The sequence below is a fragment of the Nocardiopsis akebiae genome, assembly GCF_018316795.1.
GTDB lineage: Bacteria > Actinomycetota > Actinomycetes > Streptosporangiales > Streptosporangiaceae > Nocardiopsis > Nocardiopsis dassonvillei.
Genome location: NZ_CP074132.1, coordinates 4,817,745 through 4,875,415, shown reverse-complemented (window position 1 = coordinate 4,875,415; position 57,671 = coordinate 4,817,745). Strand labels below are relative to the sequence as shown.

The following is a 57,671-nucleotide window of genomic DNA, read 5'->3' as shown; positions in this document are numbered from 1 at the left end:
CGCAGCTCCTCGGGCAGGGGCATCGGCCAGGAGGCCTCGCCCGCCTCGGCGGCCGCGGCGACGATCCGGTCGCGCGCCTCGTCGTCGTTGGACATGACCGCGAACACCCGGGTGCCGAGCGCGACCAGCTGGGCACCGGTCAGGGTGGCGATGTCCACGACCAGGTCGGGCTCGTCCTCCTGCGCCCGCACGAGGGCGTCGGCCATGACCAGGCGGCCCTCGGCGTCGGTGTTGAGCACCTCGACGGTCTTGCCGCCGTAGATGGTCAGCACGTCGGAGGGGCGCTGGGCGGTGCCGCTGGGCATGTTCTCGGCCACGGCGAGGTAGCCGACCACGTTGACCCGCAGGTTCAGGGCGGCGATGGCGCGCATGGCGGCCAGCACGGAGGCGGCGCCCGCCATGTCGGACTTCATCCAGTCCATCGAGCCCGCGGGCTTGAGGGACAGGCCGCCGGAGTCGAACGTGATGCCCTTGCCGACGAAGGCGACGGTCCTGGTGGCATCGGGGTGGCTGTGGGCCAGGCGGACCAGGCGGGGCGGGTTGGCCGAGCCCTGGCCGACGCCGGTCAGGCCGCCGTAGCCGCCCTCGGACAGGGCGGCCTCGTCCAGGACCTCGACGCGCAGGCCGGACTGCTGGGCGATCTCCTGGGCGGTGGCGGCCAGGTCCTCGGGCACCAGGTCGGCCGGTGCGGTGTTGACCAGGTCGCGGGTGAGGTTGACGGCCTCGGCCAGGACGGCGGCGCGCTCGGCGGCCTCCCGGGCGTCCCCGGCGGAGCTGGCCAGGACCAGCTCGGCGGCGGGCTTGTCCTTGGCGGCGGTGCGGTACCGGTCGAAGCCGTAGGCGCCGAGGTGGGCTCCGAGGGCGACGGCTCCGGCCTCGGCGGCGGTCCCGGCGGGCAGGGCCAGGACGACGCGGCCCGCGCCCTCGGGGCGCGAGGTCAGCGAGCGCAGCGCGGCGCCGGCGGCGCGGGACAGGACGTCGGGGTCGACGGGGCCCTCGGCGGGCGCGGGGCCGAGACCGACCGCGACGACGACCGGGGCCTTGACGGCTCCGAGGGAGGCAAGGGTGTGCACCTCCTCGGGGGCGCCGCTCGCTCCCAGGAGCGACAGGGTCTGGGCGAGGCCGCCGGAGAAGGCGGCATCGACGTCATGAGCGCCCGACGCGGGCTCCGGAGCGTCGCCTCCGGAGTGGTAACCGACGACAACCGCGTCGGCGTCGAGCGAACTGGGGGACTCCGTATTTACTGACAACGACGTGCTCACGTCCCCGATGCTAGTCGCCCCGCGCGCCCGGCGGGGACGCGGCGCCCCGGGTCCGCGGGGGCCCTGACGCGGCGCTGCGGGGGCCGCGGGAGCCGGGGGTGTGCGGGGTCGGCTCCGCCCCGCGCGCGCGGCGAGGGTGCCTCTGGCCGCCGGTGAAGGGCGTCGTGGGCCGTCTCCGGGGATGACTCCGCGTTCCCGTCCGCGAGAACCGTGAAACCTGTGTGAAAAAATGTGATGATCACGACATCGGGCACCGCTGGGCCGCTTACCGATTGGTAGGAAACCGCCTGGTGGGACGCCCCGGGGCCCGCCGACCGGGGCCGTGAATCCCCGTTCCGGTCCTCACAGCCGGGCCGAGGCCGCCGCGGCCACCACCAGCGCCGTCGTCACCGCCGTCTCCGACAGCGCGCCCAGCACGTCGCCCGTGACGCCGCCCAGCCGACGCACCGCCCGGCGCAGCACGAGGCCCGCCGCCAGCAGCCCCGCCGCAACGGAGAGCGCGCAGGCCAGCGCGAATCCCGGCGCGTGCGCCCAGCCCGCCAGGCACACCAGCGGCACGGGGACGGCGGCCAGCAGCGCACCCGGAAGGCGCACGGTCCCCGCCACGAACGCCCCCAGCCCCTCGGGCCGCGCCGGGGGCACGCGCGGGGCGCACGCCAGAGCCACCGCCAGCCGCCCGGCGGCCCCGGCCGCCGCCGCGCCCGTCAGCGCCGCGCCGGCCGAGGCCTGGACCAGCTGTCCTAGGGCCAGGACCTGAGCGGCGAGCACGACCACCAGGGTGATGACGCCGAACGGGCCGATGTCGGACCGGCGCATCACCTCCAGGGCGCCCTCGGCCGGGCGCGCGCTGCCCAGCCCGTCGGCCAGGTCGGCCAGCCCGTCCAGGTGCAGCCCCCGCGTCAGCAGCGCCCCCAGGCCGACGGCCAGCACCGCGGCCAGGGCGGCGGACAGGCCGACCGCCGTTCCGAGTGCGGCCGCGGCGCCGGTGAGGCCGCCCAGGAGCGCGCCCAGCACGGGCGCCCACACCATCGCCCACCCGGCCACCCGGCGGTCCAGCCGCCCCGCGCGCACCGGGAACACGGTGAACGTCCCCAGCGCCATCCGGGCCCCCGCGACCGCGTCCGCGGCCCGGGAGGGGCCGGAGGAGCCGCCCGGGGGAGGCCCGTCCGGCGCGGGGCCCTCCGGAGGGGGATCGGCGGCAGCGCTCACGGCAGCTCCAGGACGCGGCCCGCGGTCACCAGCACCACGTCCTCGGACTCGGCGCCGACCCACTGGTTCAACCGGCCCAGGTGGTCGCGGAACAGCCCCCCGGCGCGGGTCGCGGGCACCACGCCCGAGCCCACCTCGTTGGTGACCGCCACGACGTAGGCCTGGGTGGAGCGCCAGGCCTCCAGCAGCCCGTGGACCGCCTCCTCCACCTCGTCCTCGGCGTCGGGCGGGGGGCTGTCCTCCCACAGCCCGGCCCCGTCCATCACCCGGGTCAGCCAGGTGCCCAGGCAGTCCACCAGCACCGCGCCCCTGGCGCCCTTGAGCAGCGCGGCCAGGTCGGTGGTCTGCTCGGTGCGCCACCACCAGGGGCGGCGCCGCACGTGCCGGGCCACCCGGTCGGCCCAGTCGGGGTCCGCGACCGGGTCGGGCTCCGGGCCGGTCGCCGCGTACAGCACCTTCGGCTCCGCCATCAGGCGCAGCTCCGCCTCGGTGGACTTGCCCGAGCGAGCGCCCCCGGTCACCAGGGTCCGGTGCGGCCCGCGCGGCCGCGACTCCGGCCACACCGCCGGAGGGCACGACAGGACCTGCCCGTCGTTCGGTACCAGGGCGCCCCACAGCCGGGCCCGGCGGGCGAACTCCTCCGGTGAGCGGACGCGGTGGTCGCCGCCGACCGCGACGACGGCCGTGGTCACCCCGATCACCCCCGAGCGCCGCAGCTCGCCGATGACCTCCGGCCGCTGCGCGGCGTCCACGACGACCATGTCCACCTGCTGGTCGGGGCGGACGGAGGAGTAGCCGGAGGAGCCCTCGGCGCGCGCCTCCGCCGGGGGCACGCCGGGCAGGGGCCCCGGGCCCGTGCGCGCGTACAACAGCCTGCCCCCGTCGGGACCCTCGACCAGCACGCCGTCGGGGGTCGGGCTCACCGAGTACCCCGGCGGCACCGGGCCGACCACCCCCGCCTCGCGGACGCGGAAGCGGTCGTCCACGGTCACGCGCAGCGGCAGGCGGCGCTCGGCGAGGGCCTTGTTGCAGGAAGCGCAGGTGCACTGGGGGGCGGGCCACCCCGAGTGCCCGGCAGTCCCGAGAAATCGGATACGCACCGAAAAAGTAAACAGCATCCTCCGCCAAGGCTTGGTTAAGCTCGGGCCAGGATCACGGTGACCGGCGCTGTGACCTCCGTGACGAAGGGGCGGTCGAACATGGCGTGGACCTGGCGGTACTTCGAGGCCGACGGAGCCGACCCGCTGGGGCAGGACCTGCCCTCGGAGTCGTTCACCTCGCGCGGCGACGCGGAGAGCTGGCTGGGGGAGACCTGGCAGGAGCTGGCCGAGGGCGGCGTGGGACGCGTCGCCCTGCTCGACGGCGACACGGAGGTCTACGCGATGTCCCTGGAACCCGTCGAGTAGCGCACGCCCCTCCGGGGGCCGCGAGGGCCCCGGAGCGGTCGGCCGCCTCCGTGACAATGTGGGCGTGATTCCTGCTCTGCGCACCCTGGCCGTCCTGGAACTGGTCAACATCCCCCTGTTCGCGACGGTGCTGTTCCTCCTTCTGGGCGTGCCCGCCTCACCCGCCAACCTGGTCGGCTTCGCCCTCTTCGCCCTGCTGCTGGCGGAGGGCGGCGCCTACTGGTGGGTCAAGGTGCGCCAACTGCGCGCGCGGGCCCGCCGTCCGACGGGCATGGCGCTCTTCCGCGCCCTGGGGCGGGCCAACATCGCACTGTTCCTCACGGGCGGCGCGGTGGTGGCCGCGGCCCTGGCCGCCGACGCCCCGTGGACGAGGGTGTGGCCGGGCCTGGGCCTGTGGCTCTTCGCGCTCCTGGAACACGTCAACTACTTCCACGTCCAGCTGTCCCACCAGACGCGCGCCGACCTGGCGCGACTGGTGCGGACCCGGCGCCTGCGCAGTTCCCACCTGTCACGCGACATGGCGCGCTGACCGTTCCGGCGCGGACGGTCTGCCGGGGCCTCCTGCGCGGGTCAGCCGGTGCCGGGGACGGATCGGCGGCCCTGCCACGGCCAGCGGTTCTCCAACTCCACCTCCAGGGAGAAGCTGAGGAATGTCCGGATGAGGACGATCCCGGCGAGCACTCCCACCGTGGCGAAGGTGGGCGACACCGCGACCGTGCGGATGATGTCCCCGGCGACGAGGAACTCCAGGCCCAGCAGGATCGCCCGGCCCAGCCCCTGCCGGTAGGGTCGGTAGGCCGCGTCCAGCCCGTGCCCACCGGCCCACCGGTACAGGAACAGCGCGGTCGCGCCCAGGGCCCCGACGACGATGACGCCGACCCCGGCGATGTCGACCGCGGTGCCCACCGCCTCGATGACGTGCGCGATGTCCATGGAGCCCCCTCCGTACCGCGTGCGTGCGCGCCGGCAGCTACCCAGATCGGGCGGGGGCGACACCGGGGGCCGCGCGGCCGCCGAGGACCGTTCGGACCGGCCGAGCGCGCAGGGGGGCGCCGGGAACACGGAAGGGCCCGGCCGTCCTGGGGGCGGCCGGGCCCGCTGCGTCGGACACCGCCCGAGTGCGGCTGGGGTCCGTTTTCCGAACCGGGCTCAGCTCGCGGGGGGTTGGTTCGGGCGCCCGGACACGGCCCGAAGCGGAGCGGAGGTCCAAAGAAACACTGCCTAGCCGCGGATGTTCTCGGGGCTCCTGGTCAGCGCCGGGTCGCGCTGCACGCTGTCGCCCAAGACCTCGTCGATCCTCGCCATCAGCTCGGCGTCCAGCCTGACCCCCGCGGCCTTGACGTTGCCCTCCACCTGCTCGGGGCGTGAGGCGCCGATGATCGCGGCCGACACGTTCGGGTTCTGGAGCACCCAGGCCACGGCCAGCTGCGCCAGCGTCAGGCCCGCCTCGGCGGCCAGCGGCTCCAGCCGCTGCACGCGCTCCAGCATGACCCGGTCCTTCATCTGGTCGCTCAGGAAGCGGCCGCCGCCGGGGTCGGCGGCGCGCGAACCGGCGGGCAGCTCCTGGCCGGGCTTGTACTTGCCGCTCAGGACGCCGCCCTCCAGCGGGGACCACACGATCTGGCCGACGCCCTCGCGCTCGGAGAGCGGGACGACCTCGGACTCGATGACCCGCCACAGCATGTTGTACTTCGGCTGGTTGGAGATGATGCGGTCGAAGCCCATCTCGTCGGCGATCTTGAGCGCCTGCTCGATCTCCTCGGCGCGCCACTCTGAGACGCCGACGTAGAGGACCTTGCCCTGGCGGACCAGGTCCTCGAAGGCCCGCACGGTCTCCTCCAGCGGGGTGGAGTAGTCGAACCGGTGGGCCTGGTACAGGTCCAGGTAGTCGGTCCCCAGGCGGCGCAGGGAGTCCTCCACGCTGCGGACGACGTGCTTGCGGGACAGGCCCCGGTCGTTCTTGCCCTCACCCGTGGGCCAGAAGACCTTGGAGAAGATCTCCAGCCCGTCCCGGCGCTCGCCCTTCAGCGCGCGGCCGAGCACCTCCTCCGCCCTGCCCCCGGCGTAGCCGTCGGCGGTGTCGAACGTGGTGATGCCCGCGTCCAGTGCCGCGCGGACACAGGCCTTGGCCGTGTCCTCCTCGACCTGGGAGCCGTGCGTGATCCAGTTCCCGTACGCGATCTCGCTGACCATGAGGCCGCTGTTGCCCAGATGCCGAAATTCCATGTCGAGCACTCTAGTAGGGGATTGTGCCCGTTCGCGAGGTTCTGCGCCGTGCGGTTGGAAGCGCTCCCAATTCGAGGGGAACGGAGACTCGGCGGGGAGTGAGGGGCCGGTGCTGGGACCGGCCCGGGCTCACGTCGTCGGGGAGGCGGTGGCGGGGGCCGTCAGCGCGCGTGGCGGGGCGTGGGGTCCTCGCGGACCTTGAGCCGCGGCTTGGGCAGGCGCAGGCGGCGGAACTGGAGCTGGCGCATGGCCGCGTACATCCCGACGCCCTTGACGGCGGGGTCGTCGGGGAAGTACCCGGCGGCGCGCTTCTTGACCGTGCGGCCCACCATGACGCCCTCGGCGATGATGGTGACCATCATCAGCGGCCACAGGACGTAGGCCACACCGATCTGGAACATCGGGTTGTTGATGAACAGCAGCGCGATGATCACGATCGAGAACGGCAGGAAGAACTCGCTGGCGCTGCGGCGCGAGTCGACGAAGTCGCGGGCGAACGCCCGGGCCTCGCCGAGGTCCTGCTGCCGGTAGTAGCGGGCCTCGTCCTTGGGCACACCCTTGATCGCGGAACTCGCGGTGCCCCTCCCGCGTTGGCGGTCAAGACGATCCCGGTAGGCCTGGTAGGCCTCCTTGCGCGTCTCGGGCGCCTTGAGCGGTCGGCGGGGGTTGGGCTCGGATTCCCTGCGCTTTGGGGTGGGGACACCCTTCTTGGGCGTGTATCCCTTAGGTTGGGTGGACTCAGTGGCCTCAGGGCTGGTGGATTCGGCGGAGGCCGGATCCGTGGCTGCGGAAGCGGAGCGACGTCGGAACACACCCACAGGGTAGCCGGTCATAGCTTTATGGCGACCGCGGGCCAGAGCGCGTAGGGTTGGGCAAAGCGCCCGCTGGGAACAGCCGATGTACGCACCGAGAAGGGGACGGCCACGCCGATGAGCGTGTTTCAGCGACTTTCGATGATCTTCAGGTCCAAGGCCAACAAGGCCTTGGATTCGGTCGAGGACCCAAGGGAAACGCTCGACTACTCGTACCAGAAGCAGCTCGAGCTCCTACAGAAGGTGCGGCGCGGTGTGGCCGACGTCGCGACCTCCCGCAAGCGCGTCGAGCTCCAGATCCAGCAGCTGGAGCAGCAGGCCGGCAAGCTGGAGAACCAGAGCCGCGCCGCCCTGACGCAGGGGCGCGAGGACCTCGCCCGAGAGGCCCTGACCCGCCGCTCCGGCCTGTCCCAGCAGATCGAGGACCTGCGCGGGCAGCACGCCAACCTCCAGGGCGAGGAGCAGAAGCTCACGATGGCGGCCCAGCGCCTCCAGACCAAGGTGGACGCCTTCCGCACGCGCAAGGAGACCATCAAGGCCAACTACACCGCCGCCCAGGCCCAGACGCAGATCAGCGAGGCCTTCTCGGGCATCTCCGAGGAGATGGGCGACGTCGGCATGGCCGTCCAGCGCGCCGAGGACAAGACCGCCGAGATGCAGGCCCGCGCGGGCGCCGTGGACGAGCTGCTCGCGTCGGGCGCGCTCGACGACGTCACCGGCACCGGCCGGGACGACATCCAGAGCGAGCTGGACCGCATGGCCAGCACCACCGGCGTCGAGGCCGAGCTGGAGCGCATGAAGATGGAGCTCGGCCAGGGCAGCGGCGGTTCCACCCCCCAGATCGAGGGCGGCAACGGCGCCGGGAACACCGGCGGCACCGGTAACCGGGAGGGCGCGTGATCGTCCGCATCATGGGTGAGGGACAGCTCGACCTCACCGACGCCGACCTGGAGCTGCTCAACTCCTTCGACTCCGCGCTGGAGTCGGCGATCGAGTCGGGTGACGAGGCCACGTTCCGCCGTGCCCTGCACGACCTCCTGGAGAGGGTCCGCGAGGACGGTCGGCCGCTGCCGCCCGACGCGCTGGAGCCCTCGCAGTTCATCCTCCCGCACGCCGACGCCACCATGGAAGAGGTGCGGGAGATGCTCCAGGACGACGGCCTCATCCCCGGTTAGGACCGGGTCCTCCGTCCGGCGCGCCGCCTCCGTCCAGGTGCGTCCGGACCGGTGAGTGCGCACTGCGGGCCGGATTCCGGTCCGCCGGTGCGGCGCTCGGTGCCTGCGCGCGCGTTTCCGGGCCGCCGTGACCACGTGTCACGGCGGCTTTCGCGTGCCCGGGGGCCGTGCGCGCCCGTCCGGGCCGCCCGTGACGGACCTCGTGTGGCGTGCGCCGCCCCCGCCCCAGGAACCGCGGCGGGACCCCGTCCGTTGGACGTGGTGGAGGGAAGGTGGGAGGACGGGAACCCGCGGCGCGCGGGGACGGTCCGCCGGGGAGGCCGCACCGGCTCCGCGGGGCCGGCAGCGGGCGCGGTCGGCGAACACGCGGCGGGCGGACCACCTCATACCGTTTCTCACCTGGGCGAACTACACTCCGAGTCAGTCGACGCGTCGGCGGAGGGGACTACGGCATGGCCGGATCCAAGTTCAGACCTGACCGGGGACTGACCGCCCGCATGGTGACGACCATGGGCCTGCTCGTCCTGGTCTACGCGGCCTTCGTCGTCGGGCTGGTCCTCGTGGGCCTCAACGTGTGGCTGGTGCTGCTCATCGTCGCCGGGTTCGCGCTGTTCAGCTACTTCGCCTCCGACAGGATCGCCATGTTCGCCATGGGCGCCAAGGAGGTCTCCCCGGAGCAGGCGCCCGAGCTGCACGCCCTCGTCGACCGGCTGTGCGCCATGGCGGACATGTCCAAGCCCCGCGTGGGGATCGCCGACACCGACGTGCCCAACGCCTTCGCCACCGGGCACAACGAGAAGTCCGCGGTCGTGTGCGTGACCACCGGCCTCATGCGCCGCCTCGACGGCCCCGAGCTGGAGGCGGTCCTGGCGCACGAGCTGTCCCACATCGCCCACCGCGACGTCATGGTGATGACCGTCGCCGGGTTCCTGGGCATCGTGGCCGGGTTCCTCACCCAGGCCGGACTGCGCTTCGCGATGTTCGCCGGGGCGACGCGCGGCAACAACAACAACGGGCCCGCACCGGCCGTGGTCGCCCTGCTCGTCGTGGCCGTCAGCGCCGCGGCCTGGGCGCTCAGCTTCCTGCTCACCCGGGCGCTGTCGCGCTACCGGGAGCTGTCGGCCGACCGCGCCGCCGCCTACCTCACCGGGCGCCCGTCCGTGCTGGGCAGCGCCCTGACCAAGATCACCGGCGACATGTCCCGCATCCCCACCCGCGACCTGCGCCAGGCGGAGCCGTTCAACGCCTTCTTCTTCGCTCCGGCCTCCTCCCGCAAGGGGTTCAGCTTCAGCCAGCTGGTCGCCACACACCCGCCGGTGCAGCAGCGGCTGGAGCAGCTGTCCGACATCTCGCGCCAGCTCGGGCAGGGGCGCTGACCACGTCCGCGTGGCCGCCGGAGGTGACGGCGGCACCGATCCGCGCGGGCGGACACGGGGCCCGATCCGGTCCGCGCGCGACCGACACGACCACGAGAGAGGACCGGCCACGATGAGTTTCTGGCGAGCGCTGTTCGGGCGCTCCGAACCGGCCCAGCCCGACCTCGACGCCCTGTTCGGCCTGCCCTCCGCGTCGGTCACCCTGCGTGCCGCCGCGGGCTTCACGCCCACCGGCACCGGCTCCGTCGCCTTCCGCGCCACCGAGGGCGCCGCCTTCGCCGACCTGGAACGCGACGTCACCGAGCTGCTCAACGCAGACGGGGGGACGCCCGTCGAACAGGTCACCGACGACTACGGCTACACCTGGCTGGTGGTGCGCTCGGCCGACCCGGCCCGGGGCCCGGACGGAGCCGCCGACCCCGATATCACCGGCCTGGTGACCGACCTGCACGCCGTCAACTCCACCCTGGAGGCCAACGGCTACGGGCCCTCCCTCCTGTGCTCCCTGGTCGGCTTCACCGACGGCACGCGCTCGCTGGGGCTGGTCTACCTCTACAAGCGCGGCACCTTCTACCCCTTCGCCCCGGTCGGCGACGGCGGCCGCAGGGACAACGCCCTGGAACTCCAGGCCGAGGCCGCCATCGGCCGGGACCTGCCCCTGGAGGAGGACCGATCCCGCTGGTTCCCCGTCTACGGGGCACCCGGCCTCTGACCAGCGGGGGGTACCCCCCGCCGGGAGGAATGTGGCCTGGCACACTGGTCCGGTGCGTATCCTCATCGCTCCTGACAAGTTCGCCGGTACCCTCTCCGCCCTCGAAGCCGCGCAGGCGGTCGCCGACGGCTGGCACCGGACCGATCCCTCCGCCACGACGGACCTGCTGCCGCTCTCCGACGGCGGCCCCGGCTTCGTCGAGGTCCTGCACACGGCCCTCGGCGGCGAGGTGCACCGGACCGAGGTGACCGGCCCCCTCGGCGCGCCCGTGACCGCTGAGTACCTCCTGGACGGCGACACCGCCTACGTGGAGAGCGCCCAGGCCTGCGGTCTGCACCTGGTGCCCTCCGGTGACCGCGACCCCGGCCGCACCACCACCCACGGCGTCGGCGAGCTGGTCGCCCACGCGGTCCGCTCCGGCGCCCGCACCGTCGTCGTCGGACTCGGCGGCAGCTCCACCAACGACGCCGGGGCCGGTCTCCTGGCCGCCCTGGGCGCCACCCCCGCCGACCGCCTGAGCCACGGCGGCGGCTCCCTGGCCGACCCCGGCGACGTCGACCTCGACGCGGCCCGCCGGGCCGTGACCGGGGTCCGTGTCGTCGCCGCCACCGACGTCGACAACCCCCTGCTGGGCGTCCACGGGGCCAGCGCCGTCTTCGGGCCCCAGAAGGGCGCCGACCCCGACCAGGTGCAGCGCCTGGACGCCGCACTGACCGCCTTCGCCGACCGCGTCGACCCCGGCGGCGAGGTCCGCGACGCCCCCGGCGCCGGAGCCGCGGGCGGTCTGGGCTTCGCCCTGCTCCTGCTCGGCGGCACCGTCGAGTCGGGCATCAGCCGCGTCCTGGACTCCGTGCGTCTGACCGACCGCCTCGCGGGGGCCGACCTGGTCATCACCGGAGAGGGCTCCTTCGACTCCCAGTCGCTGCGCGGCAAGCTGCCCCACGGCGTCGCCCGGGCCGCCAACGAGCACGGCGTCCCCTGCGTGGTCACCGCGGGCGCGGTCAAGGTCGGCCGCGCCGAGGCGGCCGCCGCCGGGATCACCGAGACCTACTCCCTCGTGGAGTCCTCGGGCTCGGTCGAGGCCGCCATGACCCGCTCCGCGGACGAACTGCGCGCCCTGGCCGCCGACATCGCCCGCCGCTGGGCCCGCTGAGCCCCCGGTGAGGCCGGGTTCGGGCTGAGACCGGCCCCCGCCGGACACGGAGGGGGCGGACCGCCCCTCTCCGCGTTCCCCGCGCTCGGCCCGCGCCCTCGCTCCGCGGGGCGCGCACACGCGAAGCGGCGCCCCGGGAGAACCCGCTCCCGGGGCGCCGCTGCCGTGCGTCGTCACGGACCGCGCCGTGACTGAGGGGTCCGTGCGCGGCGGGGGCCGCTACGAACCGTCGCCGCTACTCCTCCAGGGAGTGCTCCTCGTAGGCCAGGATCTCGTGGCCGTCCTCCCCGTAGTGGAAGATCTCGAAGGTGGCGGCGGTCGGGTCGCCGTTGTCGTTGAAGTCGATGTTGCCGCTGACGCCCTGGTAGTTGATCTCCTCACCGTCGGCCAGCAGGTCGCGGCACTCCTCGAAGGTGCCGCACTCGGTGCCCTCGGGACGGCTGACGTTGGGCAGCTCGGCGACGTACTCGGACGGGTTCACGCTGCCCGCGGCCTCGGCGGCCAGGGCGATCACGGTGACGCAGTCGTAGACCTGCGGGGCGAACTGGAAGACCTCCAGCTCCTCGTTGAAGCTGGTCAGGCCCTCGGTGAACTCGGGGTTGTCCGCGCTCGGGGCGATACCGGTGATGCCGGTGACGCTCTCGGGGTCGTCGGCGCTGACCGTCTCGCCCAGGTTCGGGTCGTTGAGGCCGTCGGTGACGTAGAGCTGCTCGCCCTCGGCGCCGCCCTCCAGGAGCTGGGCGATGACCTGCGCGCCCTCCTCGAAGGCGATGAGCGCGACGGCGTCCGGCTCCTCGGCGGTGACGCTGTTGACGACCGAGTCGAAGGTGGTGGCCAGCGGGTCGTAGGTCTCGTTGACCACGACCTGGGCGCCCAGGTTCTCCAGCTCCGTCTGGAGGGCGCCCGCGTAGCCGCCGCCGTAGTCGTCGGCGCGCGCGACGATGGCGATGTTCTGGTTGCCGTTCTCGACCATCGTGCGGGCCATCACGACCGCGGAGAGCAGGTCGCTCGGCGCGGTGCGGAAGTAGTAGCCGTTGTCCTCGATCTCGCTGAGCTCGGCGGCGGTGTTGGAGCCCGAGCACTGGACGATCTCGGAACCCGTGATGGTGTCGTAGGTCGCCTGCGTCATGCCGGAGGCCGCGGCGCCGATGACGGCGTTCACCTGGTCGGAGACGAGGTTGTTGGCGGCCTCGTTGGCCTGGGCGTTGTCGCCCGCCTCGTCGCCCTCGACGATGGCGGGGACCTCGGTGCCGAGGATGCCGCCCGCGGCGTTGATCTCGGAGATCGCGTACTGGGCGGCCGTGATCTGGGGCGGGCCCAGGAAGGCGAGGTTGCCGGTCTGCGGGTAGAGGATGCCGTAGGTGAACTCTTCACCGCCCTCACCGCCGCCGCCTCCCTCGCCGCCGTCGCTGCCACACGCGGTCAGGCCGAGGACAAGGGCCGCGGTTGCGGCAGTGAGGCCTAGGACCTTCTTGCTAGCCATGATCGTGGTCACTCCGTTCAACCGGCGAAGCACGTGCTGCGCGGGGCAGCCGTGCCATGAGCATGCGCGTCCTGAATGTCCGTGATGTGTGGCATGACTTAATCAGGAGCGTTAGCGGAGCTTAATCATGAAAGTTCTGGCGCGGAAAGGACGGAACGGGCGTTGGTGCCGACTCGCCGTCAGGCTGTTATGGCTCTGTAGTCATCATCGACATCCGGCGTTTCGCCTCTGTACAGAACACAGCTTTCCGTGCTCGCGGAGTAGCGAAGTGTCGCGATGATCAGGTGCGACGCGCTCCGGTCGTCAAGGGCGGCGGCCGGGCCGGAGGAAAGTTGCGGGCGCGTTGCAAAAGTTACAGACGTACTACACGCGAGTGTGAAGCGGTCCTTCCTTAAAACGAGAAAACCCTTGACCGCTATCCGCGGCGAAGAAGGGACGACCACCCCGCTGGGCCCGTCCGGAGCGGTCGGCAGCTGCTCCGGGCGGCGACCGCCGCCGACCCCGGCGGACCCGCCTGCGGCCTTCCGGGCGGCCGGGCCCCCGCTACGCCCCCGGCAGTTCGCGCAGCATGCACGTGAGCCGGGAGGTGCACACCTTCCGGCCGCCGTCGTCGGTGATGGTGATGTCCCACGTGGCCAGCGTCCGGCCCAGGTGCACGGGTGTGGCCACACCGGTCACGTGCCCCTCCGTGGCCGAGCGGTGGTGCGTGGCGTTGATCTCGATGCCGACCGCGACCTTGCCGAACCGGGAGGCGTGGGCCGTTGCGCCGATCGACCCCAGGGTCTCGGCCAGCACGCACGACGCGCCGCCGTGCAGCAGCCCGAACGGCTGGACGTTGCCCTCCACCGGCATCCGGCCCACCACGCGCTCGGCGGACGCCTCCGTCACCTCTATGCCCATGCGCTCGCCCAGACCGCCCGCGAGCGCGCCCGTGTCGAGCATCCGCCGCATCGCCTCGGAGTCCGTCGTCATATTCCCTCCGCCTCCTCGGGACCCCGCCGCGGCCGGGCACGGGCCGCGCCGGACCGGGGGCGGCGTCCCCGCCGTCGTGTCACTGCCCTCGCGGTATGGCCGCGAAGTGTCTCCGTCGCATCCTAGGATTCACCTGTGGTGACCAAGCGAGAGACCCCCGACCAGAAAACCCGGACCGGCGACGGCGGCGGGCGCCCCCGGCTCCTCCTCCTGGACGGCCACTCGATGGCCTTCCGCGCGTTCTTCGCGCTCCCGGTGGACAAGTTCGGCACGAGTACCGGGCAGTCGACCAACGCCGTGTACGGCTTCGCGTCGATGCTGGTCAAGCTGCTGCGCGACGAGGAGCCCACCCACGTCGCGGTGGCCTGGGACCTGTCCGGCCCCACCTTCCGGCACGAGGAGTACGCCGAGTACAAGGACGGCCGATCCGACACCCCGCCGGAGTTCCCCTCCCAGGTGCCGCTCACCCAGGACCTGATGAGGCTGATCGGCGTCGCCAACCTGTCCGCCCCAGGGTTCGAGGCCGACGACGTCATCGCCACCCTGGCCCACCAGGGCGGCGAGGCCGGGATGGAGGTGCTCATCGCCTCCGGCGACCGCGACGCCTTCCAGCTGGTCACCGACTCCTGCACTGTCCTGTACCCGGGCAAGAGCCTGTCCGACCTGCGGCGGATGGACCCCGCCGCGGTCGAGGACAAGTACGGGGTCACCCCCGAGCGCTACCGCGACCTGGCCGCGCTGGTGGGGGAGAAGGCCGACAACCTGCCCGGCGTGCCGGGCGTGGGCCCCAAGACCGCCGCCAAGTGGATCACCAAGTACGGGTCCCTGGACGAGCTGGTCGCCCACGCCGACGAGCTCACCGGCAAGGCCGGGCAGAGCTTCCGCGACCACCTGGACGACGTCCTGCGCAACCAGCGGCTCAACCGGCTGGCCACGGACGTGGAGCTGGAGGCCGAGGTCACCGCCCTGGCCCTGGGCGAGGCCGACCGCACCGGGATCGACGCGCTCTTCGACAACCTGGAGTTCGCGTCCAACCTGCGCGAGCGCCTCTACGCCGTCGTCCGCCTGCCCGAGGACGGCTCCGGGGAGACGGGGACCGAGGCGGTCGAGGGCTTCCGCGTCGAACTGACCGTGGCCGGGACCGGCGGGCTGGCCCCCTGGCTGGCCGCGCACGCCGCCCCCGACGACGCGGCCTCCGACACCCTCACGCCCACCGCCCCCGCCGGACTGGCCCTGGACGGCGCCTGGGGGCAGGGCACCGGCCGGGTGGACGCGCTGGCCATCAGCGTGCCCTCCGGCGACGCCGTGTTCGTGGACCCCACCGCCCTGGACCCCGCCGACACCGAGGCGCTGGCGGACTTCCTGGCCGACCCCCGCCGCCCCAAGGCCGTGCACGAGTACAAGGGCGCCCTGCTGGCACTGGGCGCGCACGGCTGGCAACTGGGCGGGGTGGTCAGCGACACCGCCCTGGCCGCCTACCTGGTCCAGCCGGGACAGCGCCGCTTCGACCTGGCGGACCTGTGCCGCAAGTACCTGGGCCGGGAGCTGGAGGAGGACTCCTCCGGCGACCAGCTGACCCTGGACCTGGGCGGCGAGGACGGGGCGGGCTCGGGCCGCCAGCACCTGCTGGCCGTGCGCGCGAGCGCCACCCGCGACCTGGCCGGGGTGCTCTCCGCCGAACTCGACAAGCGCGGCGGCACCCACCTGCTGCACGAGGTCGAACTGCCGCTGGTGGACGTGCTGGCCCGCCTGGAGCGCGCCGGGATCGCCGCCGACCGGGCCTACCTGGAGGAGCTCCAGGGCGAGTTCGCCGCAGCGGGCCGGGTCGCGGTGGAGCGCGCGCACGAGATCGTGGGGCGCGAGTTCAACCTCGGCTCGCCCAAGCAGCTCCAGCAGGTGCTGTTCGAGGACCTGGGCCTGCCCAGGACCAAGAAGATCAAGACGGGCTACACCACCGACGCCGACGCGCTGGCCTGGCTGGCCGCCCAGACCGACAACGAGCTGCCCGCGGTCCTGCTGCACCACCGCGACCAGACCAAGCTGCGCACCACGGTCGAGGGGCTGATCAAGACCGTCGCCGACGACGGCCGCATCCACACCACCTTCAACCAGACGGTGGCGGCGACCGGACGCCTGAGCTCCACCGACCCCAACCTCCAGAACATCCCCGTGCGCACCGACGTGGGGCGGCGCATCCGCCGCGCGTTCGTGGTGGGGGAGGGCTACGAGGAGCTGCTCACCGCCGACTACAGCCAGATCGAGCTGCGCATCATGGCGCACCTGTCGGGCGAGCAGGCGCTGATCGACGCCTTCAACAGCGGCTACGACTTCCACGCGCAGATGGCCGCGCAGATCTTCGACGTCGAGGTCGAGCAGGTGGACGGCGAGGCTCGGTCCAGGATCAAGGCCATGAGCTACGGCCTGGCCTACGGGCTGAGCGCCTACGGCCTGTCCCAGCAGCTGGGGATCACGCCGGAGGAGTCCAAACGCCTCATGGAGGACTACTTCGCCGAGTTCGGCGGGGTGCGCGACTACCTCAACGCCGTGGTCGAGGAGGCCCGCCGGGTCGGCTACACCGAGACCATCCTGGGGCGGCGCCGCTACCTGCCCGACCTGACCAGCGACAACCGCCAGCGACGGGAGATGGCCGAGCGGATGGCGCTCAACGCGCCGATCCAGGGGTCGGCCGCCGACATCATCAAGGTGGCCATGCTCAAGGTCGACGCGGCCCTCACCGGGGGCGGGTTCGCCTCCCGGGTCCTGCTCCAGGTGCACGACGAACTCGTGGTGGAGGTCGCGCCCGGCGAGCGCGGGGAGGTCGAAAACATCGTGACGCGCGAGATGAGCTCCGCCTATGATCTGCGTGTGCCGCTGGCCGTCTCGGTCGGCAGCGGCCAGAACTGGCACGACGCCGCGCACTGAACAGGGGCCGCGCGGCCCGCGCACGACGGGAAGGCGGGGGACGGTGACGACACGGAGCACGGCCGAAGAGGGGCTGAGCGCGGGACCGGTCACCGTTCCCGCCGACGCCCTCACGTGGCGCTTCTCACGCTCCTCGGGACCCGGCGGCCAGCACGTCAACACCTCCGACACCCGGGTGTCGCTCTCGTTGGACGTGGCGGCCTGCCCCGGCCTGGGCGGCACGCGGCGCCAGCGCGCGCTGGAGCGGCTCCGGGGGCGGCTGGTCGGGGACGTGCTCACGGTCACCGTGCAGACCCACCGCTCGCAGGCGCGCAACCGGGCCGAGGCCCGGGAGCGGATGGCCGCGCTGCTGGAGGAGGCGATCGCGCCGCCCGCCCGCGAGCGCAGGGCGACCCGTCCGAGCCGCAGGGCCAAACAGCGCCGCCTGGACGCCAAGAAACAACGGAGCGCCATCAAACGGTCACGCTCCAAACCTTCCGCGGACTGACCGTAACCGGCCCTTCGCACTTTTTCTTCCAGCCTTCCGCGCCCGTGCCCCGGGCCGCCGCCGCGGCCGTCCCGAGGGAACGAAACCCCCGTTCGGACGTGGGGCTACCCCCCAGTTGATCTTGACCGCCATGCTCGGGTAAATTGCCGCCATTGCGACCTACGCCGGGTTGGCGGCCCTGGGTTCCGATTGACCAGGACGCCCTTGTCTCATATTCTGGCGGGAGCGTTGTGGGTTCCCGCGTGCGTCCGCTGTCTCCGGTAGGGGTCGGCGCGACCGCGCCGCTCCGGTCGACACCCTGCACCTGGCGATTGGTGTCCAGGCGGCTCATCGCCGCCTCGGCTCCGCTCCTCGGACGACGGATCGACGGGTTCGAACCCGCGATGTGACCATCTTTCTGAATCTGTCCGTATCCGGAGTCCACCCACACATGACGAGCAGCACCGAGGCCACCTCGACACCCCAGGTAGCGGTCAACGACATCGGGTCCGAGGAAGCCTTCCTCGCGGCGATCGACGAGACCATCAAGTACTTCAACGACGGTGACATTGTCGAGGGCACCATCGTGAAGGTCGATCGAGACGAGGTCTTGCTCGACATCGGCTACAAGACCGAGGGTGTGATTCCCTCACGGGAACTCTCGATCAAGCACGACGTCGACCCCGGCGAGGTCGTTGCCGTCGGTGACCAGGTCGAGGCCCTCGTCCTCCAGAAGGAGGACAAGGAAGGCCGCCTGATCCTGTCCAAGAAGCGCGCCCAGTACGAGCGCGCCTGGGGCACGATCGAGAAGATCAAGGAGGAGGACGGCGTCGTCACCGGCACCGTCATCGAGGTCGTCAAGGGCGGTCTCATCCTCGACATCGGTCTGCGCGGCTTCCTGCCCGCCTCCCTGGTCGAGATGCGCCGTGTGCGCGACCTGCAGCCCTACGTCGGCCGCGAGCTCGAGGCGAAGATCATCGAGCTGGACAAGAACCGCAACAACGTGGTCCTGTCCCGCCGCGCCTGGCTGGAGCAGACCCAGTCCGAGGTCCGCCAGACCTTCCTCAACACCCTCCAGAAGGGCCAGATCCGCAAGGGTGTGGTCTCCTCGATCGTCAACTTCGGTGCGTTCGTGGACCTGGGCGGCGTCGACGGCCTGGTGCACGTCTCCGAGCTGTCCTGGAAGCACATCGACCACCCCAGCGAGGTCGTCGAGGTCGGCCAGGAGGTCACCGTCGAGGTTCTCGACGTGGACATGGAGCGCGAGCGCGTCTCCCTGTCGCTCAAGGCGACCCAGGAAGACCCGTGGCAGCAGTTCGCCCGGACCCACCAGATCGGCCAGGTCGTTCCCGGCAAGGTCACCAAGCTGGTTCCGTTCGGTGCGTTCGTGCGCGTCGAGGAGGGCATCGAGGGCCTGGTCCACATCTCCGAGCTGGCCGAGCGCCACGTCGAGGTGCCCGAGCAGGTCGTCCAGGTCGGCACCGAGATCTTCGTCAAGATCATCGACATCGACCTCGACCGCCGCCGCATCAGCCTCTCGCTGAAGCAGGCCAACGAGAGCGTCTCGCCGGACCAGGTGGACTTCGACCCCACCCTCTACGGCATGGCCGCGGAGTACGACGAGCAGGGCAACTACAAGTACCCCGAGGGCTTCGACGCGGACAGCGGCGAGTGGCTCGAGGGCTTCGAGGCCCAGCGCGACGAGTGGGAGCGCAGCTACGCCGAGGCCCAGGCCCGGTTCGAGGCGCACCGCAAGCAGGTCGAGGAGGCGCGCGCGGCCGAGGCCGACGCCGCCAACGCTCCTGCCCCGGTGGAGGAGGACGACTACACCGGTGGCGGACAGAGCAGCAGCTCGTCCGGCTCGGAGTCCTCCAGCGGCGCCCTGGCCTCCGACGAGGCCCTGGCCGCCCTGCGCGAGAAGCTCGCGGGTGGCGAGGCCTAAACAGCCTCCGAGGACACGCTGAGAAGCTGTTCGGGCCGTCCCCTCTCCGGAGGGGGCGGCCCTTCGCCGTGCCCGGCCCCGGCCGGGTCCCGCGGCACCCGCGGTGCCGGGGGCTAGGCTCGTGGCGTGCCCCGACGGAGGGGCCCTTCAGGAGGCGACGTGTTCGACATCCACCCGGCCGCCCCCGCCGACGCGGGCGAGGTCTTCACCCTCCAGCGCGCGGCGTTCGTCGACGAGGCCCAGGCCTTCGGCGACCCGTTCGTGCTGGCCCTCACCGAGAGCCTGGAGAGGGTGGAGAGACTTCTGGGACAGGAAGACACCCTCGTGCTCAAGGCGGTCGCCGGAACCCGCCTGGTCGGCTCGGTGCGGGCGCGGGTGCTGGGCACCAGCGCGGTGGTCTCCCGCCTGGCGGTCGTGCCCGACCTGCGCCGCCGGGGGATCGCTCGGGCGCTGCTCGCCGACCTGGAGGGCCGCCTGCGCGGACGTCACCCCGGCCTGACCGCGCTGACCCTGTCCGCGGGAGCCCAGGACACCGGCCAGCAGCGGCTCTACCGCGGCCTGGGATACGCCGAGACCTCCCGCGAGCGCGTCGCCGAACACCTGGTCATGGTGCACATGCGCAAGGAGCTCGCCCCGGCCGAAGCGCGCCCGGACGGCGCCGCGCGGGCCGCGCGGTAGACGGGGGCGCCATGACGCGGACGCGGGCGGCGGTCTAGGGTTTCCGACATGCTCACAGTGGGACTCACCGGCGGGATCGGCTCGGGCAAGAGCGCGGTCGCGACCGAACTGGCCGCCTACGGCGCCACCGTGGTCGACGCCGACGCCATCGCCCGGGAGGTCGTCGAACCCGGCACGCCGGGCCTGGAGGCCGTCGTCGCCGAGTTCGGCGAACAGGTGCTCACCCCCGACGGGCGCCTGGACCGGCCCCGGCTCGGGGAGATCGTCTTCGCAGACGAGGCCAGCCTGGCCAGGCTCAACGCCATCGTGCACCCCCTGGTGGGCGAGCGCAGCTCCCAGCTCATGGAAGAGGCGGTGGCCTCCGGTGTGGAGGTCGTGGTCTACGACGTCCCGCTGCTGGTGGAGAACGGCCTGGGTCCGCTCTACGACGTGGTGGTCGTGGTGGACGCCCCCGACGAGGTTCGGGTGGAGCGGGTCGCCGCCAACCGCGGCATGCCCCGTGAGCAGGTGCGGGCCCGCATCCGCGCGCAGGCCGACCGGGACACCCGCCTGGCCGCCGCCGACCTGGTGGTGGACAACTCCGGCACCCGCGAGGAGCTGACGGAGCGCGTGGCCCAGCTCTGGCGCGAACTCGTCGAGCGCTCCCGGTAGCGCGCCCTTTCCCGACCCGTCGGAGAGCCCGCGGCGTTCCACACCCGACGGCGTCCACTCCCGGCGGCCTCCACGGCCTGCTCAGCGGTTCCCCGCGCCGCCGGGTCCTCACGCCGGCGGACCGCCCCGAGGCCGTCCTCGACCTGCCCCCGCCGGCCCGGCACCGCCCCGCTCCCGTCACTCCCGTCCGCGTTGCAGGACCTCGGACAGGGACGAGCCGGCGGCCACGGCCTCGCGCACCAGCTCCTCGCGGACCGAGTGCGCGGCCTCCACGCTGAGCAGGCTGTCGTCGATCTCCTGGGGGCGCAGCCGCTCCCGCGCCGAGAACAGCGCCAGGTCCGCGTAGTCACCGGCGCGGTCGGCGATCTCCTGGCACTGCTCCCACTCGCGGTGCGCGGTCACCGCCGCGTGCACCCGGTCGCCGTAACCGGTCAGCACCCCGACCCGCTCGTCGAGCGCCTCGGTGGCGCGGGCCACCGCTTCCTCCTGCGGTTGCAGGGCCCGGGTGACCTGCTCGGACACTGCCTCGCGCCGACGCACCAGCAGCTCCCTGCGCAGGGAGCGCAGCCGCAGCAGCTCCTGGGCCAGCTTCCACTCCTCCTCGCGCAGCAGCGGCAGGGTCTGGGCGGCGTCGAAGGAGTCGCCGAGCACCCGCACGCCCTCCTCCACCCGGTCGGTGGCCTGCTGGAGCGCGGCGAACAGGTGGGCCTCGGGCTCCTCGGTACGGGAGGCGTAGCCGTGGGTGCGGCCGAAGTCCTGGGGCAGCACGTACCGGTCGGCGTGCTCCGAGGCCAGACGGGCGACCATGCCGGGCCGCAGGATGGTCCCGGCGCCGCCCGCGGCGGCGGTCAGGTAGAGGACGGCGGTCGCGGGGTCGCCGGGAACGACGGCGCCGAGCGGACCGAACGCCTGGTCGAGCAGCGTCCGGGCGCCCAGGACGCCCACGGTGGAGGCGGGCAGCGCCCAGAAGGCGTGCATGACCAGGTCGGCCCAGTCGTCGGTGAAGGAGCCCCGCAGCGAGGCCAGGCCGAGGACGGCCGCGGTCGTCCCCAGGCAGAGCAGGGCCACCAGGACGGCTCCCGCCGCCGGGGAGAGCAGGGCGACGGCGGCCAGGGAGGTGCACCCCGCGGCCGTGATCGCGGCGCCCTGGCGCCAGGTGGGCCCGCGCCGCGGGCGGGCCGCGGCCGGGAGCAGTTTCTCGGGACGGGCCCTCATGCGCGCGACCGCGCGCGGGGGGAGACCCGGGTCGAAGGTCGGTCTGGAGGGGTGTGACACGGCTGCCACCTCGCTTCGGACGCAGAGCGCTGGTCTCGATGGTAACTCCGCGCCCTCGGCCGGGAAGGGATGTCGTACGCGGTCTGTAGCGTTAGGGGTGAGGGACACGCGGGCCAGCGGGGGCGGCCCGCCTTCGACGGGAGAAGAGGCGACGTGCGACCGGTCAGCGACATCAAACGCAGCGAGGCGCCCTTCGAGGTGATCTCGGAGATGACCCCGGCGGGGGACCAGCCGGGCGCGATCGCCGAGATCAGCAGGAGGGTGCGGGACGGGGAGCCGCACACGGTGCTGCTCGGCGCGACCGGCACCGGCAAGACGGCGACCGTGGCGTGGACGGTTGAGCAGCTCCAGCGGCCCACCCTGGTGATGCAGCCCAACAAGACCCTGGCGGCGCAGTTCGCCAACGAGCTGCGCCAGATGCTGCCCAACAACGCCGTCGAGTACTTCGTGTCGTACTACGACTACTACCAGCCCGAGGCCTACGTCCCGCAGAGCGACACCTTCATCGAGAAGGACTCCTCCATCAACGACGAGGTCGAGCGGCTGCGCCACTCGGCCACCAACTCGCTGCTCACGCGCAGGGACACGATCGTGGTCGCCTCGGTCTCGTGCATCTACGGCCTGGGCACCCCGCAGGAGTACGTGGACCGGATGGCGCAGCTGGCGGTGGGCATGGAGGTCGACCGCGACGACCTGCTGCGCCGCCTGGTGGAGATGCAGTACTCCCGCAACGACACCGCGTTCACGCGCGGTACGTTCCGGGTGCGCGGCGACACCATCGAGATCATCCCGGTCTACGAGGAGCTGGCGATCCGCATCGAGATGTTCGGTGACGAGGTCGAACGCCTGCTGACCCTGCACCCGCTCACCGGCGAGGTGCTGGGCGAGAGCCGGGAGATGTTCATCTTCCCCGCCTCGCACTACGTGGCCGGCGAGGAGCGCACCGAGCGGGCGATCGCCACCATCGAGGCGGAACTGGGCGAGCGGCTGGCCGAGCTGGAGGCCCAGGGCAAGCTGCTGGAGGCGCAGCGCCTGCGCATGCGCACCACCCACGACCTGGAGATGATGCGCCAGCTCGGCACCTGCTCGGGCATCGAGAACTACTCGCGGCACTTCGACGGCCGTGAGCCGGGCAGCCCGCCCAACACGCTCCTGGACTACTTCCCCGAGGACTTCCTGCTGGTGCTGGACGAGTCGCACGTGACCGTCCCGCAGATCGGCGCGATGTACGAGGGCGACGCCGCGCGCAAGCGCACCCTGGTCGAGCACGGGTTCCGGCTCCCCTCGGCGCTGGACAACCGGCCGCTGAAGTGGGAGGAGTTCACCGAGCGCATCGGGCAGAGCGTCTACCTGTCCGCGACTCCGGGCCGCTACGAGCTGCGCCAGGGCGGCGGCGAGGTGGTCGAGCAGGTCATCCGCCCCACCGGGCTGGTCGACCCCGAGGTGCTGGTCAAACCCACCGACGGGCAGATCGACGACCTGGTCCACGAGATCCGGGTGCGCGCCGAGCGCGACGAGCGGGTGCTGGTCACCACGCTCACCAAGAAGATGTCGGAGGACCTCACCGACTACTTCACCGAACTGGGCATCCGGGTGCGCTACCTGCACAGCGAGGTGGACACGCTGCGCCGCGTGGAGCTGCTGCGCGAGCTGCGCGTGGGCGAGTTCGACGTGCTGGTGGGCATCAACCTGCTGCGCGAGGGCCTGGACCTGCCCGAGGTGTCGCTGGTGGCGATCCTTGACGCGGACAAGGAGGGCTTCCTGCGCTCGGAGACCTCGCTGATCCAGACGATCGGGCGCGCGGCGCGCAACGTCGCGGGCCAGGTGCACATGTACGCCGACAACGTCACCGACTCAATGCGGGCGGCCATCGACGAGACCAACCGGCGCCGGGACAAGCAGCTGGCCTACAACGCCGAGCACGGGATCGACCCCACGCCGCTGCGCAAGCAGATCGCCGACATCCTGGACGCGCTCAACCGCGAGGACGTGGACACCGAGGAGCTCATGGCCACCGGGTACCGCAGCTCGGGGGGTCGGGGCGGCCGGGCGCCGGTGCCCGCGCTGGGCGAGCGTTCGGCGGACGTGTCCGCCATGCCGCGTGCGGAGCTGGCCGGGCTCATCGAGCAGCTGAGCGAGCAGATGCACCAGGCGGCGACCGACCTCCAGTTCGAGCTGGCGGCCCGGCTGCGCGACGAGATCGGCGAGCTCAAGCGTGAGCTGCGCGGCATGGACGCGGCGGGAGTGAAGTGACGCGAGTGCCTGTGGAGTAGTGTTTTCAGCCCTGGGGACGTTGGGATTCTCTGAGGGCACCGGGAACGGGGCGGCACCCACATCTCGAAAGAGATACGTTTTGAGAACGGTGAGGTCGCATAGTTACCTCCGCGTGACATACTCTTGGCTTCGCGCAAGCCGTATGTCGCAATTGCCGGTTATCCGGTTGTGGGGGAGAACATGAGAGTTCGGCTTCTCGTGGCCGCGGGCGGCGGTCTGCTGATCACCGCCCTCCTTCCCGGTTGTGGTCTGGCCTTCGGGCACGAGGACGTCGAGCCGCCCAACGGTGCTCCGGGCACCCAGGGCGCCTCCGACGAGGACGAGCCCGACATGCCCAAGCACAACGTCAGCACCGAGGACCTGCTCATCGTCGTCGACGACGGTGCCGAGGTGAGCGAGGACTGCGGTGAGCGCGAGGTCGTCGTCACCGCGGACGACGCCGTCGTCGTGCTGCACGGCGAGTGCGGGCTGGTGCGCGCCACCGGTCGCGGCTCCACCGTCGACGTGGGCTCGGCCGACAAGATCGTGCTGGTCGGAGTGGACAACAGGATCTCCTTCGCCGCTGGTGAGCCCGAGGTGATCAACCACGGGCGCAACACCACCGTGGCCGAGGGCGGCGCGGCGCAGCGGTGACCCCGCGGGCGGCGTATGCGGGGAGGTCCGCGCCGGAGGGTTGGTGCCGGGGGATTCGTGCCGGGGAGTTCGTGCTGGGGCCCGTGCCCGGGGATGCCGTCCGCGCCGGGGGTTCGTGTCGGAGCGTTGACCGCCCCGGCGTCCGAGAGTGACCTTCGATCCGTTACGGTGGTGCGCGTCCGTGCGCGCGCGGGGAATGCGGCGCGGGACGCCGAGGCCGAGCGGGCGCGGCGACGCGCAGTGAATTCTTGGTTGCAGTTGGCTGTTTCGTCCTCCTGGTCGGTTCTGAGGCGGTACGGTCGTTTCGTTCCGCCCGCGGTGTGGCCTGTCCCGCCGGGGCGGCACGACGGCCCAGGGGCGGCGCACGCGCCCTGCCGGAGCCGTTCCGAGGGCGCGCGTTCGACGTGAGGACCCGCTAGGGGAGGGGTGGATGAGCGGTTATGTCGCACGGGTGCGGCATGATGAGTCGCCCGGGGGCGACGTCGGCCTGGACCCGTTGGTGAGTTCGGCCGCCCAGCGCTGGGCGGCCGTGGATTCGCTGTTGCCCGAACCGGTCAACTTCGCTGCGGGCTCCTATCCCCTCCTGACCGTCAGCGACGAGGACGGCCGTGCCGTCGCCGCCGGAACCATGCACTACACCTGGTACCAGCCGGGCGAGGTCGGCCGGATATGGGGCGTGCCCGACCAGCACTGGCTCACCCCCATCGTGGGCGGGCCCGACCCCGGCCGCGCCCTGGACTCGCTGCTGACCAGCTGGCGCGACCAGTTGGAGGACCTGCCGACCGGCACCGGTTCGGAGTCGGCGGCCCTGGTGAGCTGGCCCGCCCGCGACGTGTGCGGCATCATCCCGCTCCAGCGCCACGGCCTGCAGCCCTACACCGTGCTGGCCGCCCGCCAGCGCCGCCGCGGCGTGCCCCCGTCGCTGCCGCCGCGCGACGTGACCATCCGGCTGGCCGACCGCAGCGACCTGACCCAGGTGGTCGGCCTCCTCATGGAGGAACACCGCTACGAGCAGCACTTCGGCGGGGTGTTCCTGCAACCCGACACCGCAGAGCAGACCCGTGAGGTGGCCGCCCGGGCGCTGAACCGCTCCCGGTCCTGGATCTGGCTGGCCGAACGGCGCGGTCGCGCCGTGGGCCTGCTGTGGGTGTCCCCGCCCGAGCGTTCGCGCTGGGCCAAGTCGCTGGTCAACGCGCGCCCGATCGCGCACATCGGCTACGGGGTGGTGACCGCCGCGGAGCGCGGCAGCGGGATCGGCACGGCGCTGGTGGGCCAGGCGCACCAGGCCCTGGACAGCCACGGTGTGGGCGTCTCGGTGCTCAACTACGCGGCGATGAACCCGCTGTCGGGGCCGTTCTGGCACCGCATGGGGTACCGCCCGGTGTGGACGACCTGGGAGGTCCGCCCCGCGCTCGCCCTGCGCTGATCCGGGCGGCACGAAGCCGGGGGGCCGGGGCGGCCCCCCGGTATCCAGTAGACCGCGCTCCCCCCGTCCCGCGCCAGCGGCGTTCCGGTGCCTGTGGACGACGGGGGCGCGGCCCGGTGCGGGTCCGCCGACGGGCGCTCCACTACCCTTGCGCTGACGCAACGGCGCGTGGAAGGGGACGGACGATGGCTGCCAGCGACAGCGGGCCCGAGGGCGCGGAGCACGTCGAGATCGTCGAGGTGGGGCCGCGCGACGGCCTCCAGAACGAGGCGAGAACCCTTTCGGTCGAGGACCGCGTCGAACTGATCGACCGCGCGGTGGCCGCCGGGGTGCGCCGGATCGAGGCGGTCAGCTTCGTCAACCCCAAGCGCGTCCCCCAGATGGCCGGGGCAGAGGAGGTCATGGCGGGTGTCACGCGCGCGCCGGGAGTCTCCCACACCGGGCTGGTCCTCAACCGGCGCGGCCTGGACCGCGCGGTGGCCGCGCGGGTGTCGGAGGTCAACGTCGCCGTGCCCGCCACCGACGGGTTCTGCGTCCGCAACCAGGGGTGCACCGTCGAGGAGATGCTCGGCACCCTGGCCGACATCGACACCGCGCTGGAGGGCACGGGCATCCCGCTGAGCGTGACCGTCTCCACCGCGTTCGGCTGCCCCTTCGACGGCGAGGTGGCGCCCGAACGCGTGGTGGAGGTGGTCCGCCGCATCGCCGACACGGGTGCTGTGGAGATCGCCCTGGCCGACACGATCGGTGTGGGCGTGCCCCGGCAGGTGGGGGAACTCGTGACCGCCGTCGGCGAGGTCGCGGACGGACGCGCGCTGCGCTGTCACTTTCACAACACCCGCAACACCGGTTACGCGAACGCGCTCGCGGCCGTGGACGCGGGCGTGCGGGTGCTCGACTCCAGCCTGGGCGGCTTCGGCGGCTGCCCCTTCGCCCCCGCCGCCACCGGCAACATCGCCACCGAGGACCTTCTGTACGCGCTGCACCGCAGCGGCCTGCACACCGGGATCAGCCTCTCCGGTGCCGCCGCCCTGGGCGAGTGGATGGGCCAGCGCCTGGGCAAGCAGCCGCCCGCCTACCTGGGCCGCGCCGGCGCCTTTCCGGCCTGACCCGGTGTGGTGTTCGTCGCCCTGCCCGCGCAGCCCCGGGCAGGGAGCCGCGAACAGTTTCCGCGCGGCCCGAACCGCTGTGGGCAAGGCGATCACGCTGGTGACGGGAGGGAACCCGGGGGTGTACGGAGGTGTCCCCGGGTGTGGACATCCGGGGTGCCTGTTATCCTGGTGCCCCGTGGAGTCCGGCGGCCGGAGCGACGAAACCAACCGCCCGCAACCGGACCGCCGCACGGCCGCTCAGCCCGATCCGAGCCCGCCGTAGCCACTCAACCCACGGGAGCACCACTTTGGCATCCGCCGCGAGTACCAAGCACCTTTTCGTTACCGGCGGCGTCGCCTCCAGTCTCGGTAAAGGCCTGACCGCTTCCAGCCTGGGACGACTCCTGAAGTCGCGCGGCCTGCGGGTCACCATGCAAAAGCTCGACCCCTACCTCAACGTCGACCCGGGGACGATGAACCCCTTCCAGCACGGCGAGGTCTTCGTCACCGACGACGGGGCCGAGACCGACCTGGACGTCGGCCACTACGAGCGCTTCCTGGACACCGAGCTGTCCGCCACGGCCAACGTCACCACCGGCCAGATCTACTCCAGCGTCATCGCCAAGGAGCGCCAGGGCGCCTACCTCGGCGACACCGTGCAGGTCATCCCGCACATCACCAACGAGATCAAGGCGCGCATCTACGCGATGGACGCCCCCGACGTCGACATCGTCATCACCGAGATCGGCGGCACGGTCGGCGACATCGAGTCGCAGCCCTTCCTGGAGGCGGTCCGCCAGATCCGCCACGAGATCGGCCGGGACAACTGCTTCTTCCTGCACGTGTCCCTCATCCCCTTCCTCGGCCCGTCCGGCGAGATGAAGACCAAGCCCACCCAGCACTCCGTGGCCGCCCTGCGCAGCATCGGCATCCAGCCCGACGCCATCGTGTGCCGCTCGGACCGCCCCATCACGCAGAGCCTGAAGTCCAAGATCAGCCTCATGTGCGACGTGGACGAGGCCGGGGTGGTCTCCACCCCCGACGCCCCCTCGATCTACGACATCCCCAAGGTCCTGCACCGCGAGGGCCTGGACGCCTACGTCGTGCGCCGCCTGGGCATGCCCTTCCGGGACGTGGACTGGACCGAGTGGGACGAGCTGCTGCGCCGCGTGCACCAGCCCGACCACGAGGTCACCATCGCCCTGGTCGGCAAGTACATCGACCTGCCCGACGCCTACCTGTCGGTCAGCGAGGCGCTGCGCGCGGGCGGTTTCGCCACCGACACCCGCGTCAACATCCGCTGGGTGGCCAGCGACAACTGCGCCAGCCCCTCCGGCGCCGCCTCGGAGCTGGACGGCGCGGACGGCATCCTCATCCCCGGCGGCTTCGGCGTGCGCGGCATCGAGGGCAAGATCGGCGCCATCCGCTACGCCCGTGAGAACGGCGTGCCGCTGCTGGGCATCTGCCTGGGCCTCCAGGCCGTCGTCATCGAGTACGCCCGCGACGTGCTCGGGCTGGAGGGCGCCAACAGCACCGAGTTCGACGACAAGGCCGCCGACCCGGTCATCGCCACCATGGCCGACCAGACCGACGTCGTCGCCGGAGAGCGCGACATGGGCGGCACCATGCGCCTGGGCATGTACCCGGCCGCGCTGGGCGAGGGCACGGTGGTGCGCGAGCTCTACGAAGGCAGCGCCGAGGCCTCCGAGCGGCACCGCCACCGCTTCGAGGTCAACAACGCCTACCGCCCGAAGCTGGAGGAGGCGGGTCTGGTGTTCTCCGGGCTCTCCCCGGATGGCAAGCTGGTGGAGTACGTCGAACTGCCCCGGGACGCCCACCCGTTCTTCGTCGCGACGCAGGCGCACCCGGAGCTGCGTTCCCGCCCGACCAAGGCCAACCCGCTCTTCCGCGGACTGGTCTCGGCGGCCCTGGAGTACCACAACTCCTGATCAGAGGGGCCGGGCGGGGCACGAGTGAGTCCTGAGAGGCGAGAACCCATGCCCAGTGACACCCACCCGGCCCTTCCCGCGGGGGCGGACGCGAAGGTCGCGGACGCCCCCGAGTCGTGGCCGGTGGAGCGGTCCGAGGAACGCTTCCGCAGCGTCAAGTGCGGCATGCGTACGGACTGGGTGCGCATGGTCGGCAGCGACGGCGAGGGCACGACCGTGGCCGCCCGCGACTACATGGAGCACCCCGGCGCCGCAGCGGCCCTGGCCCTGGACGCCGACGGCCGGGTGCTGCTCCAGCGCCAGTACCGCCACGCCACCCGGCACACCCTGTGGGAGCTGCCCGCCGGGCTCATCGACGCGGAGGGCGAGGGGCCGCTGCGCACCGCCCAGCGCGAACTCGTCGAGGAGGCGGGGCTGCGCGCCGGGCTCTGGCACGAACTGGCCGAGTTCTTCCCCTCGCCGGGGTTCTCCGACGAGCGCATCCACGTGTACCTGGCCCGGGACCTGTCGGTGGTGCCGCCCGAGGAGATCGGCTTCGAACGCGAGCACGAGGAGGCCGACCTGGTCGCCGAATGGGTGCCCCTGGAGGAGGCGGTCGCCCTGGTGATGGCGGGCAGGCTGCACAACGGCGCCACCGTCATCGGCGTCCTGGCCGCCCAGGCCGCCTCCGCGGACGGGTTCGCCTCCCTGCGCGAGCCGGCGGAGGACTGACCCGTGGCCGACCGGGCGGGCGAGGAGCGGGACCCGCTGGCGCGGCTGTGCGCCGCCTTCCTGGACCACCTCAGCGCGGAGCGCGCCCTGGCCGACAACACCCTCGCGGCCTACCGTCGCGACCTGCGGCGCTACCGCGCGTATCTGGCCGGGCACGGCGTCCTCTCGCCCGACCGGGTGGGCCCCGACCGGGTGGGCGGCTTCCTGCGGGCCCTGCGCGAGGGCGACGCCGACCACCCGCCGCTCGGCGCCGCCTCGGCCGGGCGGGCCCTGGCCGCCGTGCGCGGCCTGCACCGGTTCGCGGCCCGGGAGGGCTGGGCCACCACCGATCCGGCCGCCGACGTCTCCCCGCCCGCGCCGCCGATGCGCCTGCCCAAGGCGGTGCCGCTGGCGTCGGTGGAGCGCCTCCTGGACGCCGCCGGACCAGTCGGGGCACCGGCCTCCGGCGACCGCGCCGACCTGCTGGCCCTGCGCGACCGGGCGCTGCTGGAGGTGCTCTACGGCACGGGCGCGCGCGTCTCCGAGGCGGTGGGGCTGGACGTGGACGACGTCGCCGACGCGCTGGAGGGCGACGACGCCGTGGGTCTGGTGCGCTTTCGCGGCAAGGGCGGCAGGGAGCGCGTGGTTCCGCTGGGATCCCACGCCCGCCGCGCGCTCTCGGGCTACCTGGTGCGGGCCCGGCCGGGCCTGGCCGCCTCCGGCCGGGGCGGCCCGGCGCTGTTCCTCAACGCGCGCGGGGGCAGGCTCACCCGCCAGGGCGGCTGGCGGATCCTGGCGGCCGTGGCCGAGCGCGCCGGGGTCGAGGGCGTCTCACCGCACACCCTGCGCCACTCCTTCGCCACCCACCTGCTCGACGGCGGAGCCGACATCCGGGTCGTCCAGGAGCTGTTGGGACACAGTTCGGTCACCACCACGCAGATCTACACGCTGGTGACGGTCGAGCACCTGCGCGAGGTCTACGCGTCGAGTCACCCCAGGGCACGGCGCTGAGCGGGGCGCCGCCACGAGGGGGCCGCGCGCGGTGCGAAGCGGAACAACCCGGTTGGAGGCTCCGATTTCCCCCAGGGGCGCAGGCGTGGGATTCTACCCGTACGTTTTGTTGATGTGCGTCGTGTCGGCGTTCTAGAGTCGCCGAGCGGAGGTACGTTGCTGTCGACATATTGAGTTTCCGACGGCGGCCAGGGACAGGGGCGCGCGGCATCCCTAGCCGTGGCCGATCCGTAGGGGAGGTCAAGGGTTGTGAACTGGGACAACGAGGCTGCGAACACCGCACCTGTCGGCGAGGGGGAGCTCGCCGGCCCGGTGACCAACCCGTGGGGGACGACACGCGACACGGGGGCTAACCTGCACACCTCAAGACCCGAGCGAGCCTATCCGGAGCCCGGGCCCGTAGATGAACACGGCCCGGCACGGATTGTAGCACTCTGTAACCAGAAGGGTGGGGTCGGCAAGACCACCACGACGATCAACCTCGGCGCCGCCATCGCCGAGTACGGAAGACGGGTGCTGCTGGTCGACTTCGACCCGCAGGGCGCCCTCTCCGTCGGACTGGGCCGCCTCGACCCGCGCGAACTGGACCTGACCGTCTACAACCTGCTCATGCAGCGGGACGTGACGGTCGAGGACGTCCTGCTCAAGACCGACGTCGACGGCCTGGACCTGATCCCGAGCAACATCGACCTGTCGGCCGCGGAGGTGCAGCTGGTCGGCGAGGTGGCGCGCGAGCAGATGCTCGGCCGCGCGCTGAGACCGGTCATCAACGACTACGACGTGGTCCTGATCGACTGCCAGCCCTCGCTGGGCCTGCTCACCGTCAACGCGCTCACCGCCGCGGACGGCGTCATCGTGCCGCTGGAGTGCGAGTTCTTCGCGCTGCGCGGTGTGGCTCTGCTGATGGACACCATCCAGAAGGTCCAGGAGCGGCTGAACGAGGACCTGGTCATCGACGGCTTCCTGGGCACCATGTACGACCCGCGCACGCTCCACGCGCGCGAGGTGCTGTCCACGATCATCGACGGTTTCGGGGACAAGGTCTACGGCACGGTCATCAACCGCACCGTGCGCTTCCCCGACGCCACCGTGGCGGGCGAACCCATCACCAGGTTCGACTCGTCCTCGGCCGGGGCCAACGCCTACCGGGAGCTGGCCAAGGAGGTGCTGGCGAGGTGGCCTCTCAGCGGTCACGGCGCGTGACCCTACCCGGGGCGGACGAACTGTTCTTCCGCCCCAGCGGCACCGAGGAGGTGCCGGAAGAGACCGAACGCCAGCACAAGGCACCGGAGCAGGGCAGCAAGGGCAGCAGGGGCGAGACTCCGTCGCGCTCCAACGGCACCACCAGGGGCACGTCCGCCGTTAAGGCGGCGCGCGCGCCCAAACCGAGCGGGCGCCAACGCCACGACGAGAAGATCACCGTCTACATCTCCGGGCCCGAACTGCTGGCACTGGAACAGACCCGGCTCTCGCTGCGCGCCGAGCACGGGCTGTCCGCCGACAGGGGCCGTCTCGTCCGCGAGGCCGTCGCCGTGCTGCTGGCGGACTTCGAGGAGAACGGACCGGCCAGCATGCTGGTACGCAGGCTGACCGAGGACTGAGGGCACGCGCACCGGTACCGGAGGGGGTGCCGGTCCGACGACGGAGGTGCCACGGGTGTCACCGGCGGGTTCTGGCCGGTGACACCCTTGTCTCATGAGGAAGACGACGCGGGGCCGGTGCCATGGGGGCTGAGGGAACGTCGGCGGACACCGGCGCGGAGGTGGACGACAACGCCTTCCAGGTGCACCTCGACAACTTCGAGGGGCCCTTCGACCTGCTCCTCGGACTGATCTCCAAGCACAAGCTGGACATCACCGAGGTGTCGCTGTCCAAGGTCACCGACGAGTTCATCGCGCACATCCGGGCGCACGGCGACGACTGGGACCTGGACCAGGCCAGCAACTTCCTGCTGGTCGCGGCGACCCTGCTGGACCTGAAGGCGGCGCGCCTGCTGCCGCGCGGCGACGTCGAGGACGAGGCCGACCTGGCCCTGCTGGAGGCCCGCGACCTGCTGTTCGCCCGGCTGCTCCAGTACCGCGCCTACAAGGAGGTCGCCTCGTTCATGCGGGCGCGGCTGGCCGCGCAGGGGCGCCGCTACGCGCGCGCCGTCCCGCTGGAGGAGCGCTTCGCCGGGCTGCGGCCGGACGTGCTGTTCAAACTGGGCCCCCAGGAGTTCGCGGCCCTGGCGGGGATGGTCTTCACGCCCAAGGAGCCGCCCAGCGTCCCGGTCACCCACATCCACCAGGCCAAGACGTCGGTCAAGGAACAGGGCGAGCTGATGGTCGCGGAGCTGCGCGAGCACGGGCGGCTGACCTTCGCCCAGCTCACGGCCGCCTGCACCGGTACCTTCGAGGTCATCGCCCGCTTCCTCGCCCTGCTGGAGCTGTACCGGGCCGCCAACGTCGGCTTCGACCAGCCCGAACCGCTGGGGGAGCTGCTCGTCTCCTGGACCGGCGGCGAGGGCGAGGTCGAGCTGGAGAGCGAGTACGACGAGGCCGACGGCGCCGGGGACACCGGCGGCGGGAGCGGGCCGCGGGAGACGGAGGAGCGCGCATGAGCGTCCGGGACACGGCGCAGGACCCGACAGCGGAGGACCTGTCGGCGGGGGGCACGGCGGCCCGGCAGACGGTCCGCGGTGCGGTCGGCGGGGAGTCGGCCGGAGCGGTCGTGGAGGCAGCCGGGGACCCCCCGGCCACCCTGCGCCGCGATCTGGAGGCCGTGCTGATGGTGGTGGACCAGCCGGTGTCGGAGTACGACCTGGCGCGGGCCATGGACGTGCCCGTCACGGTGGTCGTCGGGGTGCTGGAGTCGCTGTCGCGGGAATACACCGAGCAGGGCCGTGGTTTCGACCTGAGGGCGGTGGCCGAGGGGTGGCGTGTGTACACGCGGCCCGAATGCGCCGACGTCGTCGAGCACTTCCTCCGGGAGGGGCAGGAGGTGCGGCTCACCCAGGCCGCACTGGAGACGATGGCGGTGGTGGCCTACCGACAGCCGGTCTCCCGGGGCAGGGTCTCCGCCGTGCGCGGTGTCAACTGCGACGGGGTTATGCGTACCCTCGTACTGAGGGGCCTGATCGAAGAGGCCGGACACGACTCCGAGTCCGGCGCGCTGCTGTATCGGACCACCTCCTATTTCCTGGAACGGTTGGGCCTGCGAGGCCTCGACGAGCTGCCTGATCTGGCGCCGTTCCTCCCCGACGACATCGAAGGTCTAGACGACACCGGTGAGCACACCTAACAACAGTTCCCGCGGTGCGCGGGACGACGCCCCGCGCGGTGAGCGCGGCGACTACGACAAGCGCGGCGCACAGGGCCGCGGCGACAGCCGGGACCGCCGGGACGACCGTCCCCGCGGCGGTCACCGGGACGACCGCGGCCCCCGGGGCCGTGACGACCGCGGTGGTTTCCGGGGCGACCGCGGCGGGCGCGACTTCCGAGGCGGCCGTGACGGCCAGCGCGGTGAGGGCCGCTCCTTCGGCGGCGACCGCGACAACCGCCGCTCCTACGGTGACCGTGACAACAGGGACAACCGGGGCGGGCGCGACTTCCGTGACGGTGGGGACCGGCGTTCCTTCTCGGGCGGTCGTGATGACCGTGACCGCGGCGGCTTCCGGAATGACCGGGGCCGGGGCGGCGGCCGTGACGACCGCGGTGGTTTCCGGGGCGACCGGGCCGACCGCGGCGGGCGCGACTTCCGAGGCGGCCGCGACGGTCAGCGCGACGACCGCCGTTCCTTCGGTGACCGCGACAACCGCGGCGGACGTGACAGCCGTGGTCCCGGCGGTGGCCGTGACTTCCGTGAAGGTGGGGACCGCCGTTCGTTCTCTGGCGGTCGGGACGACCGTGGTGGCCGTGACTTCCGGGGCGGTCGTGACGACCGTGACCGCGGCGGCTTCCGCGGCGACCGCGACAACCGCCGCTCCTTCGACGACCGTGGGGGCCGTGACGGCCAGCGGGACAACCGTCGCTCGTTCGGTGACCGCGACAACCGCGGTTCGGGCGGCCGTTTCCAGGACCGTGACAACCGCGGCGGACGTGGTCCCGGTGGTGGCCGTGACTTCCGTGACGGTGGGGACCGCCGTTCGTTCTCTGGCGGTCGGGACGACCGTGGTGGCCGTGACTTCCGTGACCGCGAGGACCGCCGTTCGTTCGGTGACCGCGACAACCGCGGTTCGGGTGCTCGCTCCTACGACCGCGGCGGACGCGGCCCCGGCGGCGGCCGTGACGACCGTGACCGCGGTGGCGTCCGCGGCGACCGGGACAGCCGAGGCGGGCGCGACTTCCGAGGCGGCCGCGACGACCGCCGTTCCTTCGGTGACCGCGACAACCGCGGCGGGCGCGACAGCCGTGGCCCCGGTGGCGGGCGCGACTTCCGCGACCGCGAGCCCCGTGAAGACCGCGAGGACCGTCCCGGCGGCGACCGCTCCGGCGCCAAGCGCGTCACGAGCGAGAGCCAGCTCTCCAAGGCGGCCCGCGAACGGCTCAGCGCCCTGCGCGCCGACTACGACCCCAAGGACGAGGACCGCGCCGACGAGGCGCGCGACACCTACACCGACGTCCAGAACGGCATCCGCCTCCAGAAGGCGCTCGCCGCGGCCGGGGTCGCCAGCCGCCGGGCCAGCGAGGAGATGATCGCGGCCGGACGCGTCAGCGTGGACGGCCAGGTCGTGCGCAGGTTCGGCGCCCGGGTCGACCCCGAGTCCTCCGAGATCCGCGTCGACGGCATGCGCGTGGTCACCGCCCCGGACAAGCTGTACTTCGCGCTCAACAAGCCGCGCGGCGTCGTCAGCACCATGTGGGACCCCGAGGGCCGTCCCACCCTGGCCGACTACACCGGTCAGACCGAGGAGCGGATCTTCCACGTCGGTCGGCTCGACACCGAGACCGAGGGCCTCATCCTGCTGACCAACGACGGCGAGCTGGCCAACCGGCTCACCCACCCGCGTTACAAGGTCGTCAAGACCTACATCGCCAAGGTGCCCGGCCCGGTCCCGCACCGCGTCGTCCGCGAGGTTCAGAAGGGCGTGGAGCTGGAGGACGGCCCGGTCGAGGTCGACTCCTTCCGCGTGGTCGACAACGACCCGCCCAAGTCGCTCGTCGAGATCCGGCTGCACGAGGGCCGCAAGCACATCGTGCGCCGCCTCATGGAGGCCGTCGGCCACCCGGTCGCCGACCTCGCCCGCACCCAGGTCGGCCCGATCGACCTGAACGCCCTCAAACTGGGCACGATGCGGGCGCTCACCTCGCGTGAGGTGAGTGAACTCTACGAGGCCGCGGGCCTGTAGATACAGTTGACGGCGGTCGCCTGCCCGGACACCGGGCGGCGGCCGCCGTTCCCCTTTCCCGGGCACGGCACGCTGAACGAGGACGAGGCGGGATCGAACGTGGCGGTACGGGCCATCCGCGGTGCGGTACAGGTCGACGCGGACGAACGCGAGCAGGTTCTGGAGGCCACGGCCGAACTGGTCTCGGAGGTGATGCGGCGCAACTCACTGGAGACCGACGACGTGATCAGCGTGCTGTTCACCGCCACCCCCGACCTGAACAGCGAGTTCCCCGCGCTGGCCGCGCGCAAGCTCGGCTTCTCCGACGTCCCGCTGATGTGCGCGACCGAGATCGCCGTCCCCCACGCCCTGCCGCGCGTGGTGCGCCTCATGGCGCACGTGGAGACCGACCGGCCGCGCTCGGAACTCCAGCACGTCTACCTGCGCGGTGCCCAGGCGCTGCGGCTGGACATCGCCCAGTAACGGCCTCCGGCGGCCTCCGGGCAGGTCGTAGGCTTGGGAGGCAACGGGAACACGTCGGAGGCGGGGGAACAGTGGGCGACAGCGGCGGTGTGCGCGGGGACGGGGAGCAGCGGCTCCCGGTGCGCCGGGTCACGGTGGTCGGCACGGGGCTCATCGGCACGTCGGTGGCGCTCGCCCTGCGCTCGCGCGGCGTCGACGTCGCCCTCTCCGATCCCGACGCCGCCTCCCTGCGCCTGGCCTGCGACCTGGGTGCGGGACGCCCTCTTGAGGAGTCCGACGACCCGACCTCGGCCCCGGCCGACCTCGCGGTCATCGCCGCGCCGCCCGCCGTCATCCCCTCCGTGCTGCGCCGCGCCCAGGACCGGGGCCTGGCCCACGTCTACACCGACGTGGCCAGCGTCAAGGCGAGCGTGCTGGCCGAGGCCGAGCGGCTGGGCTGCGACATGGCCACGTTCGTGGCCGGGCACCCCATGGGCGGCAGGGAGAAGCAGGGCCCCGGCGCCGCGCGCGCCGACCTGTTCCTGGGCCGTTCGTGGGCGCTGTGCCCCACCGGCAAGGCCGAGGCGCAGGCCGTCGCCGTCGTCGCCGAGGTCGCCCGCATGTGCGGCGCGGACCCGCTGGTGCTGGACGCGGTGGCGCACGACCGGGCGGTGGCTCTGGTCTCGCACGCCCCCCACGTGGCCTCCTCGGCGGTGGCGGCCCGGCTGCTCTCGGGCGACGACGCCGCCCTGACCCTGGCGGGACAGGGCGTGCGCGACGTCACCCGGGTGGCGGGCGGCGACCCCGCCATGTGGTCCGAGATCCTCACGCACAACGCCGCCCCGGTCGCGGAGGTCCTGCACGCGGTGGCCGCCGACCTCGCGGCGACCGCCGACGCCCTGCGCGCGCTGGCGGACCCGCCAAGGGCGGGTGGGGCGTCGGACCGCGACCTGGCTCCGGTGCGCGACCTGCTGGAGCGCGGCAGGTCCGGCCACGGCCGCATCCCGGGCAAGCACGGCACGGTACGGCTGCCCGACTACACGGTCATGCCCGTGGTCATCCCCGACGAGCCCGGTGCGCTGGGCCGCCTGTTCGCCGCGGCGGCGGAGGCCGGGGTCAACATCGAGGACGTGCGCATCGAGCACACGCCCGGCCTGCCGCTGGGTGTGGCGCAGCTGTACGTGCTGCCCGAGGCGGTGGACACGCTCGCGCGGGCGCTGGCCGCCGACGGCTGGTCGGTGCATCCGGGACTCTGAGCCTCATTCGCGGCGGCCGTGCGCCTGTGGCGGGGTTCGAGCACCGGAACCGGCTGAGCCGCAGGTCAGGGCCCTCGGGTCCCGCCGGTCCCGGTTCCGGCCCGCCCGGATCCGGCGCGGGCCGCACGGTCCCGCGCACGCACGGGCCACCGGTAGGGTTGGGCGTCGGCAACAGTGAACGCAAGCGGGAGTCAACGGCAGTGAGCGCGCAGGACAGCACCGAGGGCATCGTCATCGCGATCGACGGTCCCTCCGGGTCGGGCAAGTCGAGCACCTCCCGGGGCGTGGCCAGGGCGCGGGAGCTGCGGTACCTCGACACCGGCGCGATGTACCGTGCGCTGACCTGGTGGATGCTCTCCCAGGGCGTGAACGTCAACGACGCCGACGCCGTGACCGCCCTCGTCGACACCCCCGTCATCACCATGGGCACCGACCCCGACGCGCCCTCCGTGGCGGTGGACGGCCGCGACGTGGCCGCCGAGATCCGCGGCAGGGAGGTCACCACCAACGTCAGCGCCGTCTCGGCCGTGCCCGCGGCGCGCGAGCGCCTCGTGCGCACCCAGCGCGAGATCATCGCCGCCGCCAGGGCCGAGAGCGCGGGCATCGTGGTCGAGGGGCGCGACATCACGACCGTCGTCGCCCCCGACGCCCCCGTCAAGCTCTTCCTGACCGCCAGCCCCGAGGCCCGCGCCCAGCGCCGCAGCAAGGAGGTCCGCAGCGCCGACGTCGCCGCCACCCAGGCCGACCTGGCCCGGCGCGACGCGCTGGACTCCAGCCGGGCGCACTCGCCCCTGCGCCAGACCGAGGACGCCACCGAGCTCGACACCAGCGGGCTGACACTGGACGAGGTCGTCGCCCTGGTGGTCAAGCTGGCCGACGAGGCCCGCGACCGCTGACCCGCGGGACGGGGCGCCGCCGAGTTCCGGTCGAATGGCGGCCCGCGCGGCCGGGCGTCGCCGCGACGGGCGCACGGTGCGCCCAGCGGCCGTAACACCGGACACATTCGTCCCCGACAGCCCTTTTCAGGGAACACAACGACATCCGCGGGGGTTCCTCCCCGTGGCCAGTACACGGGCGCCGTCGGCGCCCGCGTCGATCCGCGCGACCCGGGACACCGGGGCGGATCGGCCCTTCGCATCCTCGCGGCACGCATCCTGGGCGCGCGGGGACACAGAACCGGGAGCAGTACATGAGTGACTTCGACATCTCCGACGTCGTCCACGGGGGAGCGGACGCCGAAGAGCCCGCCGCCCTGCCCGTGGTGGCCGTGGTCGGACGCCCCAACGTGGGCAAGTCCAGCCTGGTCAACCGCATCATCGGCCGCCGTGAGGCCGTGGTGGAGGACGTGCCGGGCGTGACCCGCGACCGGGTCGCCTACGACGCCGAGTGGCAGAACACCAGGTTCACCCTGGTGGACACCGGCGGCTGGGAGACCAGCGTCAGCGGCCTGGCCGCCATGGTCGCCCGCCAGGCCGAGTACGCCGCGCAGACCGCGGACGTCATCCTGTTCGTGGTCGACGCGACCGTGGGCGTGACCGACGCCGACGCCGCCGTGACCCGCGTCCTGCGCTCGACCAAGCGCCCCGTGGTGCTGGCCGCCAACAAGGTGGACGGCAGCGGGCAGGAGGCCGACGCCCTCGACCTGTGGCAGCTGGGCGTGGGCCAGCCCTTCCCCATCAGCGCCCTGCACGGCCGCGGCACCGGCGACCTGCTGGACGCGATCGTGGCCGAGTTCCCCGAGCACCCCCTGGGCGAGGAGGACGAGGGCGAGGACGGCCCGCCGCGCATCGCGCTGCTGGGCCGCCCCAACGTGGGCAAGTCCAGCCTGCTCAACCGCCTCGCCGGTGAGGACCGGGTGGTCGTCGACGCCGTGGCGGGCACGACCCGCGACGCGGTGGACGAGCTGATCGAGCTGGGCGGGAAGACCTGGAAGTTCATCGACACCGCCGGTATCCGCCGCCGGTTCCGGGCCCTCCAGGGCGCCGACTACTACGCCACCATGCGCACCGGCACCGCCCTGGAGCGGGCCGAGGTCGCCGTGGTGCTCATGGACGTCAGCGAGCCCCTCGCCGAGCAGGACATCCGGGTCGTCGAGCAGGTCGTGGAGGCGGGCCGCGGCCTGGTCCTGGCCTTCAACAAGTGGGACATCCTGGACGAGGAGCGCCGGACCTACCTGGAGAAGGAGATCGACCGCCAGCTGGCGCGGGTCTCCTGGGCGCCGCGCGTGAACGTCTCGGCCAAGACCGGGCGCCACATGGAGAAGCTGGTCCCGGCGATCGAGACCAGCCTGAGCGGGTGGAACCAGCGCATCCCGACCGGGCAGCTCAACAACTGGCTCAAGGAGCTGGTGGCGGCCACCCCGCCGCCGGTGCGCGGCGGCAAGCAGCCCAAGATCCTGTTCGCGACGCAGGCGGGTTCTCGTCCGCCGCACTTCATCCTGTTCACCACCGGGTTCCTGGAGGACAACTACCGCCGCTTCATCGAGCGGCGCCTGCGGGAGGACTTCGGCTTCGAGGGCTCCCCGGTGCACATCAGCATGCGCATCCGCGAGAAGAAGGGCGGGGTCCAGGGCCGCGCCTCCAAGGGCAGCGTGCGTCCGGACCGCAAGCACCGCCGCCGGTAGCCGTACCGCTCCGGCCACGGCACGAGGAAGGGGGCTCCCCGCCGGGGGAGCCCCCTTCGCCGCGTTCCCGGGCGGGGGAGGGGCCCGCGCCGGGCGTACTCCCGGTTCCGCGGAACTCGGGGCCGCTCCGCGTGTCCTCGGGCGCACGGTGCCGTTGCCGCCTCGCGCGCGGGCGGCGTTCCCCGAGCGGATCAGGCCTCCCCGCGCAGGCGGCGGACGTCGCCCTGCGCCGGGCGGCTCCCCGCCGGTCCCCCTTCGCGGTCGCGGGGCGGTCGGCCCGCCTCCTCCCCGGGGACCGGGATCGCGGGGGCTCCGGGCAGCGGGCGGTTCGCGCTCTCCTTCATCCGCCATACCACCACCAGTCCCACCACACCCGCGACCATCACCAGCCACGCCGGTGCGTACAGGTTTCCGGTGGCCTGCACCAGCGCCTCGGCGATCAGCGGAGTGGTGCCGCCGAACAGCGCCACCGACACGTTGAAGCTGATGGCCAGCGCGCCGTAGCGGACGCTGGTGGGGAAGAACGCCGGGAGCGCCGCGGGCGCGCCGCCGGAGAAGTGCACCAGGGTCACCGCCAGCACCACCATGCCCAGGGCCACCGTCCACATACCGCCCTGTTGCAGCAGCCAGAACGCGGGCAGGGCCAGCACGATCGAGCACAGGCTGCCCGATAGCAGCACTGGCCTGCGCCCCACACGGTCGCTCAGGTGCCCGAACCCGGTCACCGCGAACAGCATCAGCATCATCGCCGCCAGCGTCAGCACCAGGGCCGTGGTGGGGCCGTACCCCAGCTCTGCCTGCAGGTAGGTGGGCATGTACGCGGTCAGGACGTAGTTGTTGACGTTGAAGACCATCACCAGACCCACGCACAGCAGGATGTGGCGCCACTGGTCCACGACCGTCGCCCGCAGCTGACCCTCGCGGTGCCCTCCGTGGGAGTCCTTGGCGAAGCCCTCGGTGTTCTGCTCGAAGACCGGGGTGTCCTGCAGCTTCACCCGCAGGTACAGGCCGACGGCGCCCAGCGGCAGCGCGATCAGGAAGGGGACGCGCCACCCCCAGTCCTGCATGGTGTCCGGACCGAGCAGGAGGGTCATCACCGTGACGACGATGGCGCCGCCGACGTAGCCGCTGACCGTGCCGAACTCCAGCCAGGAGGCCAGGAAACCCCGTCGCCGGTCGGGCGCGTACTCGGCGATGAAGGTCGTGGCGCCGCCGTACTCGCCGCCGGTGGAGAAGCCCTGGAGCATCCGTGCGACCAGCAGCAGCACGGGCGCGGCGAAGCCGATGCTCGCGGCCGAGGGGATGAGCCCGATCGAGGACGTGCTCACCGCCATGAGCAGCATCGTGAAGGCCAGGACGCGCTTGCGGCCGACCCGGTCGCCGAGGGGGCCGAAGAACAGCCCGCCCAGGGGCCGCACCAGGAAGGCGGCGGCGAAGGTGGTGAAGGCGGCGATGAGCTGGGTGCCCTGGGTCTGCTCCGGGTAGAACACCAGGCCGATCGTGACGGCCATGTAGCTGTAGACGCCGAAGTCGTACCACTCGGTCGCGTTGCCGATCGCCGCGGCCACCACGGCCCTGCGCGTCGCCCTGCGGTCCGTGGCCAGGTCCGTCCGCCCCTGCGGCTGCGGCTGCGGCTCGTTCACGTCTCCCCCTCGCTGCCCCGCGGTCCTTTTGTGTCCACTCAATCACCCTGAGTAACGATAGTGCGGGCTCTGCCCGTGTCGCCGCCCCGGTAGCGTGGTGGCGGCCGAGAGGGGGAGTCCATGCGCAGAGTGCTGGTCAGCGCGTGTCTGATGGGACGCCGGGTGCGCTACGACGGGCGCGCCAAACCGGTGGAGGACGACGTGGTCGCCCGCTGGCGAGCCGAGGGCCGCCTGGTGGTGCACTGTCCGGAGGTCGCGGGCGGCCTCCCGGTGCCCCGCCCGCCCGCCGAGATCGAGCCCGGCGCGACCGCCGCCGACGTGCTCGCGGGTCGCGCGCGCATCCTCACCCCCGACGGGCGGGACGTGACCGTGCACTTCGTGGACGGCGCCCGGGCGGCGCTGGCCACCGCCCGCGCGCACGGCGTGGCGGTGGCGGTGCTCAAGGAGTCGAGCCCCTCCTGCGGGGTGCACCGGGTCTACGACGGCGCCTTCGGCGGGAACAGGGTGCCCGGCGAGGGGGTCACCGCGCGGCTGCTCGCGGACGGCGGCGTCGCGGTCTTCACCGAGGACGGAATCGCCGACGCCGCCGCGCGCCTGCGCGAGCTGGAGGGCGTCTGAGGGGCGGTTCCGGGACCCGGCCGGTGGCGGCGGGTCCCGGAACCGGCGGGTCAGGAACGGACGACCTCGTAGCGCATGCACGCGAAGTCACCGGCGCGGTGCACGTCCAGCACCCTCAGGTCCACGCGCCCGGCCAGCAGGGGCGAGCCCGCGCCCAGGGTGACCGGCGCGACCGACACGACCACCTCGTCCAGCAGGCCGAGTCGGGCCAGGTTCGCGGCGATACCGCCACCGCCGACCACCCACAAGTCGCGCCCCTCGGCCGCCTCGACCATCTCCGCGTGCAGGTCGCGCAGCTCCTGGTCGGTGTCGGCGCTGGCGAAGCGCAGGTCGCCCTCGACCTTCGGCAGGTCGCGGTGGGTGAGCACCCAGGTGGGTGCCCGGTAGGGCCAGGGGTCGCCGCCCTCGTGCTTCAGGATCCACTCGTAGGTGCCCGCGCCGGCCACGATCGCGCCCGCCTCGCGGACGAAGGTCTCGGTCTCGTTCAGGGCATCGCTCCCGTCGGCGGCGAACAGCCACTCCAGGGAGTGGTCCTCGGTGGCGATGAAGCCGTCCAGGCTCGTCGCGGTGTTGTAGATCGTCCTGCTCATCGTGTACCTCCGTCGTGGTGTCTGTCCTGAAGCCATTCGATGGGGTCGCCGTGGTCCACCTCCACGCCCTCCGCACGCAGCATGTGGCGCACGAGCTGCCTGCGGTGGGCGGAGAAGGTGAGCACGTGCGCGACGACGCTGCCCAGTACGAAGCTCTCGGGCGGGTCGCACAGGGCGTCGATCAGCCGGTCGCCCCAGGCGTCCCGTCGCCCGATGTCGTCGACCGCGGCGATCCAGCGCGCCCCCGCCCGTGTGTGCCGCTCCGCTAGCGCCTCCAGGTCGTCCGCGCCCCGTTCGGGCAGGTCGGCGCCGTCGATCGAGGCGAGCCACGCCTCCTTGGCCCGGACCAGGTGGTCCAGCACGTCGGCTACGGACTCCTCCGGCCCGTCCCACTCCAGGACGGTCCGCCCGGGTGAGCGCACCCGCCGGTAGGCCTCCTCGGACAGCCGTCCGGCGAGTCGGATCAGGTGGGCGGTGTCGTCCACGTCGTGGTGGACCTGGAGGGCGATCAGGTCCATGCCGGTCCGCTCCTTGGGTCTGTCCTCGATCCACAGGTGGATCGGCGGGTGGAAGTGGATGCCGTTGGGCGCGGACAGCCACGTGCCGCTGCCCGCCGTGGTGGCGCTGGGCGGGTGCCCGAAGGCGCGTCCGAAGGCGCGCGTGAACCCCTCGACCGACTCGTACCCGGCAGCGAACGCGGCGTCGGTCACGCTGCTGCCCTGGCTGATCTGCCAGGCCGCGCGTTCCAGGAGCACCCGGCGGCGCAGCGCGACCGGTGACTCCCCGGTGTCGCGGGTGAGTCTGCGGGTGAAGTGGAACGGTGAGGCGAAGGCGTGGTCCGCCATGTCGGTGAGGCGGGTGTTCTCCTCGTCCAGGACCGCGTCGAGCAGTTCGCGCAGGCGGTCCCGGCCCGGGGTGGGCTCGGTCATGGCACCAGTATGTTCACCGGCGGCGCCCGGGCGCCTGACCGATCTTGCCCACCCGTGCCGCCGCGCCGCCCGGGTCCGGCGGACTCTGTCTCCGGTGCGAGCGCCCCGGCGGATGCGGTAGAGTCTTCTGCGTCGGCGGGGCCGGAAACGGTGACCGCTCGACGAACGGGACGTAGCGCAGTTTGGCAGCGCACTTGACTGGGGGTCAAGGGGTCGTGGGTTCAAATCCCGCCGTCCCGACAGAGGAATAGCAGGTCAGCGAGGGGTCCACCGTAAGGTGGGCCCCTTTCTGCGTCTCCGGTGGGGTGTGAGCGGGACCGAGGCCGGGGCCTCCGAGTCCCTTGCCCGCGTCGTTGAGGACGCCGTCCCCGCCCCTGGCCGCTGGCCCGCGTCCACGTGCCCGCATCGCCCGGCGGGTGTTGACGGCAGTGACCGCGATGGCCGACTGCGCCAAGGAGAACCGTGACCGTCGGGGTCTCGGCGCCCTCGTCGATCCGCGCGACACCCCGCTCCACACGTGCTGTGCGTGCGCCCGCCGCCGGTGCCGTTCCGCTCTCGGGCCACCCCGTGTGCCCCGTGCCGAGGACGTCCACCCGCCCGGCGGGCCGGGTTTCCCGGGGCCGCGCGTCCGGTCCGTGGCGCCGGTGCTCCCAGGGCCTCAGGAGTCGGGGTCGCATCCGTGGGATTGAAGGTGCTATACATGGACATACCGGCAATGAAAACGGTTTTCATTACTGATATCTGTCCAGCGCGACCGCAGGGGTGTGCAGCTCAGTGTCGAAGGAAGCCGGGCTGGAGGCCGAGTCCGCCTCGGGGGCCCTCTACGAACGGACCGCCATCCGCCGCTCCGACCTCCCGGTGGAGGACGGCCCTCCGTCCCGTCCGTCCCGCGCGGTCGTCGGACACGACGGGGTGCCGGTTCCGTGGTGACAGGCCCGCCTCCCTTCCCGCCGCTGGCCGTCGGCCGCGTGGACCGGCACCGAACCGGACAACACCTCCGCGCCGCCCCGACCCGTTCGACCGGGACGGTCGGGACGCGACCCCCCTGTCCCGCGGCGACGTGTCGGTCCAGGCGTCGGTGCGGGTCCTGAAAGCGGTCGCCCGGCGTCCCCGAGCACAGGGACTCGCCCGCCCCCGACCCCCGGTCGCAGACACCTCCCGGGGCCGTTTCGCCCGCGGCCCCGCCCCCGAGAAAGGCCGAACCATGAGACGACGATTCCTGCCCGCGGCCACCTTCGCGGTGCTCCTGGCGGCCACCGCCTGCGGCGGCGGAGCCGAACAGGCCTCCGCTGACGGCGCCACCCTGCGTTACGCCGCGGTCGGAGCTCCGGCGGCCACCACCCACGACCCGCACGGCCGCGTCGGCAACGAGGCCGACTACATGCGGTTCGCCATGCTCTACGACGTGCTGACGGTGACCGATGAGGAGGGTGCGGTCCAGCCGCGCCTGGCCCGGTCCTGGGAGCCGGTCGGAGAAGCCCTCGACCTGTGGACCGTCAGCCTGCGCGACGACGCCGTCTTCTCCGACGGCCGGCCCGTCACCGCCGACGACGTCCTGTTCTCGCTGAAGCGGATCCAGGGCAAGGGCGCCGAGAACAACGGACGCCTGGCGGTGTTCGACCTGGAGTCCTCCTCCGTGGTGGACGAGCACACCCTGGAACTGGCCACCCACCAGCCCTATGCCGAGGTCGGCAGCGCCCTCGCCTCCCTGACCTTCGTCGTCCCCGACGGCAGCGACGACATCACCGAACCCGTGGTCGGCTCCGGACCGTTCCAGCTGGAGGAGCACGACGACACCACCGCGGTCCTGAAGCGCAACGACGACTGGTGGGGCGGGGCCGCCGACTACGAGGCCCTCCGGATCACCGCCATGCCCGACCCCGCCGCGCGGGCCGAGGCGGTGGCCTCGGGCCAGGCGGACGTCGCGGGCAGCGTGGCGCCAGTCAGCGCACGACAACACGAGGAGTCCGACGCGGTTCAGGTGGTCACCAGGCCCGCCGGGGTGAACTACCCGCTGGTCATGGACCTGGAGGCCGAGCCCTTCGACGACCCGGGTGTGCGCGAGGCCGTCAAGCTCTCCCTGGACCGTGAGCAACTCGTCGAGACGGTCTTCCTCGGTTACGGGGAGCCCGGCACCGACGTCCTGAACCCCGACGCGCCCTTCGCCCCCGACCTCGAACCGGTCGAGCGGGACCTGGACCGGGCCCGTGAACTGCTGGAGGAGGCCGGGCACGCGGACGGCGTCGAACTCACCCTGTACGCCACCAACTCCTACCCGGGCATGGAGGAGACCGCGGCCCTGGCCGCCGAACAACTCGCCGAGGCGGGCATCGACGTCGAGATCGAGGTGGGCGCGCCCGACACCTACTGGACCGAGGTGTGGAACGTCGAACCCTTCTACCTCAACAGCCTGGGCGGGAACGGCTTCGTGGACTTCGCGCGCATGTCCCTGCTCTCCGACGGCCCCGTCAACGAGACCGCCTGGAACGTTCCCGAGTGGGACGCCGACTTCACCGAGGCACTGGCCACCGCGGACGAGGAGGACCGACACGCGATGCTCGCCGACCTGCAGGAGCGCGTCGCCGACGACGGCGGGTACGTGGTCTGGGGTACGGGAGACGGTATCGACCTGACGGGTCCCGGCGTGAGCGGCCTGCCCACCGGTCCCGGTTTCCACCGCCTGTTCATCGAGCGGGTCGAGGTCGCCGGCTGATGTCCCGCCCCGAGGCCGCCCCCGCGGCCGGCCGCCCCCGCGTCCCGGGGGCGGCCGCGGGGGCCTCGCTCCCGTTCGCCGTCGCCCGGGCGGTGTTCCTGCTGGTCCTGGTGTCGGTGGCGGTGTTCACGGCCACCGAGTCCCTGCCGGGAGACGCCGTGGACCTGCGTGCCTCGCCCGGGGCCGACGAGGCGCAGGTGCGGGAGCTGCGCGAGGAGCTGGGCCTGGACGCCGCGCCCTGGCGGCGCTACCTCGGCTGGGCCGGATCCCTGCTCACCGGTGACCTCGGCACGTCCCTGGTCAACGGCCGCCCCGTCGCCGACGCCCTCGCCCAGCGGCTGCCGGCCACCTTCGCGGTCGTCGGGTCGGCGTTGGCGGTGGCGGCCCCCGCGTCCCTGGCCCTGGCCTGGTGGGCGGGGGGGAGCAGGCTGGCCCGCCGGGCGTCCACGGCCGTCCTCACCGGAGGCGCGGCCGTGCCCACGGCTGTCACGGCCGCGGTGCTGGTCACCGTGTTCTCCGGAGTGCTGGGTCTGGTGCCCCCGGTTTCCCTGCTCCCGCCCGGAGCCGCGCCCTGGCACCACCCGGAACTGCTGTTGCTCCCCGTGGCGGCCCTGGCGCTGCCCACGGCGTTCTACGGCGCGAGCCTGCTGACGGGCGCGGTGGCCGACACCGTGCGCCTGCCCCACGTGGCTGACGCCCGCCGACGGGGCGTCCCCCCGTGGCGGATCGCGGTGACCGACGTCCTTCCCTTTCTCCTGGCCCCCTTCACCCGGGTCATGGCGGTGTCCGCAGGGGGGCTGATCGCCGCCGCGGCACTGGTGGAGACACTCTTCGGCTATCCGGGCGTCGGGTCCCTGCTGGTCTCCTCGATCGCCTCACGGGACCTGCCCGTCGTCCAGGCCACCGCCGTGGTCGCCGCCGCGGTCGTGCTGGCCGGACTGCTGGTCGCAGACCTGGTCGCCGCCCTGACCGAACCCCGCCGGAGGCGCTCGCCGTGAACCGCCGTCCCCTTCTGCTCCTCGCCTCCGCGGCTGTCCCCCTGCTGTCGGCCGGGGTCCTGGCCGCAGCCCTGTTCGGCGGCTGGTGGGCGCCGCACAGCCCCACGTCCCCGGTGGGGGCGCCCTGGCGGGAACCCGCACCCGGCCACCTCCTGGGAACCGACGCCCTGGGCCGCGACGTGTGGTCCCGTGTCCTGGCCGGCGGAGGGGGCCTGCTCGGCGTCTCCGTGACGGCCGCCGTGTGCGCCTGTGCGGTCGGGACCGCCGGAGGCCTGGCCGCTGGGTGGTTCGGCGGGCCGGCCTCGCGGACCCTCACGGCGGCGGCCGACCTGCTGCTCGCCCTGCCCTCCCTGCTGCTGGCACTGGTGGCGGCGATCGCCCTGCCCGGGCACACGGCGGTGGTCCTCGCGACGGTGTGCGGAGGAGCCCCGCTCACCCTGCGCGTGGTCGGGGACGCGGTCCGTGCCGTCCGCACCTCCGGATACGTCGAGGCCGCACTCCTGCGCGGCGAGACGACCGCTTCGATCCTGACGAGGGAGGTCCTCCCCGCCATGCGGGGGGTGGTCACCGCCGACCTGGGGCTGCGCCTGGTGGTCGCGCTCCAAGTCGCCGCCGCCCTGAGCGTCCTGGGAATGGGCGCCGAACCGCCCGCCCCCGACTGGTCCCTCATGCTCAGGGAGAACATGCCCGGCGTGGCGCTCAACCCATGGGCCGTCGGTGCGCCGGCCGCGGCACTGGGCGTCACCACCGTCCTGCTCGCCCTCTTGGCCCAGCTGTACCCCTCCGACGACCGCACGAGCCGGGGCCGTGGCAGCGCACCCGCGCCGAAGGAGCCCACGGATGGCTGAGGGACTGTGCGCGCAGGCGCTGCTGGTCGAGGACGAACACGGCGCCCGTGTGGTGGGCCCGGTGGACCTGCGGGCGCCGGACGGCGCGGTGCTCGCGGTCATGGGCGCGTCCGGAAGCGGCAAGACCAGCGCCGTCCTGGCCGCGCTGGACGCGCTGCCGCCCGGGCTGGTGCGCCGGGCCGGTCGGGTGCGCTGGCAGGGGGCGCCGGTGCCCCCGGGGCGTGCGGCGCGCCGGTGGCGCCGGGCCAGCACCGGCGTGCTCGGACAGGACCCCGCCTCGGACCTGCACCCCCTGCGCCCCGTCTGCGCCCTGGTCGCCGAAGCCCTGCCGGGCGGTTCCCGCCGCGCGAACGCCGAGGCCGTCCGCGCGGCGCTCACCTCGCTGGGGCTGGACGCCGACGCCCTGTGGCGCCGTCGCCCGCACGAACTCTCCGGAGGCCAGGCCCAGCGTGTGGCCCTGGCGCGGGCGCTCGTAGCCGATCCCGGGCTCCTCGTGCTCGACGAGCCCACGAGCGGCTTGGACCCGGCCACGGTGGAACTCGTGCTCGACGCCCTCGGACAGCGGCGGGGACGCCCCGGAAGGAGCACCGTCGTGATCACCCACGACCGGGGTTTCGCCGACCGCGTGGCCGATGTCCGTCTCGACATCGGTGAGTCCGAACCGGTGCGCGGGGTCAGTGCCCCGACCACGGGCCCTCCGGACCCGGGCGGTGCTGCGGTCCTCGGCCTGCGGGGGGTCCGTCTAACTGCTCCGGGCGGCCGGGAGCTGCTCGACGGGGTGGACCTGACCGTCGCCCCCGGGGAGGCGGTCGCCGTCCTGGGGCCCTCGGGATGCGGTAAGTCCACACTGCTCAGAAGCCTTGCGGGGCTCCATCCTCCCGCGGCGGGTTCGTTCTCACTCGACGGTCGGCCCCTGCCCGCCAGGCACGCCGACCGTGCCGGGGAAGCGCTGCGAGCCGTCCAGCTGATCGCCCAGGACCCGGCCGGAACCCTGAACCCGGCTCAGCGGGTCGCCACGGCACTCGCGCGCCCGGCCATGGTGCTCCGCGGGCTGACCCGTCGCCAGGCCGCGGCCGAGGTCCCCGGGCTCCTGGAACGGGTCGGTCTGCCGGCGGACACCGCACGCGCGCTGCCGGGCCGCCTCTCCGGCGGCCAGCGCCAGCGCGTGGCCGTCGCCCGCGCCCTGGCCGCACGCCCCCGGGTGCTGCTGGCCGACGAGGTGTCCTCCGCCCTGGACGACGCGAGCGCGCGCACGGTCCTGGACCTCCTGGACGCACTTCGGGCCGAGGAGGGCCTGGCCGTCGTCGTGGTGACCCACGACCGCAGTGTCGCCGACCGTGCGAACCGGGTGCTGACGTTGGACCCGGAGCGCCTCGCCCTGGTAGCGGGACCGTAGCACCGCCTGCGGCGGCGTTCGCGTCCTGCGCGGGCGGTGCCCGGGACGGTCGGCGACCCGGAGCGGTTCGGCCGGGGCTCAGTCCGAGGGCCGTCGCCCGAGGGCGAGCATGGTCGGATGGACCATGTAGTAACCCGGGGCGTCGAGGACGTAGTCCGGATGGCCCGGGGTCAGGAGCCGCTCGACCCCGGCCACCTCCTCGCCGCTCAGACCCGCGTCGGTGCCGCGCTTGAGCACCGACTCCCGCATCTCCGGCCAGACGACGTTCTCCAGGTAGGGGCGCACGGTCGGGTCGGCGTCGACCGGCGAGCCCACCCTGGGGAAGACGTCCACACGCACGTCGAGCAGCCCCGCGGCGGCCATCCAGGCGGTGTGGCGCTCATAGTGGGCGGGCCCTCCGGAGGGGAGCCCCCAGTTGAGTTCGGACGCGGTGCGCGCCGCCCGCTCCAGCCGTGAGTGTCCGGGCAGGAACATGGCCTGGTAGTAGTTGCTGGTGAACAGCCCCAGCAGGCCGCCGGGGCGCAGGGCGCGCGCGGCTCGTGCGACCAGGTCCCCGGGGTCGTCGAAGTTGCCGGGCCAGACCACGTCCGAGGCCCAGATCGCATCGAACCCGTCGCCGGATCCGGCGGCCTCGTCGAGCACGTCGACCAGGTCGGCGGCGCGCACCTCGACCCTGTCCGACACCCCCTCGGACCGCGCGTGCTCCCGGGCGAGGTCCAGCACGTCGGGGTCGCGGTCGACGGCCAGGACCCGGGCCCGCGGGCCGGCCGCCCGGGCCAGCGCCACCAGCCCGCCCCCGGCACCGGTGCCCGCGTCGAGCAGGCGCGTGCGTCCGGTCAGGTCCATCGCCCCGACCGCCCGTTCGACGGCCGGGGCGACGAAGGCCCGGTTGGCGAGCAGGTAGGGGATGAGTCCGTTCTGTTGGATGTCTGTCAAGGTATGACCACCTCGGCTGTCTCGGACGGGGGACGGTCGCGCTCGTCGGTCGGCGCGGTCACGGCCGTGGGGCGGGCACGACGTGCGGCAGTACGCTGGCCAGTTTCTCGCTGGTCTCCTCGAACTCGCGTTCGGGGCGGGAGCCCTCCACGATCCCGGCGCCGGCGCGGAGCCAGGCCCGGCCCTGTTCTTCGTAGACCGCGCGCAGGACCAGTGCCGCGTCGAGCTCACCGCTGGACGCGGCGGTCACCACGGCCCCGGAGTACAGTCCGCGCTCCTCCTCCAGGCGGGTGATCGCCTCGATCGCCTCGGACTTGGGGATCCCCGACGCGGTGATCGCCGGGAACAGGGCCTCGAAGGCGTGCCAGGGGGTGGCGTCCTCGCGCAGGCGCCCCCGGACGGTGGACGCCAGGTGCTGGACGCTGCCGCGGACGGAGACGCCCATGAAATCCGACACCGCGACGGAGTCCGGCACGCACACCGAGCGCATCTCCGCGACGGCTTCGCGAACCGATATGGCGTGCTCGTGGATCTCCTTGGGGTCGGCCTCCAGTTCGGCGCGGGCGGCGCTGTCCGCGGCCTCTCCGCGCCCCGCCGCCCGGGTGCCCGCTAGCGGGTTGGTCAGGACCTCGCGGTCGGGCCCGACCGCGACGACCAGTTCGGGGCTGAAACCCGCGCTGCGGAGCCCGCCCAGATCCAGTAGGAACGACCGCGCCGGTGTGTTGGCCCCGCGGCCGACCGCGTAGGTGGCGGGGAGGTCCACGGGCGAGGGCAGTTCGACCTTCCGGGACAGGATCACCTTGTGGTAGTCGCCGCGTCCGATCTCGCCCAGGGCCTCGCCCACGAGCGCGCGGTAGGCCGGGGAGCCGGCCCGTGAATCGACCGCGACGCGGTTCCGCGCCGGTTCGGCGACCTCCTCGCGCAGGACGGAGAGCACCTTCCCGCGCATCTGCGCTCCGCCCCCGCTGATCCGGGCCCCGTCAGCGGTGATGCGGACCTCGGTCCGGGGCACGATGAGGCGGGCGAGCCGCGCGGATCCCTCCGGGGCGGACGGGCGGGCCCCGCGCGACTGGAGCGCGAAGTCGAACCCCACCCAGCCGTAGGCCCGCCAGGCCGGGTCGGGCAGTCCGGCCAGGGCCGCGTCCAAGGCGTCGGCCGGGCTGCCGGTGTAGTCGCGGGAGTCGGCGGTCCCGTCGGCGCCGCGGACCGTGACCCGGTCGCTGTCGAGGTCGATCCCCCACCGCGCACCGCCGCCGAAGAGCCAGACCCCCTCGCGTTCGTAGAGGACGTACTCGGGGAAGAGTCCCGAGCCCGCGAGCCGGGCGGCGGCGGCGACGGGGTCGAGCGGCCCTTCGACCTGTTCGGTTTCACGACTGCTCACGGCCGTCTCCTCGCCCGGGACGGCCCGTGGGCCGCGTCTGGTGTACCCGTGGTCAACATTCTTCTCCGGTCTTGTGTCGGGGCCAGCGAGGACGCCCGCCTCCTCGTCGGGTGCGGGAGCGGGGGGAGCGCGTCCGGGGGTTCAGTCCGAGGTGAGCCCGATCGCGCCGGAGGGGCAGCGGTCGACCGCGTCGCGCACGTGCGCGGCGTCGCGGGGGTCCGGCCGGTCGGTGCGCAGGCGCACGAGCCCGTCCTCCTCGCCCTGGTCGAATACTCGGTCGGCGGCGATGACGCACTGGCCGGCGCCGATGCAGACCTCGGGGTGGACGGTGATTCGCACGCGGGGACGTCCTCTTCGCTTTCACTGTGGAGCGGCCCGGGCAGGGCCGCTGAACGCCCGAAGGCGCCTTGGTGATCGTAAATGATAATCATTTTCGCCAGAAGCGTTCATCCTTGTGGCCGAGGTCGCACCCCCTTGCGTGCCGCTTCGGTCGCGGATGGTGACGAAGGCCCTCGTCGGATCCGCTCGCGCAGAGCGTTCTTGTCGACCTTGCCCACGGGGGTCAGGGGCAGCGCGTCGACGGCCTCGATCCGGTCGGGGGCCTTGTAACCGGCCAGGCCCCTCCCGCGCAGGAAGGCGCCGAGTTCGCGGACCGTGGGCGGGGTGCCCGCGCTGACCAGGAAGGCGACCGACCGCTCACCGAGGTCCGGGTCGGGAGCGGCCACCAGGGCGACCGCCGACACGTCCGGGTGGGCGAGCAGCTGTCCCTCCACCTCGGTGGCGTCGATCTTCTCGCCGCCGCGGTTGATCTGGTCCTTCACCCGGCCGACGACGTCGATGTGGCCGCTGGGGCGGAGCCGGACGAGATCGCCGGTCCGGTAGAACCCGTCCGGTGTGAAGTGCGTGGCGGCGAGTTCGGGGGCGCGGTAGTAGCCGCGCAGTGTGTAGGGGCCCCGTGTCAGCAGCTCGCCCACGGCGCCGACGGGCACCGGGGCGCCCGACTCGTCGACAACCCGCACCTCGTCACCGGTCGAGACGGGGCGCCCCTGCGTGGTGCACACCAGCTCCTCGGGGTCGTCGAGACGGGTGACGTTGATCAGGCCCTCGGCCATGCCGAACACCTGCTGCAGACGGCACCCCAGCGTCGGACGGACGCGGCGCGCGAGGTCGTCGGCCAGCCGCGCTCCCCCCACCTGGAGGACCGCGAGGCTGTCCAGCGCCGCCGAGCCCGGAGCCCGGTCGGCGTAGGCCTCCAGCCACACGGGCACCATCGGCGGACTGAGCGCCGTGACGGTCACGCCCTCGCGTTCGATCAGGGGGAACACCGTCTCGGGGGCGGGGCTGGGCGCCATGACCACCGTCGCGCCCACGGTGAGCGCGCCCAGGACGCCCGGGCAGGACATCGTGAAGTTGAAGGCGGCGGGCAGCACCGCGAGGTAGACGCTGTCCGGAGTGAGTTCGCAGGCGGCCGCGGCGGCGCGGGCGTTGTAGGCGTAGTCCCGGTGCGTGCGCGGGATGAGCTTGGGCGTCCCCGTGGTCCCGCCGGAGAGCAGGAGGAGCCCGATGCCGCCGGGGGAGGGGCGCCCGGAGCCGGGGTCGCGGCCGCCGGGGGCGTCGGAGCGCAGGTCCGCGAAGCCGACGGCGTCATCGAGTCCGCCGGTGTCGCCGACGACGATCACGTGGCGCAGCTCCTCGTGCTCCTCGCGCATGGACGCGGCCAGCGTCCGGTAGTCGAACCGCGCGTGGCGGTCGGCCACCGCGTAGCCGACCGCGCCGGTGACCCGCAGGAGGTGGGAGATCTCGTGCCCCCGGTGCCCGGGCATGGCGTGGACCGGGACCGCTCCGAGGTACTGAAGCCCGAACCAGAGCAGCAGGAACTCCGCCCGGTTGGGCAGCTGCACCACCATCCGGTCGCCCCGGCGCAGTCCCAGCCGGTACAGCCCGGCCGCCACCGCCCTCGCCTCCGCGGCCAGCTCGGCGTAGGACCACCGGCGCTCGCCGTCGACGAGCGCGACGGCGTCGGGGCGCTGCTCCGCCTGGTGCGTCAGCAGGTCGGCCAGGACCTCCTCACGCCAGAACCCGGCCTCCCGGTAGCGCTGTCCCGCCTCCTCCGGCCACCCCGGCCAGTCCTGCTCCTGAGCTGTTACGGGCATGTTTGCGCTCTTGGTCATCTCTGCTCCTTTTGCGTTCTATGCCACACATGAGGGGGATCGCGCTCAGTGTGCAGCTTAGGATAAAAAAGATAACGGTTTTCGTTTTCAAGCAAGCCATCGACCCCCGGCTCCCACCGGGTTCAGGTCGGCCCCCGAAGCCCGCTGCGAGTCAAGGAGACGATCACGCGTGTCGCTGCCAGCCGATCCGCCAACGGTGCCCACGACGGAAGGGGAGCTGCGCGCCGCGGTCGCCGCGCTGGTGGACATCCCCCCGGAGGAGGTCGGCCCGGACGACGACCTGTTCGAGCTCGGCATGGACTCCATCGCCCTGATGCGCCTGGCCTCGCGGTGGCGGCGCGCCGGCCTGGGAGTCGGCTTCGACGAACTCGCGGAAGCGGCGACCCTGCGCGGTTGGCAGCGGCTCCTGGCACCGGCCGACCCGGCCCGTGAGCCCGGCTCCGAGGCGGAGGACCCCGGCGGCCCCTTCCCGCTCGCCGCCATGCAGCACGCCTACTGGATCGGGCGCCAGCCGGGCCAGCCCCTCGGCGGGGTCGGCGCGCACTTCTACGCCGAGCTCGACGGTTCGGGTGTCGACGCCACGCGCCTGGAGGCCGCGGTGACGGCGCTGCGCCGCCGCCACGGGATGCTGCGCGTCACCGTGCTCGACGACGGCCGCCAGCGCGTCCTGGACCGCCGGCCCGAGCCCGCGCTGACCGTGCGCGACCTGCGCGAGGAGACGGCCGAACGGGTCGACCAGGTGCTCGCCGAGCTGCGCGAGTACTACACCCATCGGCGGATGGACGTGGAGCGGGGCGAGGTCTTCGACCTCGCGCTGACGCTCCGCCCCGGCGGCGCCACCCGGTTGCACATCGACCTCGACATGCTGGCGGCCGACGCCGCGAGCATGCGGGTGCTGCTGCGCGACCTCCAACTGCTCTACGCCGACCCCGGCGCGCAACTCCCGGAGATCCCCCTGGACTACCGCGCCTACCTGAGCGCGGCCGAGACCACCCGGGCGAGGGAGCGCGAGGAGGACCGCGCCTGGTGGAGCGGGCACCTGGAGTCGCTGAGCGCCCCGCCGGCCCTTCCCACCGTCGTGGACCCGCTCGACCCGGACTCCTCCTCGCCGCGCTTCCACCCGACCACCCGACTGCACCACTGGCTCGCCCCCGAGCGCAAGGAACGGCTGGTCGCCGCCGCACGCGGCCACGGGGTCACCCCCGCCGCCGCTCTGGCGGCCGCCTTCGCCGAGGCCCTCGGGGCCTGGAGCGACTCCCCGAGATTCCTGCTGAACCTCCCGCTGTTCCACCGCGACCTGGACCTGGCGGGGGCCGAATCGCTCGTCGGCGACTTCAGCAGCTCGATCCTGCTCGACGTCGACCTCACCGAGGAGCGGACCTTCGCCGAGTCCGCGCGCCACGTGCAGACCCGCCTGCGCGCGGCGGCCGCCCACGGCTCCTACTCCGGTGTCGAGGTGCTCCGGGACCTCTCCCGCGCCTCCGACGGCGTGCCGGCCCTGGCCCCCGTCGTCTACACCAGCGCCCTGGGCCTGGGCGAGATCTACGACTCCGAGGTCAGGAACGCGTTCGGCGACCCGGTGTGGATCATCTCCCAGGGGCCCCAGGTCTGGCTGGACGCCCAGGTGACCGAACTCGACGGCGGGCTGCTCCTGAACTGGGACGTGCGGCACCGCGCGTTCGAGCCCGGCGTTCCCGAAGCCGCGTTCGAGGCCTACCGCGACCTCGTCGAAGACCTCGTCGACGACGCCTCGGCGTGGACCAGGCCCGCGGACCCGCCGTTGCCCGAGGCCCAGGCGCGCGTGCGCGAAGCGGTCAACGCCACCGACGCGCCGGCCGTGACCGAACGGCTGCACGAGGGCTTCTTCCGCTCCGCGCACGAGAATCCGGAGTCCGTCGCGCTGGTCCCCGACTCCGGTGAACCGGTGACCTACGCCGCGCTCGCCGACCGCGCGGGCCGTGTCAGCGCGCTGCTGTCGGAGGCGGGGGTGGCACCGGGCGACGCCGTGGTGGTCAGCCTGCCCCGTGGCGTGGACCAGGTCGCCGCGGTGCTCGGAGTCCTGGGCGCGGGCGCCGCCTACATCCCCGTCGGGGTGGAACAGCCCGCGGAGCGGACGGCGCGCGTCCTGGACGCGGCCGACGCCGCGGCGGTGCTCACCGACTCCGCGCACACCGACCGGTTCACCGACCCGGCACGGGTCGGACAGGGGACGCCGGTCGTGCGGATCGAGGACGCGGACCGGTGCGCACCCGCCCCTCCGCGGCTCCGGCAGCCCCTCGACGCGACCGCCTACGTCATCTTCACCTCCGGTTCCACCGGGGTTCCCAAGGGCGTGGAGGTCGCGCACGCGGCGGCCGTGAACACCATCGCCGCGCTGAACGACCACTTCGACGTGGGGCCGCGGGACCGCGGCCTGGCACTGGCGGACCTGGACTTCGACATGTCCGTCTACGACCTCTTCGCCCCCCTGTCCGCGGGGGGCTCGGTGGTCCTCATCGGAGACGAGTCCCGCCGCGACGCCCACCACTGGGTCACGATGATCCGTCAGCACGGGGTCACGCTCCTGAACTGCGTGCCCGCTCTGCTCGACATGGTGCTGACCGCCGCCGAGTCGCGTCCCGAGGGCCTCGGCGACCAGCTGCGGTTCGTGCTGCTCGGCGGTGACTGGGTCGGTCTCGACCAGCCCGCGCGCCTGCGCGCCCTGGTCCCCGGCGCCCGGTTCACCGCCCTGGGCGGGATGACCGAGGCCGCCGTGCACTCCACGGTGTTCGAGGTCGACCGGGTCGACCCCTCCTGGGCCTCGATCCCGTGGGGGAAGCCGCTGCCCAACATGCGCGCCCGGGTCGTGGACCACCGCGGCCGCGACCGCCCCGACTGGGTGGCGGGCGAGCTGTGGGTCAGCGGCGCGGGACTGGCGAGCGGCTACCGCGGCGACCCCGAGCGCACCGCCGACAAGTTCGTGACCGACCGGGGACGCCGGTGGTACCGCACCGGAGACCGTGCGCGCT

General features: G+C 73.0%; 51 protein-coding genes and 1 tRNA gene (2 of these 52 cut by a window edge). 36 read left to right on the top strand and 16 right to left on the bottom strand.

Annotation, left to right across the window (positions count from 1 at the left end):
• From KGD83_RS20880 to KGD83_RS20870, 3 genes are all read right to left on the bottom strand, one after another.
• On the bottom strand, window positions 1-1,262 hold the 5' portion of the coding sequence (locus KGD83_RS20880) for a leucyl aminopeptidase (RefSeq protein ID WP_212640782.1). Its footprint begins 238 nt before the window's first position; 1,262 of the gene's 1,500 nt are visible here — the first part of the coding sequence; its start codon is at window positions 1,260-1,262; the stop codon falls past the left edge of the window.
• A 342-nt stretch (window positions 1,263-1,604) separates the two neighbouring features.
• Entirely contained in the window at window positions 1,605-2,363 is a 759-nt protein-coding gene (locus tag KGD83_RS20875) for an adenosylcobinamide-GDP ribazoletransferase (protein WP_212644529.1), read from the bottom strand.
• 104 nt (window positions 2,364-2,467) lie between these two features.
• Window positions 2,468-3,463, bottom strand: coding sequence for a bifunctional adenosylcobinamide kinase/adenosylcobinamide-phosphate guanylyltransferase (locus KGD83_RS20870; protein ID WP_212644528.1), 996 nt, complete (start codon window positions 3,461-3,463; stop codon window positions 2,468-2,470).
• 207 nt (window positions 3,464-3,670) lie between these two features.
• Between KGD83_RS20870 and KGD83_RS20865 the strand changes: the two genes are divergently transcribed.
• Window positions 3,671-3,877 carry a hypothetical protein gene (locus tag KGD83_RS20865; RefSeq protein ID WP_212640781.1) on the top strand — a complete coding sequence of 69 codons (207 nt, stop codon included), beginning with the start codon at window positions 3,671-3,673 and terminating at the stop codon, window positions 3,875-3,877.
• 64 nt (window positions 3,878-3,941) lie between these two features.
• Complete coding sequence (locus KGD83_RS20860; protein ID WP_212640780.1) at window positions 3,942-4,406, top strand: hypothetical protein; 465 nt, start codon at window positions 3,942-3,944, stop codon at window positions 4,404-4,406.
• Between the two features lie 41 nt (window positions 4,407-4,447).
• Here the strand turns inward: KGD83_RS20860 and KGD83_RS20855 are convergent, their stop codons facing one another.
• The 3 genes from KGD83_RS20855 to KGD83_RS20845 all read right to left on the bottom strand — a co-directional run bounded on the left by KGD83_RS20855 (window position 4,448) and on the right by KGD83_RS20845 (window position 6,936).
• Window positions 4,448-4,810, bottom strand: coding sequence for a DUF1622 domain-containing protein (locus KGD83_RS20855; RefSeq protein ID WP_212640779.1), 363 nt, complete (start codon window positions 4,808-4,810; stop codon window positions 4,448-4,450).
• Between the two features lie 288 nt (window positions 4,811-5,098).
• Window positions 5,099-6,103: an aldo/keto reductase family protein gene (locus tag KGD83_RS20850; protein WP_212640778.1), complete on the bottom strand. Its 1,005-nt coding sequence runs from the start codon at window positions 6,101-6,103 to the stop codon at window positions 5,099-5,101.
• 161 nt (window positions 6,104-6,264) lie between these two features.
• On the bottom strand, window positions 6,265-6,936 hold the full coding sequence (locus KGD83_RS20845; protein ID WP_212640777.1) for a DUF3043 domain-containing protein: 672 nt from the start codon (window positions 6,934-6,936) through the stop codon (window positions 6,265-6,267).
• A 96-nt stretch (window positions 6,937-7,032) separates the two neighbouring features.
• Here KGD83_RS20845 and KGD83_RS20840 point away from each other — a divergent pair, with 96 nt between their 5' ends.
• The 5 genes from KGD83_RS20840 to KGD83_RS20820 all read left to right on the top strand — a co-directional run bounded on the left by KGD83_RS20840 (window position 7,033) and on the right by KGD83_RS20820 (window position 11,331).
• Window positions 7,033-7,815, top strand: a complete 783-nt coding sequence (locus KGD83_RS20840) for a PspA/IM30 family protein (protein WP_212640776.1) — start codon at window positions 7,033-7,035, stop codon at window positions 7,813-7,815.
• Window positions 7,812-8,090, top strand: coding sequence for a PspA-associated protein PspAA (pspAA, locus tag KGD83_RS20835; RefSeq protein ID WP_013152004.1), 279 nt, complete (start codon window positions 7,812-7,814; stop codon window positions 8,088-8,090). Before KGD83_RS20840 ends, pspAA begins: the two co-directional genes overlap by 4 nt.
• 452 nt (window positions 8,091-8,542) lie before the next feature.
• Window positions 8,543-9,466: a zinc metalloprotease HtpX gene (gene htpX / locus KGD83_RS20830; protein WP_212640775.1), complete on the top strand. Its 924-nt coding sequence runs from the start codon at window positions 8,543-8,545 to the stop codon at window positions 9,464-9,466.
• Between the two features lie 112 nt (window positions 9,467-9,578).
• Window positions 9,579-10,178, top strand: a complete 600-nt coding sequence (pspAB, locus tag KGD83_RS20825; protein WP_212640774.1) for a PspA-associated protein PspAB — start codon at window positions 9,579-9,581, stop codon at window positions 10,176-10,178.
• A gap of 52 nt (window positions 10,179-10,230) precedes the next feature.
• Complete coding sequence (locus KGD83_RS20820; protein ID WP_212640773.1) at window positions 10,231-11,331, top strand: glycerate kinase family protein; 1,101 nt, start codon at window positions 10,231-10,233, stop codon at window positions 11,329-11,331.
• Between the two features lie 235 nt (window positions 11,332-11,566).
• Here the strand turns inward: KGD83_RS20820 and KGD83_RS20815 are convergent, their stop codons facing one another.
• Window positions 11,567-12,814 carry an ABC transporter substrate-binding protein gene (locus KGD83_RS20815; protein WP_212640772.1) on the bottom strand — a complete coding sequence of 416 codons (1,248 nt, stop codon included), beginning with the start codon at window positions 12,812-12,814 and terminating at the stop codon, window positions 11,567-11,569.
• A 543-nt stretch (window positions 12,815-13,357) separates the two neighbouring features.
• Window positions 13,358-13,786 (bottom strand): PaaI family thioesterase, encoded by a 429-nt coding sequence (locus KGD83_RS20810; RefSeq protein ID WP_212640771.1) that lies wholly within the window; start codon window positions 13,784-13,786, stop codon window positions 13,358-13,360.
• Window positions 13,787-13,921: 135 nt separating this feature from the next.
• Here KGD83_RS20810 and polA point away from each other — a divergent pair, with 135 nt between their 5' ends.
• From polA to coaE, 5 genes are all read left to right on the top strand, one after another.
• Window positions 13,922-16,708 (top strand): DNA polymerase I, encoded by a 2,787-nt coding sequence (polA, locus tag KGD83_RS20805; protein ID WP_212640770.1) that lies wholly within the window; start codon window positions 13,922-13,924, stop codon window positions 16,706-16,708.
• 43 nt (window positions 16,709-16,751) lie between these two features.
• Entirely contained in the window at window positions 16,752-17,195 is a 444-nt protein-coding gene (gene arfB, locus KGD83_RS20800; protein WP_212640769.1) for an alternative ribosome rescue aminoacyl-tRNA hydrolase ArfB, read from the top strand.
• A gap of 430 nt (window positions 17,196-17,625) precedes the next feature.
• Window positions 17,626-19,116: a 30S ribosomal protein S1 gene (gene rpsA, locus KGD83_RS20795; protein ID WP_212640768.1), complete on the top strand. Its 1,491-nt coding sequence runs from the start codon at window positions 17,626-17,628 to the stop codon at window positions 19,114-19,116.
• Window positions 19,117-19,275: 159 nt separating this feature from the next.
• The gene (locus KGD83_RS20790; protein ID WP_212640767.1) at window positions 19,276-19,794 is read left to right on the top strand and encodes a GNAT family N-acetyltransferase; all 519 of its coding nucleotides are present in this window, start codon (window positions 19,276-19,278) and stop codon (window positions 19,792-19,794) included.
• A gap of 48 nt (window positions 19,795-19,842) precedes the next feature.
• Window positions 19,843-20,445 carry a dephospho-CoA kinase gene (gene coaE / locus KGD83_RS20785; protein ID WP_212640766.1) on the top strand — a complete coding sequence of 201 codons (603 nt, stop codon included), beginning with the start codon at window positions 19,843-19,845 and terminating at the stop codon, window positions 20,443-20,445.
• Between the two features lie 177 nt (window positions 20,446-20,622).
• On the opposite strand, the gene KGD83_RS20780 is transcribed toward coaE, so the two are convergent.
• On the bottom strand, window positions 20,623-21,660 hold the full coding sequence (locus tag KGD83_RS20780; protein ID WP_212640765.1) for a hypothetical protein: 1,038 nt from the start codon (window positions 21,658-21,660) through the stop codon (window positions 20,623-20,625).
• 213 nt (window positions 21,661-21,873) lie between these two features.
• On the opposite strand from KGD83_RS20780, the gene uvrB reads away from it, so the two are divergent.
• The 16 genes from uvrB to der all read left to right on the top strand — a co-directional run bounded on the left by uvrB (window position 21,874) and on the right by der (window position 40,440).
• A complete protein-coding gene (uvrB, locus tag KGD83_RS20775) occupies window positions 21,874-23,973 on the top strand; it encodes an excinuclease ABC subunit UvrB (RefSeq protein ID WP_047867630.1) in 2,100 nt (699 codons plus the stop codon).
• A gap of 201 nt (window positions 23,974-24,174) precedes the next feature.
• Complete coding sequence (locus KGD83_RS20770) at window positions 24,175-24,627, top strand: DUF3060 domain-containing protein (protein ID WP_212640764.1); 453 nt, start codon at window positions 24,175-24,177, stop codon at window positions 24,625-24,627.
• Window positions 24,628-25,057: 430 nt separating this feature from the next.
• Window positions 25,058-26,053, top strand: coding sequence for a GNAT family N-acetyltransferase (locus tag KGD83_RS20765; RefSeq protein WP_212640763.1), 996 nt, complete (start codon window positions 25,058-25,060; stop codon window positions 26,051-26,053).
• Between the two features lie 185 nt (window positions 26,054-26,238).
• A complete protein-coding gene (locus KGD83_RS20760; protein WP_212640762.1) occupies window positions 26,239-27,162 on the top strand; it encodes a hydroxymethylglutaryl-CoA lyase in 924 nt (307 codons plus the stop codon).
• A gap of 290 nt (window positions 27,163-27,452) precedes the next feature.
• Window positions 27,453-29,093 (top strand): CTP synthase, encoded by a 1,641-nt coding sequence (locus KGD83_RS20755; RefSeq protein WP_212640761.1) that lies wholly within the window; start codon window positions 27,453-27,455, stop codon window positions 29,091-29,093.
• A gap of 48 nt (window positions 29,094-29,141) precedes the next feature.
• Window positions 29,142-29,804 (top strand): NUDIX domain-containing protein, encoded by a 663-nt coding sequence (locus tag KGD83_RS20750; protein ID WP_212640760.1) that lies wholly within the window; start codon window positions 29,142-29,144, stop codon window positions 29,802-29,804.
• A 3-nt stretch (window positions 29,805-29,807) separates the two neighbouring features.
• Window positions 29,808-30,794 carry a site-specific tyrosine recombinase XerD gene (locus KGD83_RS20745; RefSeq protein ID WP_212640759.1) on the top strand — a complete coding sequence of 329 codons (987 nt, stop codon included), beginning with the start codon at window positions 29,808-29,810 and terminating at the stop codon, window positions 30,792-30,794.
• A gap of 249 nt (window positions 30,795-31,043) precedes the next feature.
• On the top strand, window positions 31,044-31,997 hold the full coding sequence (locus tag KGD83_RS20740) for a ParA family protein (protein WP_212640758.1): 954 nt from the start codon (window positions 31,044-31,046) through the stop codon (window positions 31,995-31,997).
• On the top strand, window positions 31,994-32,395 hold the full coding sequence (locus KGD83_RS20735) for a hypothetical protein (protein ID WP_212640757.1): 402 nt from the start codon (window positions 31,994-31,996) through the stop codon (window positions 32,393-32,395). Before KGD83_RS20740 ends, KGD83_RS20735 begins: the two co-directional genes overlap by 4 nt.
• 122 nt (window positions 32,396-32,517) lie before the next feature.
• On the top strand, window positions 32,518-33,393 hold the full coding sequence (locus KGD83_RS20730) for a segregation and condensation protein A (RefSeq protein WP_212640756.1): 876 nt from the start codon (window positions 32,518-32,520) through the stop codon (window positions 33,391-33,393).
• Complete coding sequence (gene scpB / locus KGD83_RS20725; RefSeq protein WP_249351983.1) at window positions 33,390-34,073, top strand: SMC-Scp complex subunit ScpB; 684 nt, start codon at window positions 33,390-33,392, stop codon at window positions 34,071-34,073. Before KGD83_RS20730 ends, scpB begins: the two co-directional genes overlap by 4 nt.
• Window positions 34,060-36,120 (top strand): pseudouridine synthase, encoded by a 2,061-nt coding sequence (locus KGD83_RS20720; protein ID WP_212640755.1) that lies wholly within the window; start codon window positions 34,060-34,062, stop codon window positions 36,118-36,120. The genes scpB and KGD83_RS20720 overlap by 14 nt, the downstream gene beginning before the upstream one ends.
• A gap of 99 nt (window positions 36,121-36,219) precedes the next feature.
• Window positions 36,220-36,582, top strand: coding sequence for a chorismate mutase (gene aroH, locus KGD83_RS20715; protein ID WP_013152028.1), 363 nt, complete (start codon window positions 36,220-36,222; stop codon window positions 36,580-36,582).
• A 71-nt stretch (window positions 36,583-36,653) separates the two neighbouring features.
• Window positions 36,654-37,817 (top strand): prephenate dehydrogenase, encoded by a 1,164-nt coding sequence (locus KGD83_RS20710; protein ID WP_212640754.1) that lies wholly within the window; start codon window positions 36,654-36,656, stop codon window positions 37,815-37,817.
• Window positions 37,818-38,017: 200 nt separating this feature from the next.
• Window positions 38,018-38,713, top strand: coding sequence for a (d)CMP kinase (gene cmk, locus KGD83_RS20705; RefSeq protein ID WP_212640753.1), 696 nt, complete (start codon window positions 38,018-38,020; stop codon window positions 38,711-38,713).
• 293 nt (window positions 38,714-39,006) lie between these two features.
• Window positions 39,007-40,440, top strand: a complete 1,434-nt coding sequence (der, locus tag KGD83_RS20700) for a ribosome biogenesis GTPase Der (protein ID WP_212640752.1) — start codon at window positions 39,007-39,009, stop codon at window positions 40,438-40,440.
• 191 nt (window positions 40,441-40,631) lie between these two features.
• Here the strand turns inward: der and KGD83_RS20695 are convergent, their stop codons facing one another.
• Window positions 40,632-42,083, bottom strand: coding sequence for an MFS transporter (locus tag KGD83_RS20695; RefSeq protein ID WP_212640751.1), 1,452 nt, complete (start codon window positions 42,081-42,083; stop codon window positions 40,632-40,634).
• A 120-nt stretch (window positions 42,084-42,203) separates the two neighbouring features.
• Between KGD83_RS20695 and KGD83_RS20690 the strand changes: the two genes are divergently transcribed.
• On the top strand, window positions 42,204-42,701 hold the full coding sequence (locus KGD83_RS20690; protein ID WP_212640750.1) for a DUF523 domain-containing protein: 498 nt from the start codon (window positions 42,204-42,206) through the stop codon (window positions 42,699-42,701).
• 50 nt (window positions 42,702-42,751) lie between these two features.
• On the opposite strand, the gene KGD83_RS20685 is transcribed toward KGD83_RS20690, so the two are convergent.
• A complete protein-coding gene (locus KGD83_RS20685) occupies window positions 42,752-43,291 on the bottom strand; it encodes a dihydrofolate reductase family protein (RefSeq protein WP_212640749.1) in 540 nt (179 codons plus the stop codon).
• Window positions 43,288-44,220 carry a helix-turn-helix domain-containing protein gene (locus KGD83_RS20680; protein ID WP_212640748.1) on the bottom strand — a complete coding sequence of 311 codons (933 nt, stop codon included), beginning with the start codon at window positions 44,218-44,220 and terminating at the stop codon, window positions 43,288-43,290. Before KGD83_RS20680 ends, KGD83_RS20685 begins: the two co-directional genes overlap by 4 nt.
• A 166-nt stretch (window positions 44,221-44,386) precedes the next feature.
• Between KGD83_RS20680 and KGD83_RS20675 the strand changes: the two genes are divergently transcribed.
• The 6 genes from KGD83_RS20675 to KGD83_RS20650 all read left to right on the top strand — a co-directional run bounded on the left by KGD83_RS20675 (window position 44,387) and on the right by KGD83_RS20650 (window position 50,175).
• Window positions 44,387-44,460, top strand: a tRNA-Pro gene (locus tag KGD83_RS20675).
• Window positions 44,461-44,994: 534 nt separating this feature from the next.
• Window positions 44,995-45,150, top strand: a complete 156-nt coding sequence (locus KGD83_RS20670) for a hypothetical protein (protein WP_212640747.1) — start codon at window positions 44,995-44,997, stop codon at window positions 45,148-45,150.
• Window positions 45,151-45,424: 274 nt separating this feature from the next.
• Entirely contained in the window at window positions 45,425-46,933 is a 1,509-nt protein-coding gene (locus tag KGD83_RS20665) for an ABC transporter substrate-binding protein (protein ID WP_212640746.1), read from the top strand.
• Window positions 46,933-47,931, top strand: a complete 999-nt coding sequence (locus KGD83_RS20660) for an ABC transporter permease (protein WP_212640745.1) — start codon at window positions 46,933-46,935, stop codon at window positions 47,929-47,931. Before KGD83_RS20665 ends, KGD83_RS20660 begins: the two co-directional genes overlap by 1 nt.
• The gene (locus KGD83_RS20655; RefSeq protein ID WP_249351982.1) at window positions 47,928-48,779 is read left to right on the top strand and encodes an ABC transporter permease; all 852 of its coding nucleotides are present in this window, start codon (window positions 47,928-47,930) and stop codon (window positions 48,777-48,779) included. The genes KGD83_RS20660 and KGD83_RS20655 overlap by 4 nt, the downstream gene beginning before the upstream one ends.
• Window positions 48,772-50,175, top strand: coding sequence for an ABC transporter ATP-binding protein (locus KGD83_RS20650; RefSeq protein ID WP_212640744.1), 1,404 nt, complete (start codon window positions 48,772-48,774; stop codon window positions 50,173-50,175). Before KGD83_RS20655 ends, KGD83_RS20650 begins: the two co-directional genes overlap by 8 nt.
• 78 nt (window positions 50,176-50,253) lie before the next feature.
• Here KGD83_RS20650 and KGD83_RS20645 read toward each other — a convergent pair whose 3' ends face one another.
• From KGD83_RS20645 to KGD83_RS20630, 4 genes are all read right to left on the bottom strand, one after another.
• The gene (locus KGD83_RS20645; protein WP_212640743.1) at window positions 50,254-51,111 is read right to left on the bottom strand and encodes an SAM-dependent methyltransferase; all 858 of its coding nucleotides are present in this window, start codon (window positions 51,109-51,111) and stop codon (window positions 50,254-50,256) included.
• Window positions 51,112-51,169: 58 nt separating this feature from the next.
• Entirely contained in the window at window positions 51,170-52,492 is a 1,323-nt protein-coding gene (locus tag KGD83_RS20640) for a salicylate synthase (RefSeq protein ID WP_212640742.1), read from the bottom strand.
• A gap of 141 nt (window positions 52,493-52,633) precedes the next feature.
• Window positions 52,634-52,831 (bottom strand): ferredoxin, encoded by a 198-nt coding sequence (locus KGD83_RS20635; protein ID WP_212640741.1) that lies wholly within the window; start codon window positions 52,829-52,831, stop codon window positions 52,634-52,636.
• Window positions 52,832-52,938: 107 nt separating this feature from the next.
• Window positions 52,939-54,663: a (2,3-dihydroxybenzoyl)adenylate synthase gene (locus KGD83_RS20630; protein WP_212640740.1), complete on the bottom strand. Its 1,725-nt coding sequence runs from the start codon at window positions 54,661-54,663 to the stop codon at window positions 52,939-52,941.
• A gap of 169 nt (window positions 54,664-54,832) precedes the next feature.
• Here KGD83_RS20630 and KGD83_RS20625 point away from each other — a divergent pair, with 169 nt between their 5' ends.
• Window positions 54,833-57,671, top strand: the start of a protein-coding gene (locus KGD83_RS20625; RefSeq protein WP_249351981.1) for a non-ribosomal peptide synthetase. It continues 3,713 nt past the right edge of the window; 2,839 of the gene's 6,552 nt are visible here — the first part of the coding sequence; its start codon is at window positions 54,833-54,835; its stop codon lies beyond the right edge, outside the window.

Bases quoted from the DNA above. Each gene is read 5' to 3' on its own strand.
- KGD83_RS20750 (WP_212640760.1), top strand. From the start codon at position 29,142: ATGCCCAGTGACACCCACCCGGCCCTTCCCGCGGGGGCGGACGCGAAG.
- KGD83_RS20815 (WP_212640772.1), bottom strand. From the start codon at position 12,814: ATGGCTAGCAAGAAGGTCCTAGGCCTCACTGCCGCAACCGCGGCCCTT.
- KGD83_RS20780 (WP_212640765.1), bottom strand. From the start codon at position 21,660: ATGAGGGCCCGTCCCGAGAAACTGCTCCCGGCCGCGGCCCGCCCGCGG.
- KGD83_RS20855 (WP_212640779.1), bottom strand. From the start codon at position 4,810: ATGGACATCGCGCACGTCATCGAGGCGGTGGGCACCGCGGTCGACATC.
- KGD83_RS20865 (WP_212640781.1), top strand. From the start codon at position 3,671: ATGGCGTGGACCTGGCGGTACTTCGAGGCCGACGGAGCCGACCCGCTG.
- KGD83_RS20630 (WP_212640740.1), bottom strand. From the start codon at position 54,663: ATGACCAAGAGCGCAAACATGCCCGTAACAGCTCAGGAGCAGGACTGG.
- KGD83_RS20810 (WP_212640771.1), bottom strand. From the start codon at position 13,786: ATGACGACGGACTCCGAGGCGATGCGGCGGATGCTCGACACGGGCGCG.
- scpB (WP_249351983.1), top strand. From the start codon at position 33,390: ATGAGCGTCCGGGACACGGCGCAGGACCCGACAGCGGAGGACCTGTCG.
- htpX (WP_212640775.1), top strand. From the start codon at position 8,543: ATGGCCGGATCCAAGTTCAGACCTGACCGGGGACTGACCGCCCGCATG.
- KGD83_RS20665 (WP_212640746.1), top strand. From the start codon at position 45,425: ATGAGACGACGATTCCTGCCCGCGGCCACCTTCGCGGTGCTCCTGGCG.
- KGD83_RS20760 (WP_212640762.1), top strand. From the start codon at position 26,239: ATGGCTGCCAGCGACAGCGGGCCCGAGGGCGCGGAGCACGTCGAGATC.
- KGD83_RS20770 (WP_212640764.1), top strand. From the start codon at position 24,175: ATGAGAGTTCGGCTTCTCGTGGCCGCGGGCGGCGGTCTGCTGATCACC.
- KGD83_RS20660 (WP_212640745.1), top strand. From the start codon at position 46,933: ATGTCCCGCCCCGAGGCCGCCCCCGCGGCCGGCCGCCCCCGCGTCCCG.
- KGD83_RS20845 (WP_212640777.1), bottom strand. From the start codon at position 6,936: ATGACCGGCTACCCTGTGGGTGTGTTCCGACGTCGCTCCGCTTCCGCA.
- coaE (WP_212640766.1), top strand. From the start codon at position 19,843: ATGCTCACAGTGGGACTCACCGGCGGGATCGGCTCGGGCAAGAGCGCG.
- KGD83_RS20765 (WP_212640763.1), top strand. From the start codon at position 25,058: ATGAGCGGTTATGTCGCACGGGTGCGGCATGATGAGTCGCCCGGGGGC.
- KGD83_RS20685 (WP_212640749.1), bottom strand. From the start codon at position 43,291: ATGAGCAGGACGATCTACAACACCGCGACGAGCCTGGACGGCTTCATC.
- KGD83_RS20680 (WP_212640748.1), bottom strand. From the start codon at position 44,220: ATGACCGAGCCCACCCCGGGCCGGGACCGCCTGCGCGAACTGCTCGAC.
- rpsA (WP_212640768.1), top strand. From the start codon at position 17,626: ATGACGAGCAGCACCGAGGCCACCTCGACACCCCAGGTAGCGGTCAAC.
- KGD83_RS20850 (WP_212640778.1), bottom strand. From the start codon at position 6,103: ATGGAATTTCGGCATCTGGGCAACAGCGGCCTCATGGTCAGCGAGATC.
- KGD83_RS20650 (WP_212640744.1), top strand. From the start codon at position 48,772: ATGGCTGAGGGACTGTGCGCGCAGGCGCTGCTGGTCGAGGACGAACAC.
- pspAB (WP_212640774.1), top strand. From the start codon at position 9,579: ATGAGTTTCTGGCGAGCGCTGTTCGGGCGCTCCGAACCGGCCCAGCCC.
- der (WP_212640752.1), top strand. From the start codon at position 39,007: ATGAGTGACTTCGACATCTCCGACGTCGTCCACGGGGGAGCGGACGCC.
- KGD83_RS20840 (WP_212640776.1), top strand. From the start codon at position 7,033: ATGAGCGTGTTTCAGCGACTTTCGATGATCTTCAGGTCCAAGGCCAAC.
- KGD83_RS20730 (WP_212640756.1), top strand. From the start codon at position 32,518: ATGGGGGCTGAGGGAACGTCGGCGGACACCGGCGCGGAGGTGGACGAC.
- KGD83_RS20690 (WP_212640750.1), top strand. From the start codon at position 42,204: ATGCGCAGAGTGCTGGTCAGCGCGTGTCTGATGGGACGCCGGGTGCGC.
- KGD83_RS20875 (WP_212644529.1), bottom strand. From the start codon at position 2,363: ATGGCGCTGGGGACGTTCACCGTGTTCCCGGTGCGCGCGGGGCGGCTG.